The following is a 56,932-nucleotide window of genomic DNA, read 5'->3' on the forward strand; positions in this document are numbered from 1 at the left end:
GGCCGAAAATCTCCTCCTGCGCGATACGCATGGCGTTGTCCGCATCGGCAAAGATGGTGGGTCGGGCATAATAGCCGGTCTCGAACCCTTCCGGCCTGCCCGGCCCGCCGGCCACCAGCCGCGCGCCTTCGGCGATGCCCGCCTCGATCATCTCCTGCACGCGGGCATACTGCTGCGCGTTGGACAGCGGCCCCATGTGATCGCCAGGCTCCACCGGGTCGCCGACGGTCAATTGCGCGCATTTTGCCTGCGCCAGCTCGACCGCGCGGCCATAGACGCTGCGCTCGACCAGCATCCGGGTGGCGGCGTCGCAGCTTTGGCCGGTGTTGATGAAACAGGCCTCCACCCCTTCGGAGATGGCGGTGTCCAGATCGCAGTCGGCAAACACCAGGTTCGGGGATTTGCCGCCAAGCTCCAATGCAACCTTCTTGACGGTTTCCGCTGCATCGCGGGTTACCGCAACACCGCCGCGGGTGGAGCCGGTGAAGGACATCAGGGCGACATCCGGGTGGCGTGACAGCGCAGCACCTGCCACCGGGCCTTCGCCGTGGACCAGGTTGAAAACGCCCGCGGGCACGCCGGCCTCGTGCAGCACCTCGGTATAGAGGATCGCCGACAGCGGTGTCAGCTCGGAGGGTTTCAGCACCATTGTGCAGCCGGCGGCCAGGGCAGGGCCGACCTTCAGCACGATCTGGTTGATCGGCCAGTTCCAGGGGGTGATCAGCCCGCAGACACCAGTCGGCATCCGCACTAGCGTGTCGCCGTTGGGCAGGGTTTCCTCGAAATCGAGCGCCTTCAGATCGGCAATGATGGCCTCCAGATGGTCGATGCCGACCTGCGCCTGCATCTCGCGCGACATGGTGATCGGGGCGCCCATTTCCAGCGAGATGGCTTTTGCGAAATCATCCACGCGGGCGGTGTAGACCTCCAGCACGTGTTCAAGGAGCGCAATGCGGTCCTTGCGGCTGGTGGCGGCAAAGCCGGGCAGCGCGGCCTTGGCTGCGGCCACGGCGGCATCAACGCCTGCTTCGCTGCCAAGCGCCAGGCGGCCAAGGGACTGTTCGGTGGCCGGGTTGATCACCTCCGCCGAGGCGCTGCCGCGGGGGGCGGTCCAGCGGCCGCCGATGTAGAACTGGGACATGTTGTACTGCATTGCCGTATCCATTGAGGTTTGAGAGCGAGTCATGCGGCGGCGGCGGCCGCGCGGTGGTCCTGCTGCCGGCGCCGCTCCTGCCGCCGGTTGGTCAGCGAGGCGGCGATGACGCCAAGGGTGACGATGCCGATCAGCATGGACGAGAGCGCATTGATCTCGGGCGAGACGCCCAGCCGGACCGAGGAATAGAGCTTCATCGGCAGGGTGGTGGAGCCGGGGCCGGAGGTGAAGGTGGCGATCACCAGGTCGTCGAGCGACAGAGTGAAAGAGAGCAGCCAGGCCGAGATCACCGCGGGCGCGATCACTGGCAACGTCACTTGGCGGAAGGCCGAGAACGGCGTGCAGCCCAGATCCAGCGCCGCATCCTCCAGCGACCGGTCGAAGCTGGCCAGCCGGGAAGAGACCACCACCGAGGCATAGCACATGGCAAAGGTCGCGTGGGCTATGGTGATGGTCCAGAAGCCGCGGTCGAGGCCGATGGCGACGAACAGCAAGAGGAGCGACAGGCCGGTCACCACCTCGGGCATCACCAAGGGCGCATAGATCATGCCGGAGAACAGCGTGCGGCCCGGAAAGCGGCCCATACGCACCATGACAACTGCGCTGAGCGTGCCCAGCACCGTGGCCAGCGTGGCCGAGACAAAGGCGATGCGCAGGGTGATCCAGGCGGCCGCCAGATAAGCCTCGTTGTTCAGCACGATGCCGTACCATTTGGTGCTGAAGCCGCCCCAGACGGCGACCAGGCGGGAGTCGTTGAAGGAGTAGATCACCACCAGCAAGAGCGGCAGGTAGAGGAAGGCCAAGCCAAAGGTCAGCGAGGTCAGGTTGAACATGTTGAAGCGGCGGATCATCCCAGTTCCTCCTGATGTTTCTGCTGATGGCGCTGGAACAGCACGATAGGCACGATCAGGATGGTCAGCAGCACGATGGCCACCGCCGCCGCCACGCCCCAGTCGCGGTTGGAGAAGAACTCGAGCCACAGGGTCTTGCCGATCATCAGCGTGCCGGAGCCGCCCAAGAGGTCGGGGATCACAAATTCGCCGATCGCCGGGATGAAGACCAGGAAGCAGCCCGCAACCACTCCCGGCAGCGACAGCGGCAGGGTGATCTGGCGGAAGGCGGCAAAGGCACCGCAGCCGAGGTCTTCGGCGGCTTCCAGGAGCCGGCCGTCGATCCGTTCCAGCGAGGCATAAAGCGGCAGTATCATGAACGGCAGGTAGGAATAGACGATGCCGACATAGACCGCGATTTCGGTGTGCATGATCGCCAGCGGCTGATCAATGAGGCCGAGCTTCATCAGGGTGAGGTTCAGGAAACCCTCGTTCTTGAGGATGCCGATCCAGGCGTAAATGCGGATAAGGAAGCTGGTCCAGAACGGCAGGATCACCAGCAGCAGCAGCGTCTTGCGCCACTCTTGCGGTGCCTTCGCCATGGCATAGGCCACCGGATAGCCGATCATCAGGCAAAGCAGAGTTGCAATGGCGGCGACCTTCACGCTGTTGAGATAGGCCTTGAGGTAGATGCCGTCCTCGGCCAGCCAGAGGAAGTTCTCGAAGTCCAGCGCCGCGAAGGCCGCGCGCAGGCCTGCCAGCCCCTCATCAAGGCTGAAGGTGGGGGCATAGGGCGGGCTGGCCGTGACCGAGTCCGACAGTGCGATCTTGATGACGATCAGGAAGGGCACCAGGAAGAATAGCCCCAGCCACAGATAGGGCAGAAGGATTAGCAGGCGGCGCGGGGCGGATGTGCTCATGGTCCGGCCCTCACGCGTCGACCAGCACGCAAGCGCCCGCGCGCCAGCTGAGCCAGACCCGGTTGTTCCAGTCAATTTCACGGCGCGAGGTCAGGAGCCGGTTGGCCTCTTGCGCGCGGATCAGCTGGCCGCCGTCGAGCCGCACCAGGAAGGTGGAGGCGCTGCCGGTATAGGAGATTTCCTCCACCGTGCCCTCAAACCTGTTCACGTTGGGGGCTTCTGCTGGCTGGTCCTTGGTGACGTGGATCTTCTCGGGGCGCAGCACCAGCGTCTTGCGGGCGCCGGGTGTCAGCACATCCTCGGGCTGCGGGCGGATTGCCAGCCGGGTTCCGCTGTCCCAGCGGGCCAGTGCCAGCTCGCCGTCCATGCCCGCAAGCTCGACGTTGATCAGGTTCACGTTGCCAATGAAATCAGCGACATAGCTTGAGGCCGGGTGTTCATAAATCCGTGCGGGCGTGTCGGTTTGCAGCAGCTTGCCCGCCTTCATCACCGCGATGCGGGAGGAAACGGTCATCGCCTCGTCCTGATCGTGGGTCACGATGATGAAGGTGAGGCCCAGCCGGTCCTGCACGTCCATCAGCTGGAACTGGGTCTCTTCGCGCAGTTTCTTGTCGAGCGCGCCCAGCGGCTCGTCCAGCAGCAGAACCTTGGGTTTTTTAGCCAGCGAGCGTGCCAGCGCCACCCGCTGCATCTGCCCGCCGGACAGCTGGTGCGGCTTGCGGTCCGCGAAGTCTTCGAGTTGCACCAGTGCCAGCATCTCGTCGACGCGGTCCTGGATATCACTTTTCTTCCAGCGCTCCTGTTTCAGGCCAAAGCCGATGTTCTTGGCCACCGACATATGCGGAAACAACGCGTAAGACTGGAACATCATGTTCACCGGGCGCCGGTTGGCGGGGATGCCGGTCAGGTCCTGACCGTCCAAGAGGATGCGGCCCGAGGTCACTTCCTCAAACCCGGCCAGCAGCCGCATCATTGTGGTCTTGCCGCAGCCGGAGGGGCCGAGAAGCGAGAAGAACTCGCGCTCCTGGATGTCCAGGTTCAGGTCCGAGATCGCGGTGAAGCTGCCAAAGGTCTTGGTCACATTCTCGAAGCGGATCAAGGGGGTGCGGTCCGGCGTCAGCGCACTGACGGGTTCGGCCTGGGCGGCGGTACTGGCCGGATCATGGAAATTCATTGTTGCAGGTTCCCCTGTTGCAGGTGCCTGCCGCTGCATGAGCGGGCGCCGCGGCAGGCAAGACAGGTGCGGCCTTGAAGCCGCGCCAAAGCTCATTGGCCGGTGCGGACCTTGGACCAGGTGCGGGTGTATAGACGCTCCGTCTTGCGGTCTTGCAGCACCGGGGTGGTCAGCATCTCCATGGTCGCCTCGGTCGGATAGACGGCGGGATTGCCGGTCAGCTCCGGGTCGATTTCTGCCTGGGCGGTGAGGTTGGCACTGCCGTAGCGGATGAAGTTGGCGTTCTGCGCCGACACCGAAGGCTGCAGCAGGTAGTTCAGGAAGGCATGGGCCTCTTCCACGTTCCTGGCATCGGCCAGGATGGCGAGGCCGTCAAAGTCCAGCAGCGTGCCTTCTTCCGGAATGATGTATTCCAGATTAACGCCATTGTTGGCCTCCTTGGCGCCATCGGCGGCCCAATAGGCGTCGCCGCTCCAGGTCAGGCCGAGGCAGGCATCGCCATCGGACAGCGCGCCGATCATGGCGTCAGTGGAAATCTGGGCGATGTTGCCCCGGATCGCACCGATATGCGCCCCGGCGGCGGTGATCTGATCCTTGTTGCTGGTGTTCGGGTCCTGCCCCATGTCGATCAGCGCGGCGCCGATCACGTCTATGGGCGAGTCCACGATCATCACGCTGCAATCGGCCAGCTTGCCTGAGATCTCCGGGTCAAACAGCAGATCCCAGGACCTGGGGTGGTCGTCGCCCAGCCGCTCTGCAAGCTTGCCGGTGTTATAGGCAATGCCGAATGTCCACCAGTTGTAGGGCACCAGGTATTCGTTGCCGGGATCGAAGGTTTCGATCAGTCCGGCGATCTTGGGCCAGACGTGCTGCAGGTTGGGGATCTTGGATTTGTCGATCTTCTGCAGCACCCCGGCCGAGATCAGCCGCGCGGTGCCGGTGGAGGAGGGAACGATGATGTCATAGCCGGAGCTGCCCGCCAGAACCTTGGTTTCCAGCATCGCGTTTGAATCATAGGTGTCATAGGTGACGTCGATCCCGGTCTCAACCTCGAACGCCTCGATGATCGCTGGATCTAGATAGTCGCTCCAGTTGTAGATCACCAGTTCACCCTCAGCCGCCGCGGCGGCGCCCCAGATGGCGGCTGTTCCGGCCATCAGGCCAGTTCTCAGCTTGGATTTCATGGTTCCCTCCCGTGTTGGGTTTCTGTTTGCTTCTCTTTTGGGATGCGGGCCTTAGGCCCGCTCCTGTTCCAGTTCGAGCCCCTGTTCCAGCAACTCCCGGGTGGCGCGCTGGACGCCTTCGGTCAGCATGTCGAACATGTCGTCGATCTGCGCTTCGGTGATCACCAGCGGCGGCGAGAAGATCGCCATGTTGCCATAGGGGCGGACCATCAGGCCCAGTTCCTGGCAGCGGGCGTCGATCACCGCGCCGATGGTGGCGTCGATCCCGGCGCTGGCTTGGCCCTCACGGGTCAGCGAGCATTCGATGCAGCCCACCAGCCCCATGCCGCGCACATCCACGATCAGCGGCAGCTCCAGCATCTGATGCAGGCGCTTCTGGAAGTGCGGCGTCACCTTGCGGACATGCTCCAGAATGCCGTCGCGCTCGAAGATCTCGATGTTCTTGAGGCCCGCGGCGGCGCAGACCGGATGGCCGGAATAGGTGTAGCCGCTGGTGAAATAGACATCCTTGGAAACATCGCCCTCGATGTCCTTGAACAGCCGGTCCGAGAAGATCGCCGCCCCCATCGGCGCATAGCCCGAGGTCAGCCCCTTGGCGCAGGTGATGATGTCCGGGGTGATGCCGAACAGCTCTTCGGAGGCGAACCAGTGGCCAAGGCGGCCAAATCCGGTGACGACCTCGTCGGAGATGTACAGAACATCATGTTTGCGGCAGACCTCCAGGCAGCGCTTGTGGTAGCCCGCGGGCGGCACGATCACGCCGCCGGAGCCCAGCACCGGTTCGGCAATGAAAGCGGCGGCATTGTCCGCGCCCAGCTCCAGGATGGCGTTTTCCAGGTCCGCCACTTTTTCGTCCAGGAAGGCTTCGATGCTCATGCCTGCGGGACGGCGGAAGGCGTTCACATCCGGCAGGAAATGGGGAAGGACCTGATCGGTGTCGAACCACTGGCGCTCGCTCGGCTTGCCGCTGAGCGAGGCGGTCAGATACGTGCCGCCGTGGTAGGCGTGCGCGCGGGTGATGATCCGCTTCTTGGCGGGCTTGCCCAGCAGGTTGTTGCGGAAGTGGACAAAGCGGATGGCGGTATCAACCGCAGTGGAGCCGCCGGTGGTGAAATAGACCCGGTTGAGGTCGCCCGGCGCCCGTTCGGCAATCGCGTGGGCAAATTCGGCGCTTACCGACGTGGCCTCGCTGAAGGGCGAGCAATAGGCCATCTTGCGGGCTTGTGCCGCCATCGCATCAGCAATCTCGGCGTTACCGTAGCCCAGCTGCATGCACCACATGCCGCCGGGGCCGTCGATCACCTTGTTGCCGTGCTCGTCGTAAACATAGATGCCTTCGGCATACTCGCTGAACGTCCTGTCGGCTTTTCCGGCGCCCTGAACTTCCAGCCCTTCCCACGGATGGAAGTAATTCTCCTTGTCCCAGGTTTTGAAGTTTTCGAAGTCGTTTCCAAGTTTGGTCATCTCGGCCCTCTGTCCGGAGTTGCTGTTTTCATGAATGTACGTTCATACATTAGACGTAAGTGAATGATCGTTCATTGTCGATGGAAATCTGTTGCAATCGCGGGCAAGGTGCTGGAAAGGCAGCGGGCCAGTCGGGAGAATGAGGGGGCGGGCAAATGACAAGTGCCGAAGATACAAGGAAAAAGCGGAAGGTGGACAAGGACCTGCACCGGGAGGTCCTGCTGGACGCCACTGCCAGCGTGATCCTGCGGCACGGCGTGAGCGGCGCAACAATCAGCCGTATCCAGGAGGAATCCGGCCTGTCGCGCGGCATGATCAACCTGCATTTCCAGTCGAAAGACAACTTGATTCGCGAACTCGCGATACACATGACGCGGGAGTACAATGCGGCGTGGCAGAACTTCACCAGCCAAGCACCAGAAGAGGTGAGCACCCCGGAACATGCCGCAGCCCGCCTTCAAGCGCTGTTTGAAACGGATTTTTCGGAAGCAGTTCTGAACAAGCGCAGCGCCCGGCTGACCTTTGCTTTCCGCGCGGAACCTGAATTGCAGGCGCTTGGAACCGGCTATACCGAAACCCGCGGAACCGACCTGCATGACCATGTGCGCAACTGCTGCCATGTGCTGTGTAAGGCTTGCGGCACCCAGGGTGATCCCGAGAAAGTCGCGATGGCTATCATGTCACTGCTGGAAGGGTTGTGGACCGACTTTCACGCCCACCCCGATGAATTCAGCAGGGGAAATGCGGTGGAAATCTGCCAAACCACCGCCCGCGCCTTCTTCCCGGGATACTTCTGAACAGTAAGCACGGGTGGGCCGCCATCTTTTGCAAAGGGGCAGTAAAAGCGAGATTCCCAGGCGCAATATTGGTGACCAAACGCCTGTCATAATGAAAAAAACCTCTGCAACGGAAACTTCGAAGATGTCCACTTTGCAGAAGTTGCATTTCCGAAAACCCGTGGGTGTTGATGTCTGGCTTGGGTCGGTACTACTTCGGCCAAAGGCGGCATTGCGTGTTTCCTGCCAGTTCATATCTCGCGCTGTATTCAGTAATTTGGGCTCAGACCGGCCCAATACTCTGCGGCGCTTCCCAAAGAACAAACAACCGGACAACGGCCATTCAAACCGCCGGTAAGGTTCAGGTGTCAGCGCGGTGCTGATGTCTGGGCATGGCGGGAGGACTGAACGAGCACCTGTTCGCCAACCTGCTCCACGCCCGGGTGTCAATCGGCACGGAACTTTGACCCCCTGTAGGCATCCAAAATTGACCCCCCCCTGTTTGACGTGCGGCTGGCTGGCCCGATGCGGCGCAGTCTCCACACAGCGAAGCCGTATCTGGGTCTGCATCAATGATTGGGCGCACCCGCTCGTCAAAGGATGCCTGATCTGCCCGCGGCGGCAATCGATGCCCGAAGATACGGAACAGCCCGCGGATCTCGTTCGCCAAGTCGATAAACTTCCGCTGGACTGCCTTGCGGCTGCTGAAGATCTCACCGTCTGCTTTCCTCCTGGCCTTTCTGCCGAATTTCGAAAGTGATCGCGGACGAGACCGCGATCGCTTGCAAAGATGTCAGCCGCGCCTCCGCTCCGCTCTATAACGCGCCTGGCATTTTCCGTTTGATTGGTCCGCCTGCCATCCGGCCGGCAATCTGAACACGGCTTCTGATGCAGCTCGCGCCTCAGCCTCCACGGAGAAATCCGGTTCCTCCCGCGCCAGGCGCGGCCCCCTCCCGATTTCACCGCTCCGGCGCATCCTGTCATTTCGCGGGTGTCAGATCACCGTCCGGCCGCAGTCCGGGCTGCGCCCACCCTGCTTTGCCCTCCGGAAGACACGAGGTCTTTCGAAGTCAAAATCAGGGAAAGCTTCGCCACTGGCGGAACAGGAGGCGCGAACGGGGATGTAGGAGACACGGAAAAAGGAAAGGGTCTGCCGCAAATGGTAAAGCTATGTGTCGCCCGGCAGCCGCCCTCAGCGCTCGGTGATCAGAACCCCGTCCGCGACCGCCTCGCCTGGGTGCAGGATCACCCGCTCGCCCGGCTCCAGCCCCTCCAGAACCTCAGCCACCTGGCCGTTGCGCCGCCCCAGCGTCAGCGGCCGCACCGCGGCGCGCCCGTCCGCCGCCACAAAGGCCGCCCAGCCGCCGCCGTCCCGGAACAGCGCGCTGACCGGGATCCGCAGCACGTCCTCCGCCTCCCACTCGATGATGCGGGCAAAGACCGAAAACCCCTCGCCTAGGCTGGTGCGCTGCGCCTTCGGCGTCACCAGGTCAAAGAACACATCCACCCGCTGCTCCTCGATCCCGAGCGCCGAAACCTTGGTGCGCGCCACCGGCTCGATCCGGTCCAGCACCGCCTCCAGCGGCCCAGGCCCGCCCCAGCGTTCGATGCTGGCGCGGGCGCCCGGCGCCAGCCGCACCGCGTCCGAGGACAAGAGATCGGCCACCAGCTCCAGATCCTGCGGATCGCCGATGGTGACCAGCAGATCGCCGGGCAGCACCGGGCGTTCGCTGATGGTGACCACAGACAGCACCACCCCGTCCGCCGGCGCGGTGATGCGGATGCAGCAGCTGTCCGGCACTTCCGCCCCCGCTTCGGGCAGGATCAGCGCCGCCTGCGCCCGCGCCAGGGTGCTTTGCGACATGTCCACCCTTGCGCTCGCCGCCTCCTCCCCGGCGGCGGCCACCGCCAGCCGCTGGGTGGCGTCCTCCAGCCGCGTCAGCGAGGCGACATTGCGCTCCGCCAGCGCCTTCACCCGCTCAAACTGGCTTTGCGCCAGAATGCGGTCCTCGATGGCCTTCTGCAGATCGGCGCGCGCCACATGCAGCGCCGCCTGCGCCTCCTGCAGCGTTGCCTGCGCCTGCGCCCGGGTGCGCGCATCCAGCAGATGCGGCCGGGCAGGCTCGACAATGGCGACCAGGGTTTCGCCCGCTGTCACCCGGTCCCCCGCCCGCACCGGCGAGCGGCGCGCGGTGCCCGCAATCGGCGCCGCCACCTCGAACAGGTCGCGGACCCGGGTTTCGCCATCGGCGTCAATGGTGATCTCCATCCGGCCGCGCGTCACCTCATGCAGGTCCACCGCGGCCGGCTCCTCCCGCAGCGCCACATAGAGCAGCGCCGCCAGCACACCGCCGCCGGTCACGTACAAAAGCAGGCTGCGCAGGTTCGCAATCATCTCTCACTCCCTGGTTTTCATCACCGCCACAAGGTCCATCCGGTCCAGCCGCCGCCGCACGATCAGCACCGAGCACAGCGCCGCCGCCAGCACGATCAGGCTGGCGCTGGCAAAGGCCGCAGGCTCCAGTACCAGCGGTATCGTGTAAACGTCGCTGGAAAAGTTCTCCACCGCCAGCCGCGCGATCGCCGCACCGATCAGCCAGCCCGGCGGCTGCGCCAGGAGCGCCAGCAGCATCATCTCCCCCGCCAGGATGAAGGAGACCTCGCGGCGCGAGAACCCCAGGATGCGCAGGCTGGCCAGCTCGCGGGCACGTTCCGACAGCTGGATGCGGGCGCCATTGTAGGCAACGCCGATGGTGATCAGCACCGCAATGGTGATGTAGACCATGTTCATCACAATCACCTGCTGCGCGATGACCTCCCGGAACGACCGGCGCATGTCGGTCATCACAGGCACCCCGGCCACTGCGGGCAGCGCCTTGAGACGGGTGAACAGCGCGTCCTGCCGGCTGGGGTCGATGGCAATGCTGGCAGCCGAATACTGCGGCGCCTGCCGGAACAACGCGTTCAGGCTGGCATGATCCATATAGGCGCCCAGCCCGAAATACTGCTTGACCGTGCCCGTCACCGGCAGCTGCCGGGTCTCGCGCCGGCCGCTGGTGAACTGCACCTCCACCAGCGTTCCGGGCACCGCGCCCAGCTGCTCCGCCAGCCGCTCGCTCAGCAGGATGCCGCCGGGGCCCGCGTTTGCCACACTGCCGTCGCTGGCCACCACCCGGCTTAGATCCGGGTCCGGCACCCGCGCCTCGATCGTCACCCGCTTCATCCGCGGCCCGTGCCGCAGGATGGCCGCCGCATACTGCTGCCCCTCCGCCTGCAGAACACCGGGCAGGGCGCGGATCTCCTCCAGCACGCTTTCCGGCTGATCCTCGGTGAACATCACCACCGCATCCTGCCGGTTGCTCTGGTAAAACGCCGTGTCCATGATCTCGTCCAGCGCATCCGCAAAGAAGGACGAGGCCACCACAGATGCCACCGCCAGCGCCAGCCCCAGCCCGGTCATCGCGCTGCGCAAGGGCCAGCGCAGCAGGCTGCGCAGGATCATGACGGCAGGCTGTGACAGCCGCAGCTGCCGCATCAGCCGGTCCGCCGCCGAATGCTTGAACCGCGGCGGCGCGGGCGGCTGCATCGCCACCGCCGGCGCCAGCCGCGCCGCCCGCAGCGCCGCGCGCGCCGCCCCTGCGGTGGTGGTCAGCAGCGCCGCCAGCGCCGACAGCGCATAGGCCCAGGGCGACACCCGGTAGATCAGGAACGGAAAGTCAAAGTAGAAGGCATACTGGCGGGCCAGCAGCTGCGCCAGCCAGGTGCCCGCGGCCCAGCCGATCGCAATCCCCGCCAGCGCCACCAGCGCCGCCAGCATCAGATAGTGCAGGCAGACCTCCGCATCGGAATAGCCCACCGCCTTCAGCAGGCCGATCTCGCTGCGCTCCAGCGCCACGATCCGGCCCATCACCATGCTGACCAGAAATGCCGAGATGCCAAAAAAGATCGGCGGCAGCACCATCGCGGTGCCCTTCATCTGGCTGATCTCCGCATCGACAATCGCGTGCGAGCCGTGCTGCGCCCGCCCCACGGCGCCCTGTCCGCCATAGGGCTCCAGCAGCTGATCCAGCCGCGCGATCACCTCCTCTTCCTGCACCCCGCGCGCGGTCTTCAGCGTCAGGTCATTGAAGGCGCCCGCCATGTCATAGGCGGCCTCCGCCTCCTCCCGCCGCATCCAGATGATGCCAAAGGACAGGTTATCGGGCATCAGCGCGCCCGGGCCCAGCGTATAGATGAACTCCGGCGACAGCGCGGTGCCGGTCACCGTCAGCCGCCGCTGCTGGCCGTTCAGATTGGCCCGGAAATGATCCCCCGGCTGCAGCCCGTTAGCCAGCGCGAAGGGCGCGTTCACTGCAACCTCCCCCGGCAGCTGCGGCCAGTGGCCGCTGCGCAGCACCGGCAGGTTCAGCTGCGGCGGGCCGCTCTCCGGCAGCGACAGGATGCGCCCCACCGCGCCCTTGGCCCGTCCCGGCATGTCGAGGTTGGCATAGCCGCTGACCCGCGCCTCCAGCGCCAGAACCCCCTCCACCGCGGCAATCTCCGGCAGCAGGCTGACCGGCGCGCGGCGCGCCATGGCAAAGACATCGGCAAAGCGGTTGCGCCCGTAATAGGCCTCCTGCGTGCCCTGCAGCGCCTGATACATGCCCACCGCCGTCAGCAGGATCGCCACCCCGCAGGCCAGCACCATGGCAATCGCCAGCGCCTGCACCCAGAGCCGTTTGAAATCCCGCAGCAGCTTCCGGTCCAGTGCCTGCATGGCTCACCAGCTGATGTCGGCGGGCGCCAGCCGCGTGGTGTTTTCCTGGATGCGGCTGATCCGCCCGTCCTGGAAGTAGATCACCCGGTGGGCGATCTTCTGGATGTCGGCGTTGTGGGTGATCACCACCGTTGCGGTGCCGAAATCGCGGTTGATCTGGTGCAGCGCCTCCAGCACCTGAATGCCGGTCTTGCTGTCCAGCGCGCCGGTCGGCTCGTCGCACAGCAGCACCCCGGGGCGCTTGGCAATGGCGCGGGCAATCGCCACCCGCTGCTGCTCGCCGCCCGACATCTCCGCCGGGAAGTGGTCCATCCGGTGGCCCAGCCCCACCAGCTCCAGCGCCTCGGCGGCAGGCATCGGATCGCGCGCCACATCCGTGACCAGCTGCACGTTCTCGCGCGCGGTCAGGCTGGGCACCAGATTGTAGAACTGAAAGATGAAGCCGACATGGTCGCGCCGGTAGCGGGTCAGCTCCCGGTCCCGCATCGCCGTCAGCTCCAGATCGCGGAACCAGACCCGCCCGTCCGTCACATGATCCAGCCCGCCCAGGATATTCAGCAGCGTCGACTTGCCGCTGCCGGAGGGGCCAAGCAGCACCGCCAGCTCGCCGCCGGGCAGCTCCAGATCGACACCCGCCAGCGCATGCACCTTGGCGCCGCCGGTGTCATAGACCTTGGTCACACCCTTCATGGTAAAGACGGGATCCGCCACAGCCGCCCTCCTTTCGCGGCGATACTGCCACAGGCGGCTGCGGCGCGGAAATGATCTGCCTCAACCTTTCCGGCAGGCGCCGCCGGGCCGCGCCTGCGCCGGGCGGCTTGCGCAATTCATTTCGACTCGCTATCTATTGCGGATGGACCAGACCGCCCGCATCCCCGAGCTGATCAGCCGCCTCGCCCGCCTCGACGCCGGCGAAAGCTGGGCGGCAGAGCTGAACCCGGCGCAGCGGGCCGCGCTGGACTATCTCTCCCGCGCCAACCGGTTTTCCCGCAGCCCCTCGCACGTGGCCGCCTATCTTGGCAGCACCCGCGGCACCGTCTCGCAAACGCTCAAGGCACTGGCGCAGAAGGGCTATGTGGAGGAGGAGCGCTCCGACACCGACAAGCGGGTGATCCGCTTTGCCCTGACCGCACAGGGCGAGCAGGCCACCGCCCTGCCCCGTGCCCTGGCAGACGCCGCGGCGGCCCTGCCCCCGGCGGACCGGACCGCGCTGCAGGCGGCACTGGAACAGATCCTGGGCCGCATGATTGCACAGAACGGAGGCCAGCCCTTCGGCCTTTGCCGCGCCTGCAAGCATTTCGCGCCGGACGGCCCGGGCGGCTTCTGCCGCCTGCTGGCGGAGCCGCTGTCGCCCGAAGACACCCGCAAGATCTGCCACGAACAGGTGCCCGCATGACCCCAACGCCCCCCGCGTCCCGCATCGCCGGGCTGTTCCTCGGCTCGGTCGCCGAGCGCTGGCCCGGCCGCCCGCCCTCCGCCATCGCCAAGACCCGCGCGGACGGTCTGCAGCAGATCACCGAACTGGGCTTCACCGGCGACGCCCAGGCCGATCCGCAAAACCACGGCGGCCCGGACAAGGCGATCCACCAGTATCCCTCGGACCACTATCCGCAGTGGATCGCCGAGGGCCAGATTCCGGAGGGCACCGTCCCCGCCGCCTTTGGCGAAAACATCGCGGCGCTGGGGATGACAGAGACTAATCTCTGCATCGGCGACATCCTGCGGCTGGGCACGGCGGTGGTGCAGATCAGCCAGGGCCGCCAGCCCTGCTGGAAGGTCAGCCAGCACACCGGCAACCCCAAGATGGCCTATCTGTTCCAGAAAACCGGCCGCACCGGCTGGTACTATCGCGTTCTTGAAACGGGCCAGGCCGAAGCCGGCAGCGCCATCACCCTGATCGAACGCCTGCACCCGGACTGGAGCGTCGGACGCGTCACCCGCCTCCGCCTCAGCCGCAAGGCCACACCGCAGGAAGCTGCGGCGCTGGCGCAGCTGCCCGAACTGGCCGAGGGCTGGCGCCAGGCCTTTGCCCGCATGGCAGAGGGCGACACGGCAGAGGACACCAGCGCCCGGCTGCTCGGCAGCTGATCCGCGCCCCGGCGCAAGCCGGGACGCAGCCCTGTTGCGGCAGGGTCAGCCCAGCACGGCCCCGACCGCCCGCACGGTGGCCGCAACCACCTGATCGGCCTCGGCCCGCGTCAGGCAGAACGGCGGCGCAAAGCCCAGGATATCGCCCTGCGGCATGGCCCGCGCGATCACCTTGTCCTGCTCCAGCAGCTTGGCCGAGATCTGCGGCCCGATCTTGTCGGCGGCATCAAAGAACGTGCGGCTCTCCTTATCCTTCACGAACTCCACCGCGCACAGCATCCCCTCGCCGCGCACGTCGCCCACATGGGCATGGCCCGCCAGCGCCTCTGCCATGGTGGCATTCAAATAGGCCCCCACCTCACCGGCATTGCTGACAAGGTTCAGCTCATCGATCAGCTTGAGGTTCGCAACCCCCGCCGCCGCCCCGATCGGGTGCGCCGAATAGGTCCAGCCGTGGCCGATAGGGCCGTTCTCGTCGGTGCCCTGCTCCAGCACCTTCCACACCTTGTCCGAGACGATAGAGCCACTGAGCGGCGCATAGGCCGAGGTGAGGCCCTTGGCGATGGTGATGATATCCGCCTCGATCCCGTAATGGTCCGAGCCGAACATGGAGCCGAGACGCCCGAAGCCGGTGACAACCTCATCGGCTACCAGCAGAATGTCATGCTTCCTCAGCACGGCCTGAATGGCCTCCCAGTACCCCGCAGGCGGCGGCACGATGCCGCCGGTGCCCAGCACCGGCTCGCCAATGAAGGCCGCGATGGTGTCCGCGCCCTCGCGCTCGATCAGCGCTTCCAGCTCGGCGGCGCAATGGGCCACGAACTGTTCCTCGCTCTGGTCCAGATCCGCACGGCGGTAATAGTAAGGCGCCTCGGTGTGAATGACCTGGTCCACCGGCAGATCGAACTTCTTGTGGAACAGCTCCAGCCCGGTCAGCGAGCCGGTAACCAGCCCGGACCCGTGGTAGCCGCGCCAGCGCGAGATGATCTTCTTCTTTTCAGGACGCCCCAGGATGTTGTTGTAATACCAGATCAGCTTCACGTTGGTCTCATTCGCGTCCGAGCCGCCGAGGCCGAAATAGACCTTGGACATATTCGCTGGCGCCCGGTCCAGGATCATCTTGGCCAGCGTGATCGAGGCTTCGGTGCCATGCCCGACATAGGAATGGTAATAGGCCAGCTCCCGCGCCTGATCTGCGATGGCCTCGGCAATCTCCTGGCGGCCATAGCCCGCGTTCACGCAGTAAAGCCCGGCAAAGGCATCCAGCAGCTTGTTGCCGTCGCGGTCCTCGATGAACACGCCGGAGGCGGTCCTGATGACCCGGTTCGGGCTTTCGCCGCGGACGTGCTGGGCCAGATGGGTGGAGGGGTGAAAGAAGTTCTCGCGGTCCCACTGGTCAAGCTGGTCGTTCTTCAGCATCGGATTTTCCTTCCATTTGCGTTCTGCGGCCAAGAATTTTCAAAAATTCTTGGCAAAAATCTTCGAAGATTTTTGTCTGTCACGCCCAGTCGCGGCAGACATATTTGACCTCGGTGAACTCCTCCATGCCCAGCCGCGCGCCTTCGCGGCCCAGGCCGGACTGTTTGGTGCCGCCGAACGGGATCGGCGCGCCGGTCACCTTGGTGCGGTTCACCGCCACCATGCCGTATTGCAGCGCCCGGCTCAGCCGGTAGATGCGCCGCGGATCGTGGCTGTGGACATAGGCCACCAGCCCGTATTCGCTGTCATTGGCGCGCGCCACCACCTCCTCCTCGGTGTCAAAGGGGGTGATAGGGGCAACCGGGCCAAAGGTCTCCTCCGACATGATCAGCGCCTCCGCCGGCACATCGGTCAGCACCGTCGGTTCATAGAAAAGCGGCCCCAGCGGATGCCGCCTGCCGCCGCAGGCCAGCGTTGCGCCCTTGGCCAGCGCGTCCGCCACATGCGCCTCCTGCTTCTGCACCGCCTTTTCATTCATCAGCGGGCCGAGGTCGCAATCCTCCATCCCCCGGCCGAGGGTCAGCGCCTGCGCGGCCTTGGTGAACCTGGTGCAGAACTCGGCATATACGGCCCGTTCTACAAAAATCCGGTTGGCGCCCAGGCAATCCTGCCCGGAGGTGGCGAATTTCGCCTTGATGGTTTCGCTGACAGCCTTGTCCAGATCGCAGCCCTTGAAGACGATCACCGGCGCATGGCCGCCCAGCTCCATCACCAGCCGCTTCACGGTGCCGGCGGACTGGCGGTACAACAGCCTGCCCACTTCGGTGGAGCCGGTGAAGGACAGCGCCCGCACCCGCGAGTCAGCGGTCCAGGGCTCCACCACGGTGGCGGCCTTGCCCGTCACCACGTTGAACACCCCCGGCGGAAAGCCCGCGCGCTCTGCCAGCTCCGCCAGCGCCAGCGCGCTGAACGGCGTCTCGCCCGACGGATGCGCCACCACGGTGCAGCCCGCGGCCAGCGCGGCGGCAGCCTTGCGGGTCAGCATCGCCGAGGGGAAGTTCCACGGCGTGATCAGCGCCGCCACCCCCACCGGCTCGCGCCACAGCTCGACCTCGGCGTCCGGCAGATGGCTGGTCACGCCTTCGATATTCGGGCGCTTGGCCTCCTCGGCATAGAACTCCACAAAGGCCGCGCCGTAGTCGATCTCGCCGCGCGCCTCCGACAGCGGCTTGCCCTGCTCCAGCACCATGATGCGGGCGAGGTCTTCCTTGTGTTCCAGCTGCAGCTCATACCAGCGCCGCAGAATGGCCGCGCGCTGTTGCGGCAGCAGCCCTGCCCAACCCGCAAACGCCGCCTGCGCCGCATCCACCGCGGCAGAGGAATCCTCTGCCGTCAGGCTCGCCACATGGCCCAGTTCGGTGCAATCGGCCGGGTCGCTGACCGGAAAGGTCTCGCCATTGCCCGCAGCGCGCCACTTGCCGCCGATGTAGGAAAAAGAGCGCACCAGAGCCTTGTCGGCAATGTCCGCACGGGCAGAGAGAGCGGTCTCTGTCATGATTGTCCTCCTCACGTCTTGCAGAGGAGTGTGCCTGTCCGCAGCAGAGGAAGTGACTGAAGTTCAGGCGCGCCGCAGAAGAAACCGCTGCCAGACAGGTGCTTTGGCGCGGGGTTCACCCCTGCCCCAGCAGAACATCCAGCGGCGGCGCGCCCGCGCCCTTCACCGGCTTCGTCACCACATAGGTGAAATAGCGGCTGAGGCCGATGCGGGCGTCCAGCATCTCGTCGATCAGCCGCTGATAGGCGTCGATGTCGCGGGTGACGATCTGCAAGAGGTAGTCGAACCCGCCCCCCAGCGCCCAGCAGGCGGTGACCTCGTCATAGCGCTGCATCGCCGCCTCAAACGCGCGGAAACTGGCGGCGGTGTGGTCGGCGATTTCCGCCGCGACAAACACCGTCACATGCGGCGCCAGCTTGCGCAGGTTGATGCGGGCGCCGTAGCCCTCGATCAGCCCCGCCTGCTCCAGCTTCTTTAGCCGGTCCCAGCAGGGCGTCGGCGACAGGCCGATCCGGTCGGCCAGCGCGGCCTTGGTGATGCGCCCCTCGGTCGAGAGCACGCGCAGAATGTCGAGGTCGCGCTGATCCAGTTGCATGCCGTCCGCCCTATCAGCCGCCGCAGACGCCGACAACCGCAACGCAGTCGCCGGACTTGATCAGGCCGGGGAAGTGGCGGCTGATCACCAGCCCGGCGCGCCGGGCGCGGTAGTCCACCGGCGGCTGCCCGGTGCGGTCCAGCGGCCAGACCCGGGCGATCAGATCGCCCTGCGCCACCGGCGCGCCCAAATCGGTCATGATCTCAAACAGCCCGTCGCCCTCGCTGAACAGGAAACAGTCGTCGTCCGGCATCGAGAGGCGGATGGTGTCGTCCATCTGCATCTGCCCTTGCAGGATGCCCGCATGGATCAGCACATTGCGCAGCCCCTTCTTGGCAATCGCATTGCCGCGCGCGGTGGACGATCCGCCGCCGCCCAGTTCCGTGGTGACCAGCACCTTGCCCATCTGCTCCACCGCGGTGTCATACATGCCGGCACTGTCGATCTCCAAAAGCTCCACCGAATAGGGCGCGTTGAACGCCTTCATCGCGGCAAAGCACGCCTCCTGCGTGGCCTTGTCCTCCAGGATATGCGCGGCGGCAAAGGGCACGAAGTCCAGCGTCTTGCCGCCGGAGTGGAAATCCACCGCCAGATCCGCCATCGGCAGCAGCGTGCGCTGGAAGTAGTCGGCAATCTTCTCGGTCACGGTGCCGTCCGGGCGGCCCGGGAACGCGCGGTTCAGGTTGCCCCTGTCGATGGGCGAGGTGCGGGTGCCCGCGCGGAACGCCGGATAGTTGAAGGCCGGCACGATGATCAGCCGGCCCGTCACATCCTCGGCCCGGGTGGTGGCGGCCAGTTCCTGCAGCGCAATCGGGCCTTCGTATTCATCGCCGTGGTTGGCCCCAGTCAGCAGCGCGGTCGGCCCGTCGCCGTTCTTGATCACCGTCAGCGGGATCATCACCGAACCCCAGGCCGAGTCATCGCGGCTGTAGGGCAGCTTCAGATAGCCGTGGTGGACCCCGTCCCGGTCCAGCGGGATGGTGGGGGAAATCGGATTTGGCTTCATGGATCAGTCCTTCACGAACATCTTGCGCGGCACATCGGACAGGCACTCCGGCCCGTTTGCCCCGATGCGGATGCTTTCGGTGATCTCGAACCCCCAGTCCTCCATCCAGAGACCGGTCATGAAGTGGAAGGTCATGTTTTCTTCCAGAATGGTGGTGTCGCCGGGGCGCAGCGACATGGTGCGCTCGCCCCAGTCCGGCGGATAGCTGACCCCGATGGGATAGCCGGTGCGGTTGTCCTTCTCGATGCCGTAGGTCTTCAGCACCTTGAAAAACGCCTTGGCGATGTCCTCGCAGGTGTTGCCGGCCTTGGCCACCTCCAGCCCGGCCTCCATCCCCTCCAGCACCGCCTTTTCCGCGTCCAGGAAGGTCTGCGTCGGCTTGCCCAGGAACACGGTGCGCGACAGCGGGCAGTGATAGCGGTGCACCACGCCCGCGATCTCGAAAAACGTGCCCTCGCCGGATTTCATCGGCAGGTCGTCCCAGGTCAGATGCGGCGCGGCAGCATCAGAACCGGACGGCAACAGCGGCACAATCGCCGGGTAGTCGCCGCCAAAACCCAGCTCCGCGTCATAGCGCAGGCCCGCGTCATAGATCTCCGCCACCAGATCGCATTTGCGCATGCCCGGCTCGACACGCTCGAAAATCCGCTGGTGCATCCGCCCGACGATCTGCCCGGCCTGCCGCATATAGGCCAGCTCGGCCTCGGACTTCACCGCCCGCTGCCAGTTGACCAGCGCGTTGGCATCCGCAAACCGCGCATCCGGCAGGTGCTTCTGCAGCGAGGCATAGGCGGCGGCGGTGAAATAGTAATTGTCCATCTCGACGCCAATCACGCCGCCGTTCAGCCCGCGGTCCTTCAGCTGCGCCGACAGGCAGTCCATCGGATGGCGCTCGGTCGACTGCACGTAATGGTCCGGATAGCCAATGATATTGGCCGGATCCATCCAACAGGTGCGCAAGGCGCCGTTGGCGTCCTGGCCGCGCCCGTACCAGACCGGCTCGCCGTCCATTCCGACAACAACGCATTGATGCACATAGAAGGACCAGCCGTCATAGCCGGTCAGCCAGTTCATGTTCGACGGATCGGTGACGATCAGAAGATCAAGCCCGCGGCGGGACATTTCGGCCCGGGTCTTGTCCAGTCGCGCCTGATATTCAGCGCGGGAGAAATACAGCTTGGGGTCTGCCATATGCGTGGTTCCTGGTTGGTCAGCTGGTGAAAGTGGCGCCTGCCCCCGCCGCATCAGCGCGGGAGCCTGCAAGGGTTGCGATGGCGGTGTCCTGCACACCGGTGCCGGTCAGGTCGGCAATGATCAGATCACTGGCGGACCGGCGGCCTGCGGCCTTGCCCGCGGTGATCCCGCCCAGTTCGGCAAAGCTCTGGTCCTTGGCGATCAGCCCCGCGGCGATGGCGCTGCGCAGCTCGCCCTTGACGGCGCATTGCGCCTGGCTGTCGGGCACATAAAGATCCGCTTTCGCCAGACAGGCCGGCTCCAGCTCGCACTTGTGCGCCTGGTCCGATCCCATGGCGATCACCAGCTGGCCGGGCTGCAGCCACTCTGCCTTGATGACAGGCGCGGGTGCCGGCGTGGTGGTGACGACAATATCCGCCGAGGAAACCGCCGCCGCGGCGTCAGTGGCAGCGGTGACGTCAATCCCCAGCTCGCTGCGCAGGCTGGCCGCTGCGGCCTCTGCCTTGGCGGTGTCCCGCGCCCAGATCACGGCACTGTCAACGCCGCGCACCAGCGTCATCGCCTTCAGCTGCATCCGCGCCTGCACGCCTGCGCCGATGATGCAGACGCGCCTGGCATCCTCCCGCGCCAGATGGCGCGCCGCGACCGCCCCGGCGGCGGCGGTGCGCACATCGGTCAGGTATCCATTGTCCAGCAGCAGCGCCTCCAAAAGGCCGGTCCGGCTGGAAAACACCACCATCAGCCCGGTGGTGCTGGGCAGCCCAAGCTTGGGATTATCGAAAAACCCCGGGCTCATCTTCATGGCAAAGCTCTCGACCCCCGGCACGTAGGCCGTTTTCACGCAGACCTCGCCGTTGTGATCCGGGACCAGCAGCGTCATGATCGGCGGCATCTCCACCCCGCCGCCCGCCAGCGTGGTAAAGCCCTGCTCCACACAGTCCACCGCATCGCCGTCCAGCGGAACCAGGCCGCGCAGCTCCGCCTCGGTCAGAATCCTGATGTCAGGCATTGGCACCTCCCCCGGCCTCTGCCGCCGCATCTACATCTTCACCATCAATGATCCGCTTGTGCAGATCCATGCCGATGTTCTGGCCGCTCACCAGCACCGCGCAGCGCCCCGGATGCTCAACCCTGCCCGCCAGCAGCGCCGCAATGCCGACACTGCCGGAGCCCTCGATCACCAGCCGCTCCACGAAATAGGCGTGCCGGATCGCGGCCGCGATTTCCGCCTCGGAGACCAGCACCACATCCTCCACCAGCGCCTGTGTCATCGCAAAGGTATAGGCATTGTCCAGCCCGATGCCGCCGCCCAGGGAATCCGCCAGCGTCGGCAGCTCCTCGACCTGCACCGGCTTGCCCGCCTGCAGGCTGGCGTGCATCGCCGCGCCGCGCGCCATGCTGACGCCGATCACCCGGATCGCCGGGTTCACCGCCTTCATCACCATCGCCACCCCGGAGATCAGCCCGCCGCCCGACAGCGGCACCAGCACGGTCTCCAGATCCGGCGCCTGCTCCAGCATTTCCAGCGCCACGGTGCTTTGGCCCGCGATAATATCGCGGTGGTCGAACGGTGGCAGCATGGTCATGCCCTCGGCCACCAGCCGGTCGACCTCCACCTGCGCGTCATCCTGCGAACGGCCCGTGATCCGCACCTCGGCGCCGTGAGACTTGATGCCCTCGACCTTGTTCTGCGGCACCAGTTCCGACATGCAGATGATGCAGCGCACCCCGGCCTGCGCCGCCGCATAGGCCAGCCCGCGCCCGTGATTGCCGGTGGAGACGCCAACGACCCCCGCCGCGCGCTGCTCCTCGCTCAGCGATAACACCGCATTGGTGGCGCCGCGCAGCTTGAAACTGCCGGTGATCTGGCTGCTTTCCAGCTTCAGCGAAACCGCACCGCCGCACCGCGCGCTGAGCGCAGGAGAAGGCACCATCGCCGTCTGCCGGACCCGCCCGGCGATCCGCGCCCGGGCCTGAAAGCTGTCCTGAAGGGTGATTTTCTCAGTCATTGCACCTGTCTTGCCTGATTAGAGTTCGAACAGCCGGCCATAGCCCGGCACCGCATCCGTGATCCCCGCCAGCCGCAGGCAGCGCCAGACCATCGCCTGGTTCGAGCTGACAACCGGTTTGCCCAGCCGGTCCTCGATCCGCTGCACACAACCAGCAGCCCGCAGCGCGGTGCAGGACAAAAACAGCGCCTCCGCGCCCGCATCGCAGGCGGCAATCCCGGCCTCGATGATGCTGTCCTCGGAGATCCGCGCCATCTGGCGGTCGTCGGTCAGCCCGAAACAGGCGGCACTGACCACCTCCGGCCCGTGCGCCGCAAAATACTGCGCCATCTCATCGGTGACTTCGGGGCTGTAGGGGGTCAGCAGAGACACCCGCCTGGCCTCCAGTGCCTGAAACGCATCAAACGCGGCAGAGCTGGGGGTGACGCAGGGCGTGTCCGGCTTGGCCGCGTTCAGATACCCGGCGACCGCCTCATTGCCCAGAACGATCGAGGCCGCGGTGCAGCCATAGGCCACCACATCCACCGCTTCCCCCGGCAGGATCTGCGCCGCCGCCGCGCTCAGCCGCGGGCCGGTCTGCAGCAGCGTTTCCCGGGTGGTCGGATTCTCGAATTCGATCCGGTTCACATAGACGCCAACCCGGTCCGGGTCGCAGATCCGGGCAAAGTCGCGCTCCGACGTGTGGTCGGTCGCCAGCGTCACCAGCGCGATCCTTTTGGGCACCGGGCGGGCGTCCAGCCGGGCCGCAACGCGTGAGGGCGTGGCATGGATATCAAGAGCCATTTTCGCTTTCCTAAACAACAAGAACCGGGGTTTCCGCCAGGCTCGTCACCTTGTGGGAGACACTGCCCAGCAGGACGCCCTCCAAGGAGCCAAGGCCGCGGCTGCCGATCACGATGAGGTCATGCCCGTGCTCCCCGGCAAAGCTTGTGATGGTGCGCGCCACCGGCCCGGCTTTGACAAAGGCGCGCGGGGCGTCGATGCCGCCCGCCCGCGCCAGCGCCTTGCCGCGCTCGGCCACCTCCTTGGCGTGGCTGCGCATGATCTCGTCCAAATCCTCCGGCTGATCCGGGCGCACCATATGCATCGAGGCCTCCAGCAGCGAATGGTGGCGGTAGACCGTCAGCAGCGTCAGCGCGGCGCCGCACAGCTGCGCCAGCTCCGCCGCCTTGGCCAGCGCCGCCTCAGCGCCTTGCGAGCCGTCAAACGGCACCAGAACGGATGTGAACATCGCCGCGCCCCCTACTTGGCAAACGCCAGGTCGCGCAGGAACAGCGCAATCTGCGGGAAGAAGATCAGCGCCACCGACACCCCCAGCAGCATCAGGATGAACGGCGGCGTGCCGCGCACCACCTCGGCATAGGGGCGCTTGAACACGGCAATCGCGGTGAAGATATCGCAGCCGAACGGCGGCGTGGCCGATCCGATGGCAACCTGCAGCGTGATGATGGTGCCGACCAGCACCGGATCCAGCCCCACCGATTTCACCACCGGCGCAAACACCGGCACCAGCACCAGGATCACCACGATGGGATCGACGAACATGCAGCCGATGAAGAACGCGATGGAGATCACGAACAGCACCCCGATGGCCCCCATCTCGGCAATGCCGATGGCGCCCAGGATCTGCTGCGGCACCTGCGCGAAGGAGATCACCCAGGAAAACGCCGCCCCTGCCCCCACCAGAATGAACACGATAGCAGTGACCAGGCCGGTGGACTTGGCGGTGTCATAGACATCCGCCAGCGCAATCGAGCGGAACACCAGCACTTCCAGGATCAGCGCATAAAGCACACAGGCCGCCGCCGCCTCGGTCGGGCTGAACACGCCGCCGTAGATGCCGCCGATGATGATCACCGGAAACCCCATCGGCCACAGCGCCTGCCGCATCGTCTGAAACCGCTCGCCCCAGGTGGCCTTGGGCTCTGCCGGCACGTTGTTGCGCACCGCATAGATATAGGCATAGGCGGAAAACAGCAGCAGGATCAGCAGTCCGGGCCCGATGCCCGCAATGAACAGCTCGGCAATCGAGGTGCTGGAGACCACCCCGTAGATGATCATCCCGATCGACGGCGGGATCAGGAAGGCGATGTCGCTGGCATTGACGATTAGGGCCAGCACAAAGCTGTCCTTGTACCCCGCCTGCAGCATCCGCGGGCGCAGCGGCGAGCCGATCGCCACCACCGTCGCCTGGGTCGAGCCGGAGACCGCACCGAACATGGTGCAGGCGGCTGCGGTGGAAATCGCCAGCCCGCCGCGAATGTGCCCGACATAGGCCATCACCACATTGATCAGCCGCCCGGCCGACTGGCCGCGGGTCATGATGTCGGCGGCAAAGATGAACATCGGCACCGCAATCAGCGACGCGGGCCGGATCCCCGCCAGCATCTGCTGCACCATGGTCTCGGTCCGGGCCAGATCGCCGAACAGCATCAGAAAGCCGATGAACGCGCCGGCAATCAGCGGGATCATCATCGGAAAGCCCAGCAGCAGCAGGACAATCATGGTCAGGAAAATGGTTGCAGCCATGGGTCCGTCCTCAGATCTCGATTTCTTCCGTGTCCTCGTACCCCTCCTGCACATGGGTCGAGAGGTAGATGCCGGGCGACGTCAGGTTGCGCACCGCGGTCAGCAGGTACTGGGCACCGGTCATGAAGAACCCCGCAGGCACCCAGACCAGGATCACCCAGACCGGGATCTGCAAGGCCGGCAGCACCCGCCCGCGCGACGCCTGCGAGCCGATGTATTTCACCGCGTAAAAGCACAGCAGGAACATGAAGCCCGCGGTGATCACCGAAATCACTACCACCATCACCTTGCGCAGATGCGGCGGCAGCAGGTCATAGACCGCCGACATCCGGATGTGGCGGGCATTGCGCGCCGCATAGCTGATGCCGGCAAAGGTGATCAGGATGATCAGGATCCGGTTCAGCTCCTCGGAGAAGAAAATGGAATTGCCCAGCACGAACCGCCCCACCACATTGGCCACGGTATTGGCGGCCATCAGCAGCACGCCGGCGGCCAGCAGGAACGACTCGGTGCGGCTGATGGCGCTGTCGATCACACCCAGGAAACCGGGCAGCGCGGAGTCATGTGTCTGGTGCATTCCGTCCTCCCAAGGACTGCGCCGGGCTGAGCGGGCGGCCCCCGCTCAGCAGCACGCGCCATGCAGGCGTCAGTTGGCGGTGGCCGCCAGATCCGCCTTCATCTGCTCCAGGATCGCGGCACCGCTGTCGCCGGTCATCTCGATGAACTTGGCCTCAACCTCAGCCGCCGCCTCCTTGAAGCAGCTGCGCTGCTCGTCGGTCAGCACCGTCACCTGCATCTCCGGCTTGGCCTCCATAATCTTGGCCAGCTCGGTCTCTGCCGCCTCCTGCTGGTACACCACCGTATGGTCATAGGCGGCCTGCGCCGCGTTCTGCACCAGCTGCTGATCCTCGGGGCTCAGGCCGTCATAGAAATCCTTGTTGGCCATCACCGCGGTGGTGAAGTTGTTGTGGCCGGCATAGGTGATGTAATCGGTGACCTCATAGATCTTGGTCGAGTAGAGGAAGAACGTCGGGTTCTCCTGCCCCTGGATCACATTAGTCTGCAAACCGCCGTACACCTCGCCCCACGGCAGCGGCGTCGGGGTGGCGCCAAAGGCCTTGTAGCTTTCGACCAGCAGCGGGTTGGTCATCACCCGGAACTTCACCTCGTCCAGGTCGGCGCAGGTGGTCACCGGCGTCTTGGTGGTCATCGCCACTTCGCCCTCGGGGAACATGTTCAAAAGCTCCAGCCCCTGATCGGCATAAAGCGGCTTGAACATATCGTTGATCGCCTTGCTCTCCTTGTAGAAGCGCGCCAGGTGATCCTGATCGGTCGGCAGCAGATACGGCACAAAGAACACCTGCGCCTCGGGGATCAAGGAGCCGGTGAAGCCCGGCGACTGGTCGACGAACTGCAGGATGCCGTCCTGGGTCTGCTCCATGATATCGGCGGATTCGCCCAGCGTGCCATAGGGGAACAGCTGGATCTCGTGGTCCGAATTCGCCTCGATCTCTTCCTTGAACTTCTGCGCATAGACGCCCTGCACATCGGTCATCGCCTCCTCAAAGGCGTACCGCCAGGTGTCCGCCTGCGCCGCGCTGCCCGCCAGGGCAATCCCCGCCGCTGCCAGGGCCGCGAAGCTGAATGTGACTGTCTGAGCCATGATTTCCTCCCAAGTCTCACCGGTGCCTGCGCACCGCTGCGACAGACTTGAGAGGAATTGTACTGCATGTCAATTTTTTTATTGTTACAGGACAATCAGTATGTGAAGGGCGCAACCCCCTCCGGCGGACGCCCCAGCATCCCGCCGATCAGCTCCAGCGCCTGCCGGAACCGGTCCTGATCCTGCACGCTGCCCAGCGACACCCGCACCGCGTTCTGCGTCGGGGTCTTCGGGGTCAGGAACGGCGCATCCGGGGCGACCGCTACCTTCAGCTCCTGCGCGTAGGAGACAAAGCTGGCGGTGGTCCAGCCCTCGGTCAGCGGCAGCCACAGGTGCAGCGCCGACGGATGCCCCTGCCAGCGCCAGCCCTGCAGCACGTCCTGGGCAATGGCGTAACGCTCCGCCAGCGCCCGGCGCTGCCACTGGGCCAGCTCCAGCGCGGTGCCGTCCTGCACCCAGCGGGTGGCCAGCTCGCACATCAAAGGCGTCGCCATCCAGCCGAACACGACAATCCGCCCGGTCAGCGCAGGCAGCAGATGCTCCGGTGCCGCCAGATAGCCCGCGCGCAGCCCCGACACCGTGCATTTGGTAAAGGTCGTCAGGTAAATCGACCGCTCCGGCGCCAGCGCCGAAACCGGCACCGGGCGGTCCTGCGCCACCGGGCCGAAGGCATCGTTTTCGATGATGTGCAGATCATGTTTCCGGGCAATCCCCACCAGCGCCCGGCGGCGATCCTCCGGCATCATCCCGGCGGTGGAATTCGCCAAGGACGGCAACAAAAACAGCACCTTGGGCGCATTCTCCCGGCAATACCGCTCCAGCGCGTCGGGCAGGATGCCGTCGCCGTCCGTCTCCAGCCCGGCCAGGTTCAGCCCCAGGTAGGAACAGCCCGACACCAGCAGGTGATGGGTGATCTTGTCCGACACCACCGTGTCGCCCGGCCGGGTCAGTGCCGACAGCGCCGCCGACATCCCGTGACTGGCGCCGTTGGTCATGATGATCCGCTCCGCAGGCACCTCCAGCCCGCAGACCCTCAGCCACTCCGCCCCCGCGGCGCGGTGCGCGTCATGGCCGACATTGGGGCGGCAGGACAGGTAATAACTCGGGTCCAGCGCCTCCGGCAGTTCCTTCAGCGCCTGCTGAAACCGCTCCGCGTGCTGTTGCGAAAACAGCGGCCTTGAGATCGACAGATCAAAGCCGCCGCCCTTCTCCGAACTCAGCTGGAACGGCTGGTCATTGGACGTATCCGGGTCCAGCACATAGCTGCCGCGCCCCACCTGGCCGTCAATCAGCCGCTGCCGCCGCAGGCTTTCATAGGCCTTGCTGACGGTGTGCACGCTCAGCCCCAGCTCCTCTGCCATCCTGCGGTGGGTCGGCAGCTGCGTGCCCTTGGGCAGCCGCCCGTCCGAAATGGCCTTGGCGATGGCGGCGGCCAGGCTGCTGTGCAGCGGTGTGGCCAGCGAAGCGGGATCGGGATACCAGATTGTCATGGTTCAATTGTATAGCGCCCCGCGCCGCAAACCCCAAGACAATTGCCGCAGAGCGCAGAATCACCAGCCCCGCCCGCTTCCCGCCACCCCTACCCCACAAAAAATATTTCGTAGGGTAAGAAAACCGGCTATACATACCCCACAAATAATTTTCTGTGGGGCAGCCCCGTGATCCACCACCACTCCGCCGCCGGCACCGCCGCCTGGACCGATCTTCTGCGCTCGCTCAAGGACAGCGCCGTCTCCGGCCTGCGCGGCGCGCCCAAGCTCAAGACCATCGGCCACAAGCGCTACTGGTACGACCACTACCGGATCGGCACCGAGACCGTGGACCGTTACATCGGCGAGGACACGGAGGAACTCCGCAGCCGGCTGGAACGCCAGAAACCCATCGCCGAGGCCGAGAAACAGGCCAGCCGCGAGCGTGCCCGCCTGATGCGCACCCTGCGCGCCGAGGGCTATCTGATGGCGGACGCCGGCAGCGGCCAGGTGATCTCCGCGATGGCCCGCGCCGGGGTGTTCCGGCTCGGCGGCACCCTGGTCGGCACCCAGGCCTTCCGCTGCTACGAGGGCGAGCTGGGCGTGCGCATCACCTTCGACCAGGCGGCGATGACCGACGACATCGACATCGCCAGCTTCGAGCGGCTGTCCCTTGTCTTGCAGGACAGCGTCGACGCCCCGCTGGCGGATGTCTTCTCGGAACTGAAGTTCGACCCCCTGCCCTCCACGGAAAAGGGCCAGGTCTGGCGCTGGCGGCAGACCGGCCGCCGCACCCTGGTCGAATTCCTCACCCCCTCCTTCAGCGATCAGGAGGGCCTGCGCGACCTGCCCGCCCTCGGCGTCAGCGCCCAAAGCCTGCATTTCCTCAACTACCTGATTGCCGAACCGCTGCAGGCGCCCCTGCTCTACCGCTCCGGCGTGCTGATCCAGATCCCCCGGCCCGAACGCTTTGCCATTCACAAGCTGATCGTCGCCGACCGCCGCCGCGGCGGCGCCGACGCCTTGAAATCGCGCAAGGACCGGGCTCAGGCCGCCTTCCTGATCGAGGTTCTGCACGCCGAGCGCCCCGATGATCTGGCCGAGGCGTATGAGACCGCGATGGAGCGCGGCCCGGCCTGGCGCGCCCGCATTGCCGCCAGCCTGCAGCAGATGCCCGAAACCCGCACCCTGCTGGAGACGCTGCCGTCCTGAGCCCGCGTCAGCCGGCCTGCAGCTGCCGCACCATCTCGTCCCGCATCCGGAACTTCTGCGGCTTGCCGGTGACGGTCATCGGCAGCTCCGCCACGATCCGCACATGCTGCGGGATCTTGAAATGGGCGATCTGGCCGCGGCAATGGCTGCGCACGGCCTCTTCCTCCAGGCTGGCGCCCGCCGCAGGCACCACCCAAGCGCAGACCTGCTCGCCGAACCTGTCGTCCGGCACCCCGAACACCTGCGCATCCGCGATATCCGGATGGCGGATCAGGAACTCCTCGATCTCGCGCGGATAGATGTTCTCGCCGCCGCGGATGATCATGTCCTTCACCCGCCCGGTGATGCTGCAAAACCCCTGATCGTCAAACGTGCCCAGATCGCCGGTGCGCATCCAGCCGTCCCGGATCGCCTCGCCGGTCGCGGCGGGGTCGTCCCAATAGCCCTGCATTACCGAATAGCCGCGCACCAGCAGCTCGCCCCGCTCCCCCGCGGGCACGGTGCGGCCCTCCCCGTCAACCGCCTTCACCTCCAGATGCGGATGCACCCGGCCCACGGTGGTGCAGCGTTTCTCTGCCGGATCAGAGGTAAAGCTCTGAAAGGACACCGGCGCGGTTTCGGTCATGCCATAGCAGATCGTTACCTCCTGCATATGCATGTCGCGGTTGACCCGCCGCATGATCTCGATCGGGCACGGCGCCCCCGCCATGATCCCGGTGCGCAAGGAGGACACATCGCGCGGGGTCTGGTCCAGCTCCTGCAGCATGGCGACAAACATCGTCGGCACACCGTAAAGCGCGGTCGCCCGCTCGGCGGCGGCGGCCTCCAGCACCGCGGCGGGTTCAAACGCCTCGCCGGGGAAGATCATCGCGGCCCCCTTGGACACCGCCCCCAGCACCCCCATCACCATGCCGAAACAATGGTACAGCGGCACCGGGATCAGCAGCCGGTCGGCCTCCGTCAGCTTGATCCGGCTGGTGACGAACCGGGCGTTGTTGACGATGTTGAAATGCGTCAGCGTCGCCCCCTTGGGCAGCCCGGTGGTGCCGGAGGTGAACTGGATGTTGATCGCCTCTTCCGGCGTCAGGTCCGCGCTGAGCGCGTCCAGCGCGGCGGCGTCCGCACCCGCGCCCATCCCCTGCACAGTGTCGAAAGAGAGCACACCGGGACCAGGATCCGCCGTCATCACCACGACATGGCGCAAGGCAGGCAGCCGCGCGGCCGCCAGCGGGCCGGGGGCGGCGTCAGCAAGCTCCGGCGCCAGTTCGCGGATCATGCCCAGGTAGTTGGAACTCTTGAAGCTTTCCGCCGCGATCAGCACCTTGCAGCCGGTCTTGTTCAGCGCATATTCCAGCTCCGCCAACCGGTAGGCCGGGTTGATCGTCACCAGAATGGCGCCGATCCGGGCGGTGGCGAACTGGGTCAGCACCCATTCGCAGCGGTTCGGCGACCAGATGCCGACCCGGTCGCCCTTGACGACCCCCAGCTCCAGCAGCCCCGCCGCCAGCTCATCCGCCTGCCGCGCCAGCTCCGCATAAGTCATCCGGAGGCCCGCCTCCGGGAACACCAGCGCCTCGCGGCTGCCATGCCGCTCCACCGCCTGCCGCAGCAGCGCCGGGATGGTGATATGCTGCAGCGGCGGCTCATTCGGCCCCCGCACATGCGACAGGCCGTCAATCGGGGCGGTAAGATCAGGATGCAGGTCAGTCATGGCCGTCCTCTGCTGGATAAACGGACCGGGCCGCCGCGACGGCAGCCCGGGCATGGTTCAAACGCGATCAGCCGCGGGCGACGTTAATCACCTGCATCTGGGTGTATTCCGCCAGCCCCTCGACCGATTGCTCGACACCCAGGCCGGAGCCCTTGAAGCCGGCCATCGGGATATGCGGGCCGATGTTCAGCTGCTGGTTCACCCAGATGGTCCCGGATTCGATGCGCCCGGCGATCTCGGTTGCCTTGGCAGTATCGCCCGAATGCACCGACCCGCCCAGCCCGTAATCGGAGGCATTGGCCCGCGCGATCACATCGTCGATATCGTCAAAGCGGATCACCGGCAGCACCGGGCCGAACTGCTCCTCGTCGACGATCTTCTGGCCGTCGGTCACATCGCGCACGATGGTGGGGGGCACGAAATAGCCGGGGCCGTCCTTGGGCGTCCCGCCGGCAATGATCTTGCCGCAGGCGCGGGCGTCTTCCAGGAAGCCCTTGATCTTGTCGAACTGCGCCTTGTTCTGGATCGGGCCAATCGTCGTCCCCTGCTTCATGCCGTCATCGACCACCGCCTGTTCGGCCAGCGCCGCCAGCTCGGCGCAGAACGCCTCGTAAATGTCGCTATGCACATAGGCCCGTTTCACCGCCAGGCACACTTGCCCGGCATTCAGGAACGCCCCGCCATAGACCTTTTCCGCAGCCGCCTTCACATCCACATCCGGCAGCACGATGGCCGGGTCGTTGCCGCCCATCTCCAGCGTCACCCGCTTCATCGTGTCCGCGGCACTGGCCATGATCCGCTTGCCGGTCTCGGAGGAGCCGGTAAAGCCGATCTTGGCCACATCCGGATGCGCCGTCAGCTTGGGGCCAAGGTCATTGGCGTCGGTGATGATGTTCACAAGACCCGCCGGGAAGATCCGCGCGCAGATCTCGCCCAGCTTCAGCGCCGCCACCGGAGTGGTCGGCGCGGGCTTCAGCACGATGGCATTGCCCGCCATCAGCGCAGGCCCGATCTTCCAGCAGCACAAGAGCAGCGGAAAGTTCCAGGCGATGATGCCCGCCACCACGCCCAAGGGCTTGTGCCGGGTCTCGATCCGGAACTCCGCATCGTCCTGGATCACCCGGTCCGGCAGCTCCAGCGTCGCAGTATGCGCCAGGTATCCTTGCGACCAGGCCACTTCGCCCTGCGCCTCGGGCAGCGGTTTGCCCTGCTCCAGGGTGATCAGCCGCGCCAGCTCATCCGCCTCCTCGCCGATGGCGGCGGCCAGCGCCTCGACCTTGGCGCGCCGTTCGGCCATCGGGGTTTCCGCCCAAGCTTTCTGCGCTGCCTTGGCAGCGGCCACCGCCGCGTTCATCTGTGCTTCAGAGGCATGCGGCACGCGGGCGAACACCTCCTCCGTTGCCGGGTTGATCACCTCGATCATGCGCTCCGCCGAAACCTGTTCGCCGTTGATCAGCATGCCATAATCCATTGCCGTTCTCCCTGTTTATCCGTCAGCCGGGTTTGATCGCAAAAGACAACCACGCCCCGGCGGAGGGGTCTTGGGCACCGGTGCCAAAGAGTTTGCGTCCTGCGCCAAAAATCCGCCCAGACTGCAGGTGCTTAGGAACCGGCGCGGCGAGCAGCCAAACTGCTGACGGAAGGTGCGGTTGAAGTGGGAGATATCGCCAAACCCCGCGCCATAGGCGATCTGGGCAATCGGCACCCGCGCGCCCTGCCGCGCCGCATGGCGCAGCTTGCCCGCCACCGCGGCCAGCCGGGCGCGGGTCAGGCACTCGGTGAAGGTGGTGCCGTTCTCCTGAAACTCCCGCTGCAACTGGCGCCGCGACAGCCCGGTGCGCGCGGCCAGCCTGTCCACCGTCAGCCCCGGATCGCCGCTCAGCAGCTCCAGCGTCTCGCGCACCAGCCGGAACCGGTGCCTGCGGCTGCCAAGGCTGCCCGCCCCCGGACGCGCGCCGGCGGCAAAGGCCAGCGGCACCAGGTCAAAGATATAGCCCGCGCTGTCCTCCCCGCCGGTCCCCTCCAGCAGCCCGCACAGGCTGGCGTGCAGCGGATGCGGCGGCGCGATCTTGCAGCCCGCCGCGGGCATCTCCCGGCGCCTCTCCAGCACCAGCGCCCGCGGCAGATGCGCCGACCGGAACGCGGCAGGCCGGCCGCTGACGCGCAGCTCTGCCGCGCGGGTGGAATCGAGCAGCAGCAACTCCCCCGGCTGCAGCAGCGTCTCGCGGCCCGCGTGCTGGATGCCGGTCTCGCCCTCCAGCTGGTGCAGCAGAAAGAAATGCTCCTGATCATCGCGCAGGATGCCCTTGCGGGTGCGCTCGATCCGGGCCGGCGGGCAGCGGATCTCGGCCACATCCACACCGCTGCGCCGCCGCAGGCCGAACGATCCCGCCCACACCCCGGCCTCCCGCTCCGGCGTCGCATAGTAATGGCCGCAATTGGCCCGCAGGGTGCTGTTCCAACTGTCAAAGCAGATCATGCGGCGTGCGCCCCCCCTGCCCCGATGCGCTCGCGGCCGGTGAAGGCCGGGGTTTGCAGCATCGCCTCTATCCCGTCTTCGAGGCTGGCCCGGGCCAGCAGCCCGGTGAAATGCGCCGCCGCCAGGCTGGCGCCGCGCACCGGCGCGCCGGGACTGCCCGGACAGGCGCCGAACCGCGCCCCCGGCAGGTCCAGCAGCGACCACTGGCCGGGCGTGCAGCGCGCATCGCCCTGCACCGGGAAAACCCCTGCGCAGCCCGCCGGATAAACCGGCGCGCCGCGCGCCGGGGCGGAGGCGACCAGCAGCTTGCCCGCCGCCAGCACCTCCGCCACCGCCTGCGCCAGCACCGGGCTGGCCTCCCCCTGGCCAAAGGAGCAGTGAACGATCGCCGCCTCCGACTCCGCGGCGCGGCGCAGCGCCTCCGCCACGGTGGCAAGCGAGGCGGCGAGCCGCCCCGGAAAGATGCTGAGCCCCAAAATGCGGGCCTCGGGGGCATTGGCCCGGATGGCGGCGGCCATGTGGCTGGCGTGCAGCGCCGCCGGGCTTTCGGCGGCCCGCGGGTGCAGCGCGCACAGGTCCATCCGGGCGGCAAGGCCGGGGGTTTCCGCGGCCAGCGGCCCGTCGATCAGCGCAATCAGCGGCGCGCGGGTCATGCCGCGGCCTCCGTCAGGGCGATCTCCATATCGAAATCCCCGCCCGCCGCCGCGCCGCCATGCGCCGTCAGGATGCGGGTCGCCTCGGGGAAGGCCGCGTCGATATGGGCCAGGATCCGGGCCGCAGTTGCGGGATCCACCTCCGACAGCGCCTCATCCAGGATCAGGATGTCAAAGGGGTGCAGCAGCGCCCGCAGCAGGCACAGCCGCTGCCGCTCGCCGCCCGACAGAGTCAGCCCGCTTTCGCCCAGCATGGTGTCGAGCCCCCCTGCCCCGCGGAACCGCTCCGCCAGGCCGAACAGCGCCAGCATCTCCCAGACCCGCGCTTCGGCCTCAGGCCTGGCCCAGAAGGCACGGCTCTGGAACAGGTTGTCGCGCAGGCTGGCGCGCAGGGTAAAGGGCCGCTGCCCGGCATAGGCCACCCGCTCCGGCAAACCTGCGCCGCCCAGCAGGCTCAGGTCGGCACCGCCCAGGGTCACACGCCCGGCCAGGGGCCGCGCCCGCCCGCACAGCACCGCCAGCAGGGAGGTCTTGCCCGCGCCGCTGGCCCCCCGCAGCGCCACCCTGGCGCCTTCGGGAATGGTCAGGGTCAGCGGCCCCAGCGGCGCCGCCGCCCCGCGGGAAACGGTCACGCCCTGCAGCCGCAAGGCAAACCCGGCAGGCGCAAACCCGGCCGCCCGGGCGGGGCCATCCGCCTGCATCACCGCATCCAGCCGCGCCGCCGCAACCTTGACCCGCGCCTGCGCGTGCCACAGGCCCAGCAGCGACTGCATCGGCCCGGTCATGAACCCCATATAGGCGATGAAGGCGATCAGCGACCCCAGCGGCCACTCGCCCCGGATCACCATCAGCCCGCCCGCCAGAAAAATCGCCGAGCGGGTCAGCGCCGACAGCAGCACCGGCACCGCACGGGTGAACTCGCCCCACAGGTTCTGCGCGATCAGCCTCTGGCTCAGCCCGGCATGATCCCGCAGGCTGCGCCGCTCAGCCCATGCCGTTCCGCGGGCGGCCTGCAGCGCGGGCAGGCCGAACAGCGTCTCCGACAGCCCCGCCGCATACAGCCCCTGCCTCTCGCGCACCATTGCCGCGTGGCGCTCTGTCCGGGGCCGCGCCCAGATCAGAAAGGCCAGCTCCGCAGGCGCCAGCAGCGCCGTCAGCAGCCCCAGCCGCCAGTCCAGCACCATCAGCATGGCCGAGCCGCCCAGCAGCCGGATCAGCGCCGAGGAGCCGCCCAGCACCGCGTTAAAGGCAAACTTCTGCACCTCCGCCGCGTCGCCATCCACCCGCGCCAGCAGCTCACCCGCGCGCTGGCTGGCAAACCACCCGGCAGGCTTGGCGGCCAGCCGCGACAGCAGCCGCTGCCGCATCCGCGCCAGCATCCGGACCGAGGCGCGCATATGCAGGATATTGCTCAGCGCGCCGGTGCCGGTGGCCAGCAGGCCGATTCCGAACAAAGCCAGCGACCAGATCACCAGCTGCGCCGCATCCCCCGCCATCAGCCCGCGGTCGATCACCAGCTTGCTGATATAGGGCGGCAGCAGGCCCAGGGCCGCGGCGGCAAAGCTGATCAGCAGCAGCACCGCCAGCCGCCGCCGGTGCGGCCGCAACAGCGGCAGCAGCCAGGCCGCGGTGGCGGCGGTAAAAAGCGCCGCGCCCGCCCGCGAAGGCAGGCGCGGCCAGGCCCGGGCAGCGGCAGCACCGCCCGGCTGGGGGGAGAGTTTGGCAGCAGGCCCGCTCATCCCTGCGGCACGACATGCAGGGTGGAGACAGACATATCCCCGCCCGAGGGTATGCGGATCTCGCCCACCCGCTCCAGCGTTTCGCTGTCATAGATGCCGATGTCATCATTGGTGCCCGCGACATAGACCTCAGTCCCGTCGCTCGAGACATTGATGACGTAATAGGTGTGCGGCAGGTCCACCCGCTTCACCAGCTCCTTGGTCTCCAGATTGTGCTTGGACAGCTGCGTATAGACGCCATAGAGGTGCTTGGGATCCACCGCACTGCGCACCGCCGAGAACATCAGCACCTCGAAGGAGGCGAAATCGGCGATCTCGGTTTCCCCGGTGGTGAGGTCAACAGACTGATACCCCCAGACAAAATCCGCCATCTCCTGCTGGGTTTCGTCGGTGAACACCGCCGCGGTGTACATCAGCAGCATCTCGTCGTTCTGGCTGCCGGTGGGCCAGAACGCCAGCACATCCGGCGGGCTGTAGGTGGGGCGGTCCCAGCTGGCATTGGCAATCGCCACCTCGGTCGCGCCGTTGGAGGGGTCCACCCGGTAGATCTCGTGCCCTGCGACATAGACCTGACCGTTTCGGTCGCTCGCCATCAGGGTGGACCGGCGCGGCGCCTCAAAGGTGGCGGACGGCTTGGCCTCCAGCCCGGCGCCCGCGTCATAGACGGCAAACTCCGGCTGCATCACCTCGTAGCGGTCGGTCTTCTTGCGCACCGGATTGCGCACCGTGTAGATCTGGCTGCCGTCCTTGGACACCGCCAGCGAGGCCAGCGAGCGGCGGGTCACATCGCCCTCGGACTGGGCCGCGTGAAACACCTTCTCGCAGGTTTCGATATCGACACCCACAACGTCCTGCCAGTGGTTCAGCAGCACATAGGCGATGCGGTTGTCCGGCGACATCGCAATGACGCCAGGCGTCACATTCGCCCCCAGATCACAGTCCGCTTTGACCGAGCGGTCCTGAGCGTCAAAAACATAGAGGTTCGAGGGCCGGGCCACCGTCACCAGAAGGTCGCCGGCGGCCAGCGGCAGAGCTGTGGCGCAGAGCGCGGCAGCAGCAAAAAGCGCGGATTTCATGATGCGGGTCTCCTCAGGTTTCGGCATCGGTGGGATAGGTGGCGCCAAGCGCGCGCCAGTCCTTGGCGGCATTGGGCGCGCCCTCGTCCCAGTTCGGGTGGTTGACCATGATGTCGGGCACCTGCGCGGGCCACCAGCAGGGGTCGGAGCAGCCGTAAAGATCCGCCTCCATCGGCTGGCACAGCGCGGCCAGCCCGCCAAAGGGGTCGACCTCCCAGCCCGGGTCGAATGTGGTGGCGCAGCCTGCAGTCACGGTCTGCATCGCGCGGACCTCTTCCATCTGGCCCTGGGCCGCGGCCTGCTGAACGCGTTCGGCTTTCTGATTGAGCGGTTTCATTTTCCAAACGCCCTCCTCGGCGCAACATGTTGGTGAAAATACTGCGGCGCCTGGGCGATCAGCCGGGCATAGGCGGCCACGCCAAAGTCGATCCAGTCGCGCATCAGGTCGCAGTAGTGATAGGTCGGCATCATCGGGTCGCTGAAATGGGCATAGCTCTCGTGATAGCAGCCGCCCGCGCACAGGTTGCGGATCCGGCAGGTGGCGCAGCCCTTCTCGGTGCGGTCGGAGCGCGCCTTGATGAAGCCCGACAGCTCCTGGCGCTTGATGCCCTCGTCGACGGTGCCGAACTGGTCCATTTCCGATCCGGTGAACCGGTGGCAGAGGTTCAGCGCGCCATCGTGATTGACCGCCAGCATCCCCACCCCGGCCCCGCAGGGCAGCGCCTTGGAGCGCCCCTCGTAGAGGTCATTCATCATCTGATGCATGTTGGAAAAGCCGATGTTGCGGCCCTCCAGCGCCGCCTCGACATAGAGGCGGCCCAGGGATTTCATCCCCTCGAACACCTCCAGCAGCTCGGCTCCGTTGAGGTTGAAGGCATCCATGTCGCCCGAGGTCACCGGCGAGAACCCGACCTCGGCAAAGCCGATATCGTTGATCAGGTGGTCCCAGATCTCCACGATATTGGTGATCCCCGCCGTCAGGGTGACTCGGGCGCCCACCGGCTTGGATCTGTACCGCGACAGCAGCAGCCGCGCCTTGGCGGCCACCGTGTCATAGGTGCCCTTGCCGCCCACCGTCTTGCGGTTCAGATCGTGCTGCGCCTTGGGCCCGTCGATCGAAACCGTCAGGCCAAAGCGATGTTCGTCCAGCCAGTCGATCACCGGCTCTGTCAGCAGCGTCGCATTGGTCGTCAGGCTGAAGTTCACCGCCTTGCCAAGCGCTTCAAAATGCGGCTCGGCCCAGTCCACCACCTGCCGGATCAGGGGCAGGTTCGACAACGGCTCGCCGCCGAAGAACACGATGTTGTAGCTGTCCCGGTCCGGGTTTTCCGCCAGCAGCATCTCCGCCGACTTCCGCGCCGTGTCAAAGGCCATTTTCTGGCCCTTCGACGGCACCGCCAGATCTTCCTTGTAGCAGTAGGAACAGGCCAGGTTGCAGCCGGTGTTGACGTTCAGAACGATGGTGGTCAGCGGGAAGGTCTCGATCTCGATCGGCGGCCGTTCCGGCTGCAGCGGCCGGCCGTCGTTGACGATATCCAGCCGCACCAGCCCGTCGAGCCGCGCCGCCGCATCCTTGGCCGCAAACCGCGCCTCGAACTCGTCCATCGAGAACGCCTGCGCCTGCGCCGCATAATCGAGGATATCGCGGTCCACCCCGTCCATCTCGAAGATCGAGGTGGTGGGGACGTGGAACAGAACCTCGCGCCCTTCGACCGCAACCCGGTGCGCATTGGCCGGCTGATAGTGAAAGTCTTTCATGGTCTCTCCCCCTGTCTCAGCGGATCGGCGGGTCGATGAAGCGCTGCACGGTGACAATCAGCATCGCCTCCGCCTGCTGGCCCATCGCCTCCGCCTGCACTGTCAGCTCGCCCGCATTGTTAGCGCTAAACGGGCGGTCCGGGTTGGGCCCGGCAACCGCCGGCGCAAAGATGCCGTTTGCCTGCATTTCGCCTGCAAATTCAGTGTCTTTCATGTGGGCTGCGTGCTCATGCGCGTTGGCCACGGTCCATTGCGCCTCAACCCTTCCGACGCGCACGTCGTCCTCGGTCCCGGCCTCGCCGTCAGGCCCGTTCCACATGCCAACCGCGTTGAAATAGGCAGGCACCGCTGCCGGGCCTTCCTCGCTGCCGCCGCCGACGCGGGCGATGGTGAACTCAGGCTCCACCTTCAGGCTGTCGAGCGAGGTGTAATGGGCGATCTGTCCCTCTGCCCCGCCCGCGCTGAAGGTCACAACGCCATTGCCCTCGGCCGCCAGCGTCAGCGCCGCGCCAAAGCTGTTTGGCTCTGCCTCACCGCTGGAGCTGTCCAGCCCGTCCAGCCCGGTGCCAACCACCTGCACCTGCGCCTCCCCCGCCGGAACGGCAGAGGGAACCGTGCCCAGGATGACGCTGCCAGCCCCCTCACGCACACCGCTCAGCGGCGCGCCCAGGGCATCGTTGCTGCGGTCGAACTGGCGGCCCATCAGGCTGTTGCCATCCTCCGACAGCGCCAGCACCTGGCGGTAGGCGGTGCCGCCAATGTCCAGATTGGCGCGCCATTCATAGCCGGTATAAAGGTTCATCTGCCCCGACGCCGGATGCGCGGTGCCGTTCGCCGTCACAAACTCGCCGCTGACCTGATAGGGCGAGGCATCGCCGCTGACCGTCAGCTTGCCGTAGGCTTCGCCGATGCCGGGCAGGTCGGTCATCACCACCCAATCGCCTGCCACCGGCTGCTTCTCCGCCGCCTGCCAGTCCGTCCAGGCCGCGGTCTCCAGCGGGTTCTGCTCCGCCAGGTAGCCTGCGATCTCGGTCCGGGCGATCTTGTACCACTCCCGGTCGCGGCCAAGCGCCTGATATTCGATGGTGGGGAAATGGCCGACATGGAAGTCCATGTGCAGTTCCCACTCCTCCGCGGTGCGGTTTTGCAGCAGCCCCCGCGCGCCGGTGTGGCAGCGCGCGCACATCGAGGCAAACGGTTCGTCAAAGCTCTCCTGCGCGTTCGGGTCCTTCTCCAGCGCATAGCGGAACGGCGCGGCCTCGGACGGCGCCAGGCCCTGGGTGTCCGCCAGATGCTGCACAATGGCGCGGCGGTCCTCTGCGCTGATCTCCAGCCCGTGCGCCTGCTGCATCCGGACCAGGGTCATCATCCAGCCCTCGGGCGTCTTGCGCTGTCCGCTGATCCGGCTCAGCCCGCCCTCCTCTGCCGTGTGGCAGGTGGAGCAGGTGTTTTTCAGCAGCTCCTCGCTGGCCAGCGCCGGCACCGCGCCCGCCGCTGATATCAGAAGTGCAGCCGTCAGGCCGCGGGGTCGTAGTTGCATGGATCAGTCTCCCTGTTTGCAGTGTCCCAGGGGATCTGCGCCCCCTCGGTGAAGCCTTGTGACAAAAGCCATTGATGGATCGCCCGCGCCGCCTGCGGCGGGGCCTCGGGCAGAAGTGCGCTGTGAAAGCGGTCTGCGTCCGGCAGCGGCTGGCCGTTCAGGCGGCGCAGCAGCGGCACGATCTCCTGCCCGGCGGCAAATGCCGCGCCGCCCGGGGCATCGCGGGTGATCAGCACCTCGCGCCGGGCCAGATACCCGTCCTGCACCACAACCCGTCTGGCCACATGCGGGCGGATATCCGTGTCATGCGCCGGCGCCTCGTCCGGCCAGGCGGCGCGCTGCTGCCAGAACGGCGTCTGAAACCCCGCCTCGCGGTAGAAGTCCCGCCCTACCCGCGCCTGCCTCCAGAACGTCTCTGCCACCCGGTTGCGGTAGAACGCGCGGGCCAGATCCGCCTGCCCCGCCAGCAGCGCCCGCGCCATCGGCACCGCCATCAGCGCCGAGGACACCGCCCAGAACATCCCGTGCCCCGACAACGGGTCCAGCGCCACCGCCGCATCGCCCAGCCGCGGGCAGCGCGGATCCAGATCCGGCGCCGCCAGCCGCGGCGCAATCGCATGGACAACTGGATGGCGGGGCAGCGGGGTCTCTGCCAGCACGCTCTCCCACAGCGCCGCCACCGCCGTCTTGCCGCGTGCCTGCCCCAGCGAAGACGCAGCGCCCACCGCCTGCAGCCACAGCCGGTCCCGGTCCACCGGCACCGACCAGACCCAGCCGCCGGGCCGCGCCTCGATCCGTGGTGTCTCCATATCTCCCGCCTGCGGCGGCACAAATCCGGCAACCGAAATCGTGTCCGGCCCGGCCAGCTCTGTCCGCTCCAGCTCCGCCGGCTGACGCGGCGCGCGGCGGCCGCGGGCCTCAAACAGCAGCCGGGCGGACAGGCATGTGCCATCAGCCAGCCGGATTTCACCCGCCTCCGGCCGCACGCTGGACACCGATCCATAGATAACGCTGACACCCTCGGCCCGCGCCGCCTCCAGCAGCCCGGCGTCAAAGGCGGTGCGGTCTGCCGGATGCTCGCTGTTCTGCCCGCCCTGAAACCCGCCCCAGCTGACATGGCGCTGCGCCGCCGGGCCGATCCCGGCCAGCGGCAGCCGGTGCCGCGCCAGAATCGCGGCGACGCGGGCGGACATCCCCTCATACCGCGGCCCGCGCGGCGGCAGGGTGGCCAGCGCCACGCGGAAGCCGGCCCGCGCCAGCAGGACCGCCGCCACCGACCCGGAAGGGCCGCCGCCTGCGATCGCGATATCAAAGGTGCCAATTTGAGGTGCCATTTAGCCAACGTGCCGCGAAGGCCGCCGCTTGTGGCGGACACTTCCGGACAACAACCCGACATTTCCGGACAGAATCAGCAGCGCCGGCCCGGACTGCGGCATTTTTTCTCGAAGAGCGGATTTTTGCGGTATTCTGGCGCAATCCTGAGGAACTGCGCGATGCCACACAACTATCAGCCCCGGATTTCCGCCTCCACTTTGAATGACCCGCTGCGGGCCGTTGAGTTCATGAACGGCGATGCCGCGACGATTTCCCGCAACGCCGGAATCGGGCCGCGGGACCTGGAGGGCGAGATCAGTCTGAAGAAATTCGTCGACTTCTGCGAGCATGCTTCCGAACAGCTTGGCCTGCCGGATTTCGGCTGGCGGGTCGGCTCGGTCTTCAACCTGCAAAACCTTGGCACGCTTGGGGAATATATCATGCAGGCGCCGACGCTTGGGGCCGCGCTGGCGCTGTTCCGCAATGCCTTTCCGATGGTGCAAAGCGATTCGGAACTGCGGCTGACGGTCCGCGGAGACACCGCGCGGCTGACCTACCGGATTCTCGACACCAGCATCTGGCCGCGGCAGCAGGATGCCGAACTGACTCTGTCGGTGTTCCACAGCCTGATTCGCTCTGCCACCGGCCCGGACTGGCGGCCCGACCTGCTGTCGCTGGAGCACGAATCAAGCGCCCTGCACAGCCGCAGCAGCGCCGGGCCGCGTTGCCCGGTGCAGTATTCCGCCAGCTCGAACACGCTGGTGTTTTCCGCCGGTCTGCTGGATCTGCCGCTGGCGGACAGCGAAAACCCGGCCTTCAAGACCGCCTCGCAGTCGATTGTCCGCACTGCCCGGCAAAGCGAGCGGGCGGCGCCGGTTACGGTGCGGGTGCGCCGGGAGCTGCTGATGCGGATCGGGCGGGAAAGCTTTGAGCAGACCGCCATCGCCGCGGCCCTGGGCATGTCGCGCCGCACCCTGCGGCGGCGGCTGGAGGATGAGGGGCAGAAGTTCTCCCGGCTGCTGGCGGGCTGCCGGATGGAGATTGCCAAGCGCATGCTGCTGGCCCCGGGCGCGCAGCTGCATGACATCTCGGAGCGGCTGGGCTATTCGGAAGTTTCCGCGTTTGAGCGCGCCTTCCGCCAGCGCGAGGGCGCAACCCCCAGCCAGTTCCGCAAGCAATGCTGCGCAGAAGGGGCCGGAGAGTGTGCGGCCAGCGCGGGGTCCGCTGCGAACTGACGGCCTGCCGCGGCAGAAAACAGCAGTGCGCTGGTCCGTGACGGCGGCGGCTTCGCAGCGAAACCTGCCGGGGGTCTTCGGAATGCGGCACGCCGGGATTGCACAGGAGGTTTCGCAGCGAAACCTCCCCCGGTGAAACCCGCAACCAGCGCGCCGGCCCTTGCGCGCAAAACAAAACCCCCGGCCAAAGGCCGGGGGTTTTGCTGCGAAACCGGGCTGCCGTTCCCTGCCCGCTCAGCCGTTTTCCAGCAGATGGCGCACGTTGTCCATCACCGCATCGACCAGTTCCGCCGTCACCTCCGAGCCGGAAAAGCGGATGGCATAACCGCTTGGCCCAAGCTCCCGTTCGATGGTGATGCCGCGGGCCACCCGGGTCTTGCGGGCGCGTTCGATCTTCTGCACGGCTTTGGGGCGGCCGCCGCGGCTGGGATCCTGCGGCGCGCCTTCGGCCTGGTCGATGAGCGGCAGCATGGCGTCCCATTCCTCTGCCGCCGAGCGCCCGCCGGCCTGTTCCAGCGCGGTGCGGAGATCTTCGGCGAGACCCGCGCGCAAGGCGCCCGCAAGCCGCAGGCACTGGCGTTCGTTGAGGCCGGTGGCGTAGGCCAGCATGTCGCCCAGCTCCTCGTGGATCAGGGCAAAGGAGCGGATCTTGGAGCGCTTGGCCTTGGAGGCGTTCTGGAACAGCACCGCCACCGCCTCGTCGACGGTGGCGAACACGCCGTCATGCACCGCAGACGCCGCGGCGCGGCCGCGTTCATACTGGCTGAGGCCTGCGCGGACCTCGTTCTCCTCGATCATCGCGACCATCGCTTCGGCGATGCTGCCGGGAGCGCGGATGAAGGCGGGGATGGTCTGGAACCGCTGGCCGCCGCTCAGCGCGTTGAGGCGGCGGTAGGCGGTCAGGCGGCGGTAGCCGGAGACCAGCGCGTATTTGCCCGCGTCCTCGTGGTTTGCCGGCTCGAACACCTCAATCGGCAGCCGCAGGCCGTTGACCGAGATGGAGCTCATCAGCTCCTGCATCTCGTCCTCGTCCATCACGATCCGGTCGCGGTTCAGCGCCTCGGCGGTGATGCCGGTGATCGGCAGCTCCACCGCCACCAGGCCCTTTTCCTCCGCCGCGCGCAGCCGTTCGGCGTCAGCCCGGTCGCGGGCTGCGGCCTCGCGCCCGGCCTGGGGCAGGGGGTCGGCATGGCGGGCGGCATCGGCCACCACATCGGCAATCGGCGGCCGCAGCCCGGGGCCGCGGGCCAGATCCCGGTCGATGCCTGCCTCAATCTCCTTCAGCGCCTCGGGCGAGGGGGTTTCAAGCTGTCTGCGCCTGGCCATCTGCTGTCTCCTCTTGCTGGGATTGCTGCTGCTCCATCTGCTGATCGCGCCACCAGCTGCCGATCAGCAGTTCCTTGAATTCCGCATAGGTGCGGTCGAACACCTCGCGGCCTCGGGTGTAGGTCTCGCGGTTGAAATTGCGGTAGTCGGCCTCGTAGATGCCGGAGACGCTTTCGCCGGCCTGGCCGACCAGGGCGGTGTAATCCTGCCGGTAGGCGTTCATCATGTCGCCGAAGTAGGCCTGGATCACATTGGCCAGGTCGGTCTGCTGGCTGGCGTCAAAGCGGGTGATCAGGGCGCGCACCACGTCCCATTCGAACTTCATCTCCGGCAGGCCGGCACGGCGGCGGGCGGCGTTCTCGCCATCCTCGATCGAGGCGAAGGTGGAATAGAGCATGTCGAAGAATCGGCCCGTCGAGTCGAACTCCAGGAAGGACGCGCCCAGCGGCACCATCAGGATGTCGGCGGCGGCCAGCGCGTTGATGGTGAGGTAGCCGAGGGCAGGGGGGGTATCGAGCAGGATGACGTCGTAATCGTCCAGCGCGCCGCCCTGATCCAGCGCGTTGGTCAGCGCGTCCCACAGCGCCCAGTTGCGCAGGCCCATGCGCCAGACCGGGATCTGGAATTCCGCCCAGTAGAGGTTCAGCTGGGCGCCGATGAGGTCGATGTTGGGCCAGTGGGTTTTCTGCACCACGTTTCGCAGCGAAACCTCCCGCGCCTCGGTCAGGGTCTCGTCCAGCGGGATCGGGTCGGATCCGGCGGCGGCGCGGACCTTGTTCTCGGCCTCCACCGCCTCGGCATAGTCGCGGGCGAGCAGGGGGAAGACGGTCTGCCATTCATCGGCCACCTGACCGCCCAGGATCGAGGTCATGGAGCCTTGGGAGTCCAGATCCACCACCAGCACCTTGTAGCCGTCCAGCGCCGCCGACATCGCCAGATGCGCGGCGGTCGAGGTCTTGCCGACGCCGCCCTTGAAGTTGGCGACGGCGACCACCTTGGCGGGCAGGCCCTCGGGACGGTAGGGGCGGTATTCCTTGGTGCTGATACCTTCCTCCGCGAAATGGTCGCGCAGTTTCAGCACCTCCTCCAAGGTGAACCATTTGGAGCCGCTGGCGCCCTCCCCCTGGGGCAGGTCGGGGTTCTTGTTCAGAACCCGGCGCAGGTGGGCGGGGGCGACGGGGATCAGGTAGCGGCAGACCTCCCAGGTGGAGAATTTGCGCAGCCGCTTGCGCCCGTCGGGCGCGTAGCCGCGCTTGGCCAGATCATCGCGGCCCCGGCCCGCAAAGGCGGCGGCCTTGGCGAATCTGGCGGTGTCGACCATCTCGCCCAGCTTGGCGGCTGCCGCTGCCGGATCCAGGTTGAAATAGGGCGGCAGGGGAGTGTCCGGTTTTTTTGCCATGTCTCGTGTGCCTCGGTAAAATCGCCTGTTTGGCGTGTTATCACCGGTTTTGTCGCACATCCGGGGCAGAGTGTGAATCATTATCTGGCAGCGCATCTGTTTTCCGCAGCCGTCCGTAATCAGCGGAATATATGAGTCTTTTCCCCGAAAAACACTATCGCACAAACAGGTTGAAATGTTGTGAATCTTTGATTCAGTTTAGAGTCTTTAGGGGAGATAACCGTAATTATATCAAACGGTTATATATGTTTGGGGACCCGCATCCGGGGGCAAAGGAACCCGTTTGCAGGAGCATGGGTACCTGTCTGCGGGAGCAAGGGTCCCGATTCGCGGGAGGACGGGCACCCGTGCCCCTGAGGCCCGAAATCGGCCCGTTTGAGCGCCCGGAACAGCCGTAAACCGGGGGATTTCGGCGGTATCCGGGGCCTGTAAACGCCGGTCCGGTCTTAAGGTACCCGTTTCCGGGATGGCCTTCTCCTGTAAACGGGTCCCCAAGCCGGGATTGAGCGCGGGTTCCTTTTGGGCCATAGTCAGTCCAGAGCAGAATCCCCGCAAGAGCGTCAAGCCGCCAGGGGCAAGAGGGCAGGGCGATGGATCCAGACGATATCCCGCACAGCAAGCTGACCGGGCCGTTGCGCCGGGGGTCGGTAAAGAAGAATGTCGCCGCGATCCATGTCTCGGGCAAGCTGACGCTGTTGCAGCGCAAGCTGTCGAATGTGCTGCTGCTGAATGCCTATGACGCGCTGATCTCCAAGCCCAAGCACCAGATCGACGCGCAGACGCTGTGCATGATGGTGGGTTATAACTCCAACGATATGGAAACCCTGAAGCAGTCGCTGCGCAGCCTGGCGGAGACGGTGGCGGAATGGGACATGCTGGATGAGAACGGCAAGCAGGAGTGGGGGGTGAGCTCGCTGCTGTCCTATGCCAAGCTGCAGGGCGGGGTGTGCGAATACGCCTACAGCCCGGCGCTGGCGGAGAAGCTGCACGATCCCAAGGTGTTTGCCCTGATCAACCTGAACATCCAGCGCCGGTTCACCAGCGGCCACGCGCTGGCGCTGTATGAGAACTGCTACCGCTTCGTGCGGACAGGCTCGACCGGCTGGTGGGACATTGCGCTGTTCCGCCGCCTGATGGGGGTGGAGGGCAGCGCCTATTACGAGAGCTTCAAGCACCTGAACGCCAAGATTATCAAGCCGGCGGTGGCGGAGGTGAACAAGACCTCCAACATCCTCTTGACGCCGGAGTTCAAGAAGATGGGGCGGCAGGTGGCGGAGGTGCGGTTCCTGATCAAGGAGAACCCGCAGCTGGCGATGCTGGATATTGATGATGGCGCCGGGGTGCGGCAGGGGGCGGTTTACGGCCAGCTGATGGCGCTGGGGGTCAGCGACCGGCTGGCGCGGCAGTGGATTGCCGAGCATGGCGAGGACTATGTGGCCGAGAAGGTCGGCTATCTGAAGGGGCGCAAGGGGGTGGACAGCCCGGTGCGTTACCTGAGCGCGGCGCTGCGGGATGACTATAAGGACGTGCCCGAGGCGGTGAAAGAGGTGCCGCCGGAGGTGCTGGCCGCGGCCGAGGCGCGCAAGGCGGCAGAAGCGGAGGCGGCGCGCCAGGCGGCGGCGGAGGATGCGGCCAAGGCGCAGGAGCGCGCGCGGAGGGCGCAGCGGCTGGAGCGGATCCGCGATCTGGCCGCCAGCCGCTCGCCCACCCAGCGGGATGCCGACAAGCGGCTGTTCCTGAGCCGGCTGGAAGATGAGATCGACCGCGAGGAATTCCGCAACCGCGGCTGGGGTGCGGCGCTGCTGGCCAGCCAGATGGCGGAATTCTGGGAGGAACTGATACCCGGCGCGTTCGAGGAACTGGCCGGGTAGGGCAGGGGGCCGGCGGAAACCGCTATTGTGTCAGAGCGAGGCGGCGGCGCGGCTGGCCTGGTCGTAATGGCCGGAGAGCGCGCGCAAGCTGCGGGCCAGCTCGCGCAGGTCCTTGCCCGGCAGGTCGGCGGCGGACAGCCCGTCCAGCAGGCACTGGCGGCGCACGTCGCGGTAGGCCGAGCACAGTGCTGCGCCCTCGGCGGAGGTGCGGTAGAACACTTCCTTGCCGCGCTTTTCCGAGGCCAGCAGCCCGGCTTTCAGCAGCTTGCGCAGCCCGTAGTTCACGGTGTGGCTGTCCTCGATGTTGAGCAGGAAGCAGATGTCGGACAGGCGCTTGTCCTTGCCGCGGTGATTGACGTTGTGCAGGATCAGGATTTCCAGCGGGTTCAGATCCGGCTGGCCGGCCGCCGCCATGCAGCGGGTCATCCAGCGGGAGAACGCGTTGGAGGCGATGATCAGGCCGAATTCCAGCTCCGACAGTTCCCAGCCTTCGCCTTCGGCCAGGTGGCGGGAGGAGACGATTCGGCGGGAATCCGGTTTCTTTTCGGCCATTCTTGCACCCTTCTTTGTTGATAAAACCCCGGCGTTTTATCTGCATGTGGTCATAAAACGGCAAAGTATCAAGGAGATCAAGCAGGCCGTGGTGCTGGCGGCGGCGGCGGCGGGCCAGGTGCGGGCCGGACGGTGTATATTGGCAAAACGTTGACAAATTATCAGCGTTATGGGTACGATATTGCAATATTTCGCTTTGGGAGGAAATTATCATGAAGATCACCCGTTTGCTGGGCGGCGCCGCCGTTCTGATTGCCGGTCTGTCTGTTCCGGCGCTGGCCGCGACCTGGGACATGCCGACGCCCTATCCGGACGCCACGTTCCACACCAAGAACATCGCCGAGTTCGCCAGCGACGTGGCCGAGGCGACCGAGGGCGGGCTGGAGATCAAGGTCCATTCCGCCGGTTCGCTGTTCAAGCACCCGGAAATCAGCAAGGCGGTGCGCAGCGGCCAAGTGCCCGCGGGCGAGTTCTTCCTGTCGCTTCTGGCCAATGACAACCCGGCGTTCGGTGCCGACTCGCTGCCGTTCCTGGCGACCAGCTATGAAGAGGCCGAGCGGCTGTGGGCGGCGCAGAAGGATGTGATCGGCGGGCTGCTGGACGAGCAGGGGCTGATGGCTCTGTACGCTGTGCCGTGGCCACCGCAGGGGCTGTACACCACCAAGGAAATCAACAGCGTCGAGGATCTGGCGGGCTTGAAGTTCCGCACCTACAACGCGACGCTGGAGCAGTTCGCCAACCTGGCGGGCGCGGCGCCGACGCAGGTTGAGGTGCCGGACATTCCGCAGGCCTTCAGCACCGGCCGGGTCGAGGCGATGATCACCTCGCCCTCTACCGGCGTGAATTCGAAGGCCTGGGACTTCCTGAGCCATTACACCGACATTCAGGCCTGGATCCCGAAGAACATCGTGGTGGTGAACAAGCGCGCGTTCCGCCGCCTGGATGAGGCGACCCAGACCGCCATCCTGGAGGCCGCGGCAGAGGCCGAGGCGCGCGGCTGGGAGATGAGCCGGGCCGAAACCAGCAGCCAGATCGAGGTGCTGAAGGAAAACGGCATCACCGTGGTTGAGCCGTCGCAGCAGCTGATGGAAGGCCTGCGCGCGATTGGCGCCGAGATGCTGGAGAATTGGAAGGGCGAGGCCGGGGAGGCCGGCGCCACCCTGCTGAACGCCTACCAGCAGTAATTGCAACATGGCCGGACGCCGGGGGCGGCGTCCGGTCTCCTGGGGAGGAGGGGCGGCGATGCGGCCTGTGCTTGATTTCATCTACCGTGCGGCCGGGGGCCTGGCAGCACTGTTTATCGTGGCCATCGTGGCGCTGGTTTTTGCGCAGGTGTGCCTGAACCTCGCGGACAAGATCGCGGCGGCGCTGACCGGAACCGGGGTGGGGCTGACGATCCCGTCTTATGCGGATTTCACCGGCTTTTTCCTGGCCGCCTCGACCTTTCTGGCGCTGGCCTATGCGCTGCGGGCGGGGGGCCATATCCGGGTGACGCTGGTGACCAACCGCTTGCCCGCCGCCGCCCACCGCGCGGCGGAGCTGGGGGTGATCCTGCTGGCGCTGGCGATGAGCGGCTTTGCCACCTGGTACATGGGGCTGCTGCTGCTGGAATCGCTGGAGTTCGGCGACCGCAGCGCGGGTATGGTGTCGGTGCCGCTGTGGCTGCCGCAGGCGCCGGTGGCGCTTGGCCTTGCGATCCTCACCCTGGCGCTGGCGGACGAGCTGATCTCCGTGCTGCGCGGCGCGCTGCCCTCCTGGGAGGGCAAGGGCGAAAATCTTCTGAGCGAATAGGGGATCACCATGTCGGTTGCCGCGCTTTCCATCATTCTTCTGGTCCTTCTGTTTCTGTTCCTGGGCGCTGGCCTGTGGGTGGCCTTTGCCCTGCTGGGCGTGGGCATCGCCGCGATGGCGCTGTTCACCGAGGCGCCGCTGGGGCTGGTGATGGCCACCACCATGTGGGGCCACAGCAATTCCTGGGCCTTGGCGGCGCTGCCGCTGTTCATCTGGATGGGTGAGATCCTGTTCCGCTCGCGCCTGTCGGAGGACATGTTCACCGGGCTGTCGCCCTGGATGAACCGGCTGCCGGGGCAGCTGTTGCATGTGAACGTCTTTGCCTGCGGGATCTTTGCCGCGGTGTCAGGGTCGTCTGCCGCCACGGCGGCCACCATCGGCAAGCTGTCGATCCCCGAACTGTCGCGCCGCGGCTATCCCGAGAAGCTGGTGATCGGCACCCTGGCGGGCTCTGCCACGCTGGGGCTGCTGATCCCGCCGTCGATCATCCTGATCGTCTATGGCGTGGCGACCGAGCAATCCATTGCCCGGCTGTTTGTTGCGGGCGTGCTGCCCGGCGTGCTGCTGGTTGGGCTGTTCGTGGGCTATGTGGTGGTCTGGGCGCTGCTGAACCGCAGCCAGCTGCCGACCGAGGACATTGCCGCCACCTTCCGCGAGAAGCTGAAGCGCGCCCGCAGGCTGGTGCCGGTGGTGCTGCTGATCGGCGGGGTGATCGGCTCGATCTATGCGGGCATCGCCTCGCCCACCGATGCGGCGGCCGTGGGGGTGGTGCTGGCGCTGCTGTTGTCGTGGCAGTCCGGCTCGCTCACCCGGCAGAGCTTTACCGAGGGGCTGATGGGGGCGACCATCACCTCCTGCATGATCGCCTTTATCCTGGCGGGGGCGTCGTTCCTGACGGTGGCGATGGGCTTCACCGGCATTCCGCGCATCCTGGCGGAGTGGATCGGCTCGCTGAACCTGTCGACCTTCACGCTGCTGGCGGCGCTGACAATCTTTTTTGTGATCATGGGCTGCTTCCTCGACGGGATTTCGGTGGTGGTTCTGACGGCTTCGGTGATCATGCCGATGGTGCTGGAGGCGGGGATTGACCCGCTGTGGTTCGGCATCTTCCTGGTGATCGTGGTGGAGATGTCGCAGATCACGCCGCCGGTCGGGTTCAACCTGTTTGTGCTGCAGTCGCTGACCGGGCGGGACATTCTGACCGTGGCCAAGGCGGCGCTGCCGTTCTTCTTTCTGATGGTCCTGGCGCTGGTGCTGATCGTGCTGTTCCCGTCCATCGTGACCTTCCTGCCGGAGCAGATGTGATGGCTGAGGAGCGCGCAGCACCGCCTGCCCCCGACATTCGCACGGTGGGGGTGGATGGGATGCTGGTGAGCTTTGGCAGCCGCCTGAGCGAGCCGGCCAACCGCGCCGCCCTGGCGTTCCGCGCAGCGCTGGCGGCGGAAAGCTGGGACGGGGTTGAGGAGGTCTCGACCTCGCTGGTGTCGGCCTATGTGCGGTTTGATTTGCGGCATCTGGACCATGCGGGCTTGCGGGCGCGGCTGGAATCGCTGCTGGCGCAGCGCGACTGGTATGCCGCCGCGCTGCCCGGCCAGCGCCGCCTGTGGCGCATTCCGGCGGTGTTCGGCACCGAGCTGGCGCCGCAGCTGCCGCAGGCGGCAGCGGCTGCGGGCATGACCGAGGCGGAGGCGGTGGCCTCGCTGTCGGCGGCGCGGGTGCGGGTGCAGACCATCGGTTTTGCCCCCGGCCAGCCCTATCTGGGCGAGCTGCCGGAGGCCTGGGACATTCCGCGCCAGAGCCAGCTGACCACCCGCATTCCCGAGGGCGCGCTGGCGGTGGCGATCCGGCAGCTGGTGCTGTTTTCGGTGGCGACGCCCACCGGCTGGATGCACGCGGGCCAGACCGCAGTGCGCCTGTTCCGCCCCGACGCGGAGGAGCCGTTCCTGCTGCGCCCCGGCGATGAGGTGCAATTCAGCGCGATAACGCCGGAGGAGCTGCAGGGGTTGCGGCGCGATCCGCTGGGCGGCGCCAGGGCGGAGGATCTGTCATGAGCGGCTCGCTGACCATTTTGCGCGCAGGACCCGGGATGACGGTTCAGGACCTTGGCCGCCCGGGCTGGCTGGAATACGGGGTGTCGCGCGGCGGTGCTGCCGACCGGCTGGCGCTGGCCGAGGGCGCGGCGCTGCTGGGGCAGGGGGCGGATCTGGCGGCGGTCGAGATGGCCGGCCTGGGCGGCGAGTTCCAGGCGGGCAGCGATCTGCGCATTGCCCTGACCGGCGCGCCGATGCGGGCCAGCATCGACGGCACCGCCGCGGCCTGGAACGCCAGCCACCTGCTGCCCGCGGGGGCGCGGCTGACGATCGGCGCGGCACGCAGCGGCAGCTATGGCTATCTGCACGTCGGCGGCGGCTTTCACACGCCGGTGCATCTGGGCGCGCGCTCGGCGCATCTGGCGGCGGGCATTGGTGCTGCGCTGGCACAGGGCGGCGTGCTGGAGACCGGCCCGGACGGCGGCCAGGGCACCGGGCTGGGGCTGGCGCCGGACGACCGGTTCGAGGGCGGCACCGTGCGGGTTGTGGCGAGCCTGCAGACGGCGCTGTTCCCGCAAGCCGAGCTGGAGCGGTTCGAAGGCACCGCCTTCCGCCGCGGGGCGCGCGGCAACCGGATGGGCGTGCCGCTGGAGAGCGATGGCGAAGGCTTCCGCCCCGACGGCGCGCGCACGGTGGTGTCGGAGGTGATCGTGCCCGGCGACATCCAAGTGACCGGCGACGGCACGCCTTATGTGCTGCTGTCAGAATGCCAGACCACCGGCGGCTATCCCCGGATCGGCACGGTGCTTCCTTGCGACCTGCCCTTGCTGGCGCAGTCGGCGGCAGGGGCGGAGCTGCGCTTCCGTTTCATCCCGCTGGAGGAGGCGGTCGGGCTGGAACGGGCAGAAGCAGAGCGGCGCGAGGGCCTGCGCGGCCGGTGTCATCCCCTGATCCGCGACCCGCGCAGCATGTCCAACCTGCTGTCCTATCAGCTCATCAGCGGCGCGATTGCCGGTGAAGAAGATGTCTTGTGAGGAGATGACATGACCCGAACTGTCGATCTGAATGCCGATATGGGCGAAAGCTTTGGCGCCTGGTCGCTGGGCGATGATGCCGGGCTGCTGGATATCGTGACCTCGGCCAATATCGCCTGCGGTTATCATGCGGGCGATCCGGACGTGATGGCGGCGACGATGAAACACGCGGTGGCCAAGGGCACCGGCATCGGCGCGCATCCCGGTTTTCCCGACCTGCAGGGCTTTGGCCGCCGCTGGATGTCGGTGCCGCATGAGACGCTGGGCAACATGGTGCGCTACCAGCTGGGCGCGGCGCAGGCGATGGCGCGCGCGGCGGGCGGCGCGGTGCGGCATCTGAAGCTGCACGGGGCGCTGGCCAATATGGCCTCGGAAGATCTGGCGATGGCGCGGGCCTGCTATCAGGCGGCCTTGTCGGTGGACCCGGAGATCATCGTGATGGTGCTGGCGGGCACCGCGCAGCAGCAGGCGGCGCAGGAGCTGGGCTGCAAGACCGCTTGCGAGATCTTTGCCGACCGCGCCTATAACGATGATGCGACGCTGGTGGACCGCAGCCTGCCCGGCGCGGTGATCCATGATCCGGCAGAGGCCGGGCGGCGGATGGTCGAGATGGTGCGCGAGGGCGCCATCATCACCGCCAGCGGCAAGCGCATCCCGGCGCGGATCGACACCATCTGCCTGCATGGCGACACCCCGGCCGCGGTGGCGATTGCCGCCGATGTGCGCCGCGCGCTGCAGGACAGCGGCGTCGGGCTGGCGCAGTTCAGCGGCGCGGTGCTGTAAAAGCGCGGGGCGGGGGCAGATCGCCCCCGCGTTTTTCAGGCCTCAGCTGCGCGCCATCGCGGCAAAGGCGCCGCGGCCGGCCCGCTTGCCTGCGGTGAGGCCGTTCACTTTTTCGACGATGGCGGCGGCGTCGATGCCGTGGTGGCGGTAGAGGTCGCCGATGGTGCCGGTCTGGCCGAAATGCTCCACCCCCATCGGGATGGTCTGATGGCCTGCGACCGAGCCCAGCCAGGACAGCGTGGCGGGGTGGCCGTCGATCACGGTGATCAGCTTGCAGTGCGGCGGCAGCGCACCCATCAGGGTTTCCGCATGGGACTGCGCCGCGGCGTTGCCGCGCGAGCGCGCCCGCTGGGCGGCGGTCCAGCCGGAGTTCAGCCGGTCGGCAGAGGTCACTGCCAGCACGCCGATGTCGCGGCGTTCTTCGGCAATCATGCCTGCGGCCTTGATCGCCTCGGGCGCGACGGCACCCTGGTAGGCAATCACCACCTCGCAGTTCGGCCCCGGCGGGCGCAGCCAGTAGGCGCCGTCTATGGTGCCCTGGCGGAAGGCGTCATCGGCCCGCTTGCCGGGCTGTTCCAGCGGGTTGGTGGTGAGGCGCAGATAGACCGAGCCGCCGGTCTCGTCGCGCAGCCAGGTGCGTTCGTCCGGATCGCCCTCGCCGTCGCGCTGCACATAATCGAAGGCCCATTGCATGATCACCGCCAGCTCATCCGCGAAGGCGGGTTCAAAGGCGGCCAGACCGTCCTGGGACATGCCGATCAGCGGCGTGCCGATGGATTGGTGCGCGCCGCCCTCGGGGGCCAGGGTGACGCCCGAGGGCGTGCCCGCGAGGATGAAGCGCGCGTCCTGATAGCAGGCGTAGTTCAGCGCATCGAGGCCGCGGCTGACGAAGGGGTCGTAGACGGTGCCGATGGGAATGAGCCGCTTGCCGAACAGCGAATGCGACAGGCCCGCCGCGCCCAGGAGCAGCATCAGGTTCATCTCGGCAATGCCCAGCTCGATGTGCTGGCCCTCCGGCGTGAATTCCCATTTCGCGGTGGAGGGGATGCGGTGTTCGATGAAGGCATCGGCCTGGGCGGTGCGGGAGAACAGCTTGCGCCGGTTCACCCAGGGCCCGAGATTGGTGGTGCCGGTCACGTCCGGCGAGGTGGTGACGATGCGGTCCGCCAGGTCGCTGCTGCCCTTGGAGAGATCGTCGAGGATCTTGCCGAAGGCCATCTGGGTCGAAATCTCGCGTCCGGCGGGGGCGGCGATTTCGGGCACCGGAAGGCGGGCGTCGGCATAGCGGCGGGTGCCTTGGGCAAAGAAGGGCACTTCGGAGAGGAACTGGCGCAGGCCTTCCGGGTCCTGGACGGTGGCGAGGGGATCCCATTCCTGCCCCTCGGGCACGCCCATATGGGCCTGCCACTGGGCAAACTGGGCGGAATTCATCAGGCCGCCGTGGTTGTCCTTGTGGCCCGCAATCGGGGTGCCCCAGCCCTTGACCGTATAGGCCAGGAAGCAGACCGGGCGGTCGTGGGTGATGGCGTCGAAGGTTTCGGCCATCGTCTCCACGCAGTTGCCGCCGAGGTTTTCCATCAGCGCTGCCAACTCGGCATCGCTGCGGCGTTCGATCAGGGCGGTGACGTCGCCCTGATCGCCAAGGTCGTCAAGCAGGCGCTGGCGCCAGACCGCGCCGCCCATGAAGGTGAGGGCGGAATAGTCTTGGTTCGGGCAGGCGTCGATCCAGCCGCGCAGCTTGTCGCCGCCGGGTTCGGCAAAGGCGGCGCGCTGCAGGACGCCGTATTTCACCCGCACCACGTCCCAGCCGAAGGCGTCGAAGATCTTCTCGATCCGCTCGAACAGGCCCTCGCGGACGATGCCGTCGAGCGACTGGCGGTTGTAGTCGATGATCCACCAGCAATTGCGCAGATCGTTTTTCCAGCCCTCCTGCAGGGCTTCGTAGATGTTGCCCTCGTCCAGTTCGGCGTCACCCACAAGGGCCACCATGCGGCCCATCGGGGCGTCTGCGCCCCAGCTTTTGGCGGTGATGTAATCCTGGATCAGCGAGGCGAAGGAGGTGATCGCCACCCCCAGCCCGACCGAGCCGGTGGAGAAATCCACGTCGCAGGTGTCCTTGGTGCGGCTGGGGTAGCTTTGCACCCCGCCGAAGCCGCGGAAGTTCTCCATCTTTTCCCGGGTCTGGTTGCCCATCAGGTACTGCAGGGCGTGAAAGACCGGGGCGGCGTGGGGTTTCACCGCCACCCGGTCCTCGGGCCGCAGGGCGGAGAAATAGAGCGCCGTCATGATCGAGACCATCGAGGCCGAGGACGCCTGATGCCCGCCCACCTTGATCCCGTCCGCCTTGGGGCGGATGTGGTTGGCGTGGTGGACCATCCAGTGCGACAGCCACAGCAGCCGCTGTTCGATGGTCTTGAGGTGGGCAGGATCGGGGCGCATGGCGGTCTCCTTGAAGGGCGGGTTACTCGGCGGCCTGAAGGGCGGCGGGGGCCAGGGCCTGCTCCAGGTCGGCGATGATGTCTTCGGCGTCTTCCAGCCCGACCGACAGGCGGATGAGGCCGTCGCTGATGCCGTGCTCGGCGCGCTCCTCGGGCGTGTAGGTGGAATGCGTCATCGACGCCGGGTGCTGGATCAGGGTTTCGGCGTCGCCCAGCGACACCGCGCGCTGGATCATCTCCAGCCGGTTCATGAAGGCAATGCCGCCGGCCAGGCCGCCCTTGGCTTCGAAGGCGATCATGGCGCCGGGCTGGTCCATCTGGCGTTCCGCGATAGCGCGCTGTTCAAAGCTGTCGAGGCCCGGGAAATACACCGCGCCGACGGCGGGGTGCGCCTCGAGGTAGGCGGCGACGGTGCGGGCGGTGGCGCAGTGGCGGTCCATCCGCAGGTTCAGGGTCTTGATGCCGCGCAGGATCAGCATCGCGTTGAAGGGCGCCATCACCGCGCCGGTCATGTCCTTCATGCCAACCAGGCGGATCTCGGCGATCTGCTCGGCGGTGCCCGCGACCAGGCCGGCCACCACATCGCCGTGGCCGCCCAGGTACTTGGTGGCGGAGTGCAGAACGATGTCGGCGCCGTGTTCGATCGGGCGGGTCAGGTAGGGGGTGGCATAGGTGTTGTCGACCACCACCGTGGCGCCCGCCGCATGGGCGATCTCGGCGCTGGCGGCGATGTCGACCAGCCGCATGTTGGGGTTGGCCGGAGTCTCGAAATAGACCACGCGGGTTTTCTCCGACACCGCGGCGCGCAGGTTTTCCGGGTCGGTCATGTCGACATGGGTGATGGTGACGCCCCATTTCGCCAGGCCGTGGCGCATGAAGGCGAAGGTGCAGCCATAAAGCGTCTTGTCGACGATGACCTCGTCGCCGGGCGACAGCAGCGTCCATAGAACCGCGGTGATCGCGCCCATGCCGCTGGACAGGGCCAGGCCCGCCTCGGCACCTTCCAGCACCGCGATGCGCTGTTCCAGCAGGTCGCAGGTTGGGTTGGAGATACGGCTGTAGATATGGCCCTGACGCTCGCCCGCGAACATCTCGCCGCCGGCTTCGGCGGTCTCAAACGTGAAGGTCGATGTCAGGTGCAGCGGCGGGGTCAGCGCCCCGTCGTGGTCCTGCGGGTTGTAGGCGTGGTGAATGGCGCGGGTGGCAA

General features: G+C 66.6%; 49 protein-coding genes (1 of these 49 cut by a window edge). 12 read left to right on the forward strand and 37 right to left on the reverse strand.

Going from position 1 to position 56,932, the window contains the following annotated elements; translation table 11 throughout:
• The 6 genes from B2P87_RS07220 to B2P87_RS07245 form a co-directional block, all read right to left on the reverse strand.
• A partial coding sequence (locus B2P87_RS07220) for an aldehyde dehydrogenase family protein (RefSeq protein WP_286852294.1) occupies positions 1 to 1,186 on the reverse strand: 1,186 nt, incomplete at its 3' end.
• The gene (locus B2P87_RS07225) at positions 1,183 to 2,001 is read right to left on the reverse strand and encodes an ABC transporter permease (RefSeq protein WP_286852353.1); all 819 of its coding nucleotides are present in this window, start codon (positions 1,999 to 2,001) and stop codon (positions 1,183 to 1,185) included. The genes B2P87_RS07220 and B2P87_RS07225, both read right to left, overlap by 4 nt.
• Positions 2,001 to 2,903 (reverse strand): ABC transporter permease subunit, encoded by a 903-nt coding sequence (locus B2P87_RS07230; RefSeq protein WP_141892171.1) that lies wholly within the window; start codon positions 2,901 to 2,903, stop codon positions 2,001 to 2,003. Before B2P87_RS07230 ends, B2P87_RS07225 begins: the two co-directional genes overlap by 1 nt.
• A gap of 10 nt (positions 2,904 to 2,913) precedes the next feature.
• A complete protein-coding gene (locus B2P87_RS07235; RefSeq protein WP_141892170.1) occupies positions 2,914 to 4,077 on the reverse strand; it encodes an ABC transporter ATP-binding protein in 1,164 nt (387 codons plus the stop codon).
• A gap of 92 nt (positions 4,078 to 4,169) precedes the next feature.
• Positions 4,170 to 5,261 (reverse strand): extracellular solute-binding protein, encoded by a 1,092-nt coding sequence (locus tag B2P87_RS07240; RefSeq protein WP_141892169.1) that lies wholly within the window; start codon positions 5,259 to 5,261, stop codon positions 4,170 to 4,172.
• 51 nt (positions 5,262 to 5,312) lie between these two features.
• A complete protein-coding gene (locus tag B2P87_RS07245) occupies positions 5,313 to 6,725 on the reverse strand; it encodes an aminotransferase (RefSeq protein WP_141892168.1) in 1,413 nt (470 codons plus the stop codon).
• Between the two features lie 191 nt (positions 6,726 to 6,916).
• Here B2P87_RS07245 and B2P87_RS07250 point away from each other — a divergent pair, with 191 nt between their 5' ends.
• A complete protein-coding gene (locus B2P87_RS07250; protein ID WP_158509257.1) occupies positions 6,917 to 7,522 on the forward strand; it encodes a TetR/AcrR family transcriptional regulator in 606 nt (201 codons plus the stop codon).
• A gap of 1,171 nt (positions 7,523 to 8,693) precedes the next feature.
• Here the strand turns inward: B2P87_RS07250 and B2P87_RS07255 are convergent.
• Genes B2P87_RS07255 through B2P87_RS07265 form a run of 3 tightly spaced genes read right to left on the reverse strand, consistent with a single transcriptional unit; the run spans position 8,694 to position 12,968 of the window.
• The gene (locus B2P87_RS07255; RefSeq protein ID WP_141892167.1) at positions 8,694 to 9,896 is read right to left on the reverse strand and encodes an efflux RND transporter periplasmic adaptor subunit; all 1,203 of its coding nucleotides are present in this window, start codon (positions 9,894 to 9,896) and stop codon (positions 8,694 to 8,696) included.
• Positions 9,897 to 9,899: 3 nt separating this feature from the next.
• A complete protein-coding gene (locus B2P87_RS07260) occupies positions 9,900 to 12,257 on the reverse strand; it encodes an ABC transporter permease (RefSeq protein ID WP_141892166.1) in 2,358 nt (785 codons plus the stop codon).
• Between the two features lie 3 nt (positions 12,258 to 12,260).
• Positions 12,261 to 12,968 carry an ABC transporter ATP-binding protein gene (locus tag B2P87_RS07265; RefSeq protein ID WP_008558589.1) on the reverse strand — a complete coding sequence of 236 codons (708 nt, stop codon included), beginning with the start codon at positions 12,966 to 12,968 and terminating at the stop codon, positions 12,261 to 12,263.
• A gap of 142 nt (positions 12,969 to 13,110) precedes the next feature.
• On the opposite strand from B2P87_RS07265, the gene B2P87_RS07270 reads away from it, so the two are divergent.
• The gene (locus tag B2P87_RS07270; RefSeq protein ID WP_141892165.1) at positions 13,111 to 13,653 is read left to right on the forward strand and encodes a MarR family winged helix-turn-helix transcriptional regulator; all 543 of its coding nucleotides are present in this window, start codon (positions 13,111 to 13,113) and stop codon (positions 13,651 to 13,653) included.
• Complete coding sequence (locus tag B2P87_RS07275; protein WP_141892164.1) at positions 13,650 to 14,345, forward strand: MOSC domain-containing protein; 696 nt, start codon at positions 13,650 to 13,652, stop codon at positions 14,343 to 14,345. The genes B2P87_RS07270 and B2P87_RS07275 overlap by 4 nt, the downstream gene beginning before the upstream one ends.
• 45 nt (positions 14,346 to 14,390) lie before the next feature.
• On the opposite strand, the gene B2P87_RS07280 is transcribed toward B2P87_RS07275, so the two are convergent.
• The 13 genes from B2P87_RS07280 to B2P87_RS07340 all read right to left on the reverse strand — a co-directional run bounded on the left by B2P87_RS07280 (position 14,391) and on the right by B2P87_RS07340 (position 27,805).
• Positions 14,391 to 15,764, reverse strand: coding sequence for an aspartate aminotransferase family protein (locus B2P87_RS07280; protein WP_141892163.1), 1,374 nt, complete (start codon positions 15,762 to 15,764; stop codon positions 14,391 to 14,393).
• A 79-nt stretch (positions 15,765 to 15,843) separates the two neighbouring features.
• Positions 15,844 to 17,319, reverse strand: coding sequence for an NAD-dependent succinate-semialdehyde dehydrogenase (locus B2P87_RS07285; RefSeq protein ID WP_141892162.1), 1,476 nt, complete (start codon positions 17,317 to 17,319; stop codon positions 15,844 to 15,846).
• A gap of 115 nt (positions 17,320 to 17,434) precedes the next feature.
• Positions 17,435 to 17,914 (reverse strand): Lrp/AsnC family transcriptional regulator, encoded by a 480-nt coding sequence (locus B2P87_RS07290; RefSeq protein ID WP_027234599.1) that lies wholly within the window; start codon positions 17,912 to 17,914, stop codon positions 17,435 to 17,437.
• Positions 17,915 to 17,927: 13 nt separating this feature from the next.
• The gene (gene doeB / locus B2P87_RS07295; protein WP_286852302.1) at positions 17,928 to 18,920 is read right to left on the reverse strand and encodes a N(2)-acetyl-L-2,4-diaminobutanoate deacetylase DoeB; all 993 of its coding nucleotides are present in this window, start codon (positions 18,918 to 18,920) and stop codon (positions 17,928 to 17,930) included.
• 3 nt (positions 18,921 to 18,923) lie between these two features.
• Entirely contained in the window at positions 18,924 to 20,111 is a 1,188-nt protein-coding gene (gene doeA, locus B2P87_RS07300; RefSeq protein ID WP_141892150.1) for an ectoine hydrolase DoeA, read from the reverse strand.
• A 19-nt stretch (positions 20,112 to 20,130) separates the two neighbouring features.
• Positions 20,131 to 21,123 (reverse strand): ectoine utilization protein EutC, encoded by a 993-nt coding sequence (gene eutC, locus B2P87_RS07305; protein WP_141892149.1) that lies wholly within the window; start codon positions 21,121 to 21,123, stop codon positions 20,131 to 20,133.
• The gene (eutB, locus tag B2P87_RS07310) at positions 21,116 to 22,123 is read right to left on the reverse strand and encodes a hydroxyectoine utilization dehydratase EutB (RefSeq protein ID WP_141892148.1); all 1,008 of its coding nucleotides are present in this window, start codon (positions 22,121 to 22,123) and stop codon (positions 21,116 to 21,118) included. The genes eutC and eutB overlap by 8 nt, the downstream gene beginning before the upstream one ends.
• Before the next feature lie 18 nt (positions 22,124 to 22,141).
• Positions 22,142 to 22,906 (reverse strand): ectoine utilization protein EutA, encoded by a 765-nt coding sequence (gene eutA / locus B2P87_RS07315; RefSeq protein WP_141892147.1) that lies wholly within the window; start codon positions 22,904 to 22,906, stop codon positions 22,142 to 22,144.
• A 10-nt stretch (positions 22,907 to 22,916) separates the two neighbouring features.
• Complete coding sequence (locus B2P87_RS07320; protein WP_141892146.1) at positions 22,917 to 23,354, reverse strand: universal stress protein; 438 nt, start codon at positions 23,352 to 23,354, stop codon at positions 22,917 to 22,919.
• A gap of 11 nt (positions 23,355 to 23,365) precedes the next feature.
• Positions 23,366 to 24,652 (reverse strand): TRAP transporter large permease, encoded by a 1,287-nt coding sequence (locus tag B2P87_RS07325; protein WP_286852306.1) that lies wholly within the window; start codon positions 24,650 to 24,652, stop codon positions 23,366 to 23,368.
• 10 nt (positions 24,653 to 24,662) lie between these two features.
• The gene (locus B2P87_RS07330) at positions 24,663 to 25,229 is read right to left on the reverse strand and encodes a TRAP transporter small permease (RefSeq protein ID WP_259975275.1); all 567 of its coding nucleotides are present in this window, start codon (positions 25,227 to 25,229) and stop codon (positions 24,663 to 24,665) included.
• A gap of 69 nt (positions 25,230 to 25,298) precedes the next feature.
• Entirely contained in the window at positions 25,299 to 26,315 is a 1,017-nt protein-coding gene (gene dctP / locus B2P87_RS07335) for a TRAP transporter substrate-binding protein DctP (RefSeq protein ID WP_286852309.1), read from the reverse strand.
• A 95-nt stretch (positions 26,316 to 26,410) separates the two neighbouring features.
• Complete coding sequence (locus B2P87_RS07340) at positions 26,411 to 27,805, reverse strand: PLP-dependent aminotransferase family protein (protein WP_286852311.1); 1,395 nt, start codon at positions 27,803 to 27,805, stop codon at positions 26,411 to 26,413.
• 168 nt (positions 27,806 to 27,973) lie between these two features.
• On the opposite strand from B2P87_RS07340, the gene B2P87_RS07345 reads away from it, so the two are divergent.
• Complete coding sequence (locus B2P87_RS07345) at positions 27,974 to 28,996, forward strand: nucleotidyltransferase family protein (protein WP_286852313.1); 1,023 nt, start codon at positions 27,974 to 27,976, stop codon at positions 28,994 to 28,996.
• Positions 28,997 to 29,003: 7 nt separating this feature from the next.
• Here the strand turns inward: B2P87_RS07345 and B2P87_RS07350 are convergent, their stop codons facing one another.
• From B2P87_RS07350 to qhpG, 10 genes are all read right to left on the reverse strand, one after another.
• On the reverse strand, positions 29,004 to 30,707 hold the full coding sequence (locus B2P87_RS07350; protein WP_286852315.1) for an AMP-binding protein: 1,704 nt from the start codon (positions 30,705 to 30,707) through the stop codon (positions 29,004 to 29,006).
• Between the two features lie 67 nt (positions 30,708 to 30,774).
• On the reverse strand, positions 30,775 to 32,178 hold the full coding sequence (locus B2P87_RS07355; protein ID WP_141892160.1) for an aldehyde dehydrogenase family protein: 1,404 nt from the start codon (positions 32,176 to 32,178) through the stop codon (positions 30,775 to 30,777).
• Between the two features lie 15 nt (positions 32,179 to 32,193).
• Complete coding sequence (locus B2P87_RS07360; RefSeq protein WP_141892159.1) at positions 32,194 to 33,186, reverse strand: helix-turn-helix domain-containing protein; 993 nt, start codon at positions 33,184 to 33,186, stop codon at positions 32,194 to 32,196.
• A complete protein-coding gene (gene qhpE, locus B2P87_RS07365) occupies positions 33,183 to 33,839 on the reverse strand; it encodes a subtilisin-like serine protease QhpE (protein ID WP_141892158.1) in 657 nt (218 codons plus the stop codon). The genes B2P87_RS07360 and qhpE overlap by 4 nt, the downstream gene beginning before the upstream one ends.
• The gene (locus B2P87_RS07370; RefSeq protein ID WP_141892157.1) at positions 33,836 to 35,578 is read right to left on the reverse strand and encodes an ABC transporter ATP-binding protein; all 1,743 of its coding nucleotides are present in this window, start codon (positions 35,576 to 35,578) and stop codon (positions 33,836 to 33,838) included. The genes qhpE and B2P87_RS07370 overlap by 4 nt, the downstream gene beginning before the upstream one ends.
• Positions 35,575 to 36,654: a quinohemoprotein amine dehydrogenase subunit beta gene (gene peaD, locus B2P87_RS07375; RefSeq protein ID WP_141892156.1), complete on the reverse strand. Its 1,080-nt coding sequence runs from the start codon at positions 36,652 to 36,654 to the stop codon at positions 35,575 to 35,577. Before peaD ends, B2P87_RS07370 begins: the two co-directional genes overlap by 4 nt.
• 13 nt (positions 36,655 to 36,667) lie before the next feature.
• A complete protein-coding gene (gene qhpC, locus B2P87_RS07380) occupies positions 36,668 to 36,991 on the reverse strand; it encodes a quinohemoprotein amine dehydrogenase subunit gamma (protein WP_008558561.1) in 324 nt (107 codons plus the stop codon).
• Complete coding sequence (peaB, locus tag B2P87_RS07385) at positions 36,988 to 38,412, reverse strand: quinohemoprotein amine dehydrogenase maturation protein (protein ID WP_141892155.1); 1,425 nt, start codon at positions 38,410 to 38,412, stop codon at positions 36,988 to 36,990. Before peaB ends, qhpC begins: the two co-directional genes overlap by 4 nt.
• Before the next feature lie 16 nt (positions 38,413 to 38,428).
• The gene (gene peaA, locus B2P87_RS07390; protein ID WP_141892154.1) at positions 38,429 to 39,952 is read right to left on the reverse strand and encodes a quinohemoprotein amine dehydrogenase subunit alpha; all 1,524 of its coding nucleotides are present in this window, start codon (positions 39,950 to 39,952) and stop codon (positions 38,429 to 38,431) included.
• A complete protein-coding gene (gene qhpG / locus B2P87_RS07395) occupies positions 39,928 to 41,286 on the reverse strand; it encodes a flavin-dependent monooxygenase QhpG (RefSeq protein ID WP_244940837.1) in 1,359 nt (452 codons plus the stop codon). Before qhpG ends, peaA begins: the two co-directional genes overlap by 25 nt.
• A gap of 159 nt (positions 41,287 to 41,445) precedes the next feature.
• On the opposite strand from qhpG, the gene qhpR reads away from it, so the two are divergent.
• On the forward strand, positions 41,446 to 42,501 hold the full coding sequence (qhpR, locus tag B2P87_RS07400; protein ID WP_141892153.1) for an AraC-like transcriptional regulator QhpR: 1,056 nt from the start codon (positions 41,446 to 41,448) through the stop codon (positions 42,499 to 42,501).
• Between the two features lie 234 nt (positions 42,502 to 42,735).
• Here the strand turns inward: qhpR and B2P87_RS07405 are convergent, their stop codons facing one another.
• Both B2P87_RS07405 and B2P87_RS07410 read right to left on the reverse strand, forming a co-directional pair.
• Positions 42,736 to 43,827 (reverse strand): ParB/RepB/Spo0J family partition protein, encoded by a 1,092-nt coding sequence (locus B2P87_RS07405; RefSeq protein ID WP_286852321.1) that lies wholly within the window; start codon positions 43,825 to 43,827, stop codon positions 42,736 to 42,738.
• A complete protein-coding gene (locus tag B2P87_RS07410; protein WP_259947171.1) occupies positions 43,805 to 45,226 on the reverse strand; it encodes an AAA family ATPase in 1,422 nt (473 codons plus the stop codon). Before B2P87_RS07410 ends, B2P87_RS07405 begins: the two co-directional genes overlap by 23 nt.
• Before the next feature lie 590 nt (positions 45,227 to 45,816).
• On the opposite strand from B2P87_RS07410, the gene B2P87_RS07415 reads away from it, so the two are divergent.
• On the forward strand, positions 45,817 to 47,097 hold the full coding sequence (locus tag B2P87_RS07415; protein WP_286852323.1) for a replication initiation protein: 1,281 nt from the start codon (positions 45,817 to 45,819) through the stop codon (positions 47,095 to 47,097).
• Positions 47,098 to 47,127: 30 nt separating this feature from the next.
• On the opposite strand, the gene B2P87_RS07420 is transcribed toward B2P87_RS07415, so the two are convergent.
• The gene (locus B2P87_RS07420; protein ID WP_141892201.1) at positions 47,128 to 47,649 is read right to left on the reverse strand and encodes a winged helix DNA-binding protein; all 522 of its coding nucleotides are present in this window, start codon (positions 47,647 to 47,649) and stop codon (positions 47,128 to 47,130) included.
• A gap of 212 nt (positions 47,650 to 47,861) precedes the next feature.
• Between B2P87_RS07420 and B2P87_RS07425 the strand changes: the two genes are divergently transcribed.
• From B2P87_RS07425 to B2P87_RS07450, 6 genes are read left to right on the forward strand one after another with little or no spacing between them, the layout of a single operon-like run.
• Positions 47,862 to 48,833 (forward strand): TRAP transporter substrate-binding protein, encoded by a 972-nt coding sequence (locus B2P87_RS07425; RefSeq protein ID WP_141892200.1) that lies wholly within the window; start codon positions 47,862 to 47,864, stop codon positions 48,831 to 48,833.
• Positions 48,834 to 48,891: 58 nt separating this feature from the next.
• Entirely contained in the window at positions 48,892 to 49,440 is a 549-nt protein-coding gene (locus B2P87_RS07430; protein ID WP_058285689.1) for a TRAP transporter small permease, read from the forward strand.
• 9 nt (positions 49,441 to 49,449) lie between these two features.
• The gene (locus tag B2P87_RS07435) at positions 49,450 to 50,745 is read left to right on the forward strand and encodes a TRAP transporter large permease (protein ID WP_141892199.1); all 1,296 of its coding nucleotides are present in this window, start codon (positions 49,450 to 49,452) and stop codon (positions 50,743 to 50,745) included.
• Positions 50,745 to 51,491, forward strand: a complete 747-nt coding sequence (locus B2P87_RS07440; protein ID WP_141892198.1) for a 5-oxoprolinase subunit B family protein — start codon at positions 50,745 to 50,747, stop codon at positions 51,489 to 51,491. The genes B2P87_RS07435 and B2P87_RS07440 overlap by 1 nt, the downstream gene beginning before the upstream one ends.
• Positions 51,488 to 52,504 carry a biotin-dependent carboxyltransferase family protein gene (locus tag B2P87_RS07445; protein WP_141892197.1) on the forward strand — a complete coding sequence of 339 codons (1,017 nt, stop codon included), beginning with the start codon at positions 51,488 to 51,490 and terminating at the stop codon, positions 52,502 to 52,504. Before B2P87_RS07440 ends, B2P87_RS07445 begins: the two co-directional genes overlap by 4 nt.
• Positions 52,505 to 52,513: 9 nt before the next feature.
• Positions 52,514 to 53,287, forward strand: coding sequence for a LamB/YcsF family protein (locus B2P87_RS07450; protein WP_141892196.1), 774 nt, complete (start codon positions 52,514 to 52,516; stop codon positions 53,285 to 53,287).
• A gap of 42 nt (positions 53,288 to 53,329) precedes the next feature.
• Here B2P87_RS07450 and B2P87_RS07455 read toward each other — a convergent pair whose 3' ends face one another.
• Together B2P87_RS07455 and B2P87_RS07460 are read right to left on the reverse strand one after the other, a co-directional pair.
• Positions 53,330 to 55,726: a 1-deoxy-D-xylulose-5-phosphate synthase N-terminal domain-containing protein gene (locus tag B2P87_RS07455; protein ID WP_141892195.1), complete on the reverse strand. Its 2,397-nt coding sequence runs from the start codon at positions 55,724 to 55,726 to the stop codon at positions 53,330 to 53,332.
• 22 nt (positions 55,727 to 55,748) lie between these two features.
• A protein-coding gene (locus B2P87_RS07460; protein WP_141892194.1) for a methionine gamma-lyase crosses the window boundary here: on the reverse strand, positions 55,749 to 56,932 show its 3' portion. It continues 19 nt past the right edge of the window; only the last 1,184 of its 1,203 coding nucleotides appear in the window; the start codon falls outside the window, past its right edge; the stop codon is at positions 55,749 to 55,751.

The organism is Leisingera sp. UBA4491, from assembly GCF_002388965.1.
Taxonomy (GTDB): domain Bacteria; phylum Pseudomonadota; class Alphaproteobacteria; order Rhodobacterales; family Rhodobacteraceae; genus Leisingera; species Leisingera aquaemixtae.

Bases quoted from the DNA above. Each gene is read 5' to 3' on its own strand.
- B2P87_RS07230 (WP_141892171.1), bottom strand. From the start codon at position 2,903: ATGAGCACATCCGCCCCGCGCCGCCTGCTAATCCTTCTGCCCTATCTG.
- B2P87_RS07235 (WP_141892170.1), bottom strand. From the start codon at position 4,077: ATGAATTTCCATGATCCGGCCAGTACCGCCGCCCAGGCCGAACCCGTC.
- B2P87_RS07240 (WP_141892169.1), bottom strand. From the start codon at position 5,261: ATGAAATCCAAGCTGAGAACTGGCCTGATGGCCGGAACAGCCGCCATC.
- B2P87_RS07245 (WP_141892168.1), bottom strand. From the start codon at position 6,725: ATGACCAAACTTGGAAACGACTTCGAAAACTTCAAAACCTGGGACAAG.
- B2P87_RS07255 (WP_141892167.1), bottom strand. From the start codon at position 9,896: ATGATTGCGAACCTGCGCAGCCTGCTTTTGTACGTGACCGGCGGCGGT.
- B2P87_RS07260 (WP_141892166.1), bottom strand. From the start codon at position 12,257: ATGCAGGCACTGGACCGGAAGCTGCTGCGGGATTTCAAACGGCTCTGG.
- B2P87_RS07270 (WP_141892165.1), top strand. From the start codon at position 13,111: ATGGACCAGACCGCCCGCATCCCCGAGCTGATCAGCCGCCTCGCCCGC.
- B2P87_RS07275 (WP_141892164.1), top strand. From the start codon at position 13,650: ATGACCCCAACGCCCCCCGCGTCCCGCATCGCCGGGCTGTTCCTCGGC.
- B2P87_RS07280 (WP_141892163.1), bottom strand. From the start codon at position 15,764: ATGCTGAAGAACGACCAGCTTGACCAGTGGGACCGCGAGAACTTCTTT.
- B2P87_RS07285 (WP_141892162.1), bottom strand. From the start codon at position 17,319: ATGACAGAGACCGCTCTCTCTGCCCGTGCGGACATTGCCGACAAGGCT.
- B2P87_RS07290 (WP_027234599.1), bottom strand. From the start codon at position 17,914: ATGCAACTGGATCAGCGCGACCTCGACATTCTGCGCGTGCTCTCGACC.
- doeB (WP_286852302.1), bottom strand. From the start codon at position 18,920: ATGAAGCCAAATCCGATTTCCCCCACCATCCCGCTGGACCGGGACGGG.
- doeA (WP_141892150.1), bottom strand. From the start codon at position 20,111: ATGGCAGACCCCAAGCTGTATTTCTCCCGCGCTGAATATCAGGCGCGA.
- eutC (WP_141892149.1), bottom strand. From the start codon at position 21,123: ATGCCTGACATCAGGATTCTGACCGAGGCGGAGCTGCGCGGCCTGGTT.
- eutB (WP_141892148.1), bottom strand. From the start codon at position 22,123: ATGACTGAGAAAATCACCCTTCAGGACAGCTTTCAGGCCCGGGCGCGG.
- eutA (WP_141892147.1), bottom strand. From the start codon at position 22,906: ATGGCTCTTGATATCCATGCCACGCCCTCACGCGTTGCGGCCCGGCTG.
- B2P87_RS07320 (WP_141892146.1), bottom strand. From the start codon at position 23,354: ATGTTCACATCCGTTCTGGTGCCGTTTGACGGCTCGCAAGGCGCTGAG.
- B2P87_RS07325 (WP_286852306.1), bottom strand. From the start codon at position 24,652: ATGGCTGCAACCATTTTCCTGACCATGATTGTCCTGCTGCTGCTGGGC.
- B2P87_RS07330 (WP_259975275.1), bottom strand. From the start codon at position 25,229: ATGCACCAGACACATGACTCCGCGCTGCCCGGTTTCCTGGGTGTGATC.
- dctP (WP_286852309.1), bottom strand. From the start codon at position 26,315: ATGGCTCAGACAGTCACATTCAGCTTCGCGGCCCTGGCAGCGGCGGGG.
- B2P87_RS07340 (WP_286852311.1), bottom strand. From the start codon at position 27,805: ATGACAATCTGGTATCCCGATCCCGCTTCGCTGGCCACACCGCTGCAC.
- B2P87_RS07350 (WP_286852315.1), bottom strand. From the start codon at position 30,707: ATGACTGACCTGCATCCTGATCTTACCGCCCCGATTGACGGCCTGTCG.
- B2P87_RS07355 (WP_141892160.1), bottom strand. From the start codon at position 32,178: ATGGATTATGGCATGCTGATCAACGGCGAACAGGTTTCGGCGGAGCGC.
- B2P87_RS07360 (WP_141892159.1), bottom strand. From the start codon at position 33,186: ATGATCTGCTTTGACAGTTGGAACAGCACCCTGCGGGCCAATTGCGGC.
- qhpE (WP_141892158.1), bottom strand. From the start codon at position 33,839: ATGACCCGCGCGCCGCTGATTGCGCTGATCGACGGGCCGCTGGCCGCG.
- B2P87_RS07370 (WP_141892157.1), bottom strand. From the start codon at position 35,578: ATGAGCGGGCCTGCTGCCAAACTCTCCCCCCAGCCGGGCGGTGCTGCC.
- peaD (WP_141892156.1), bottom strand. From the start codon at position 36,654: ATGAAATCCGCGCTTTTTGCTGCTGCCGCGCTCTGCGCCACAGCTCTG.
- qhpC (WP_008558561.1), bottom strand. From the start codon at position 36,991: ATGAAACCGCTCAATCAGAAAGCCGAACGCGTTCAGCAGGCCGCGGCC.
- peaB (WP_141892155.1), bottom strand. From the start codon at position 38,412: ATGAAAGACTTTCACTATCAGCCGGCCAATGCGCACCGGGTTGCGGTC.
- peaA (WP_141892154.1), bottom strand. From the start codon at position 39,952: ATGCAACTACGACCCCGCGGCCTGACGGCTGCACTTCTGATATCAGCG.
- qhpG (WP_244940837.1), bottom strand. From the start codon at position 41,286: ATGGCACCTCAAATTGGCACCTTTGATATCGCGATCGCAGGCGGCGGC.
- qhpR (WP_141892153.1), top strand. From the start codon at position 41,446: ATGCCACACAACTATCAGCCCCGGATTTCCGCCTCCACTTTGAATGAC.
- B2P87_RS07405 (WP_286852321.1), bottom strand. From the start codon at position 43,827: ATGGCCAGGCGCAGACAGCTTGAAACCCCCTCGCCCGAGGCGCTGAAG.
- B2P87_RS07410 (WP_259947171.1), bottom strand. From the start codon at position 45,226: ATGGCAAAAAAACCGGACACTCCCCTGCCGCCCTATTTCAACCTGGAT.
- B2P87_RS07415 (WP_286852323.1), top strand. From the start codon at position 45,817: ATGGATCCAGACGATATCCCGCACAGCAAGCTGACCGGGCCGTTGCGC.
- B2P87_RS07420 (WP_141892201.1), bottom strand. From the start codon at position 47,649: ATGGCCGAAAAGAAACCGGATTCCCGCCGAATCGTCTCCTCCCGCCAC.
- B2P87_RS07425 (WP_141892200.1), top strand. From the start codon at position 47,862: ATGAAGATCACCCGTTTGCTGGGCGGCGCCGCCGTTCTGATTGCCGGT.
- B2P87_RS07430 (WP_058285689.1), top strand. From the start codon at position 48,892: ATGCGGCCTGTGCTTGATTTCATCTACCGTGCGGCCGGGGGCCTGGCA.
- B2P87_RS07435 (WP_141892199.1), top strand. From the start codon at position 49,450: ATGTCGGTTGCCGCGCTTTCCATCATTCTTCTGGTCCTTCTGTTTCTG.
- B2P87_RS07440 (WP_141892198.1), top strand. From the start codon at position 50,745: ATGGCTGAGGAGCGCGCAGCACCGCCTGCCCCCGACATTCGCACGGTG.
- B2P87_RS07445 (WP_141892197.1), top strand. From the start codon at position 51,488: ATGAGCGGCTCGCTGACCATTTTGCGCGCAGGACCCGGGATGACGGTT.
- B2P87_RS07450 (WP_141892196.1), top strand. From the start codon at position 52,514: ATGACCCGAACTGTCGATCTGAATGCCGATATGGGCGAAAGCTTTGGC.
- B2P87_RS07455 (WP_141892195.1), bottom strand. From the start codon at position 55,726: ATGCGCCCCGATCCTGCCCACCTCAAGACCATCGAACAGCGGCTGCTG.